This window comes from Corynebacterium sp. H128 (genome assembly GCF_037482625.1).
GTDB lineage: Bacteria > Actinomycetota > Actinomycetes > Mycobacteriales > Mycobacteriaceae > Corynebacterium.
Map to the genome: position 1 here is coordinate 1 of NZ_JBBHKW010000008.1, position 55,865 is coordinate 55,865.

General features: G+C 58.1%; 59 protein-coding genes and 4 tRNA genes. 20 read left to right on the plus strand and 43 right to left on the minus strand.

The features are described 5' to 3' along the window. Window positions 1–158: 158 nt before the first annotated feature. Together WG915_RS08150 and WG915_RS08155 are read right to left on the minus strand one after the other, a co-directional pair. Window positions 159–863, minus strand: coding sequence for a hypothetical protein (locus WG915_RS08150; RefSeq protein WP_339564890.1), 705 nt, complete (start codon window positions 861–863; stop codon window positions 159–161). Window positions 864–944: 81 nt separating this feature from the next. Beyond that, on the minus strand, window positions 945–1,070 hold the full coding sequence (locus WG915_RS08155) for a hypothetical protein (protein WP_339564891.1): 126 nt from the start codon (window positions 1,068–1,070) through the stop codon (window positions 945–947). 243 nt (window positions 1,071–1,313) lie between these two features. Between WG915_RS08155 and WG915_RS08160 the strand changes: the two genes are divergently transcribed. Together WG915_RS08160 and rpsT are read left to right on the plus strand one after the other, a co-directional pair. Next, window positions 1,314–1,886, plus strand: coding sequence for a type II toxin-antitoxin system PemK/MazF family toxin (locus WG915_RS08160; protein ID WP_339564892.1), 573 nt, complete (start codon window positions 1,314–1,316; stop codon window positions 1,884–1,886). 153 nt (window positions 1,887–2,039) lie between these two features. Beyond that, window positions 2,040–2,303: a 30S ribosomal protein S20 gene (gene rpsT / locus WG915_RS08165; RefSeq protein ID WP_339564893.1), complete on the plus strand. Its 264-nt coding sequence runs from the start codon at window positions 2,040–2,042 to the stop codon at window positions 2,301–2,303. 77 nt (window positions 2,304–2,380) lie between these two features. On the opposite strand, the gene WG915_RS08170 is transcribed toward rpsT, so the two are convergent. From WG915_RS08170 to WG915_RS08255, 18 genes are all read right to left on the minus strand, one after another. Continuing rightward, entirely contained in the window at window positions 2,381–3,028 is a 648-nt protein-coding gene (locus WG915_RS08170) for a LysE family translocator (protein ID WP_339564894.1), read from the minus strand. A 64-nt stretch (window positions 3,029–3,092) separates the two neighbouring features. Then, on the minus strand, window positions 3,093–4,097 hold the full coding sequence (gene holA / locus WG915_RS08175; RefSeq protein ID WP_339564895.1) for a DNA polymerase III subunit delta: 1,005 nt from the start codon (window positions 4,095–4,097) through the stop codon (window positions 3,093–3,095). Beyond that, a complete protein-coding gene (locus tag WG915_RS08180; protein WP_339564896.1) occupies window positions 4,063–5,658 on the minus strand; it encodes a ComEC/Rec2 family competence protein in 1,596 nt (531 codons plus the stop codon). The genes holA and WG915_RS08180 overlap by 35 nt, the downstream gene beginning before the upstream one ends. Before the next feature lie 4 nt (window positions 5,659–5,662). Beyond that, on the minus strand, window positions 5,663–6,292 hold the full coding sequence (locus WG915_RS08185; RefSeq protein ID WP_339564897.1) for a ComEA family DNA-binding protein: 630 nt from the start codon (window positions 6,290–6,292) through the stop codon (window positions 5,663–5,665). 84 nt (window positions 6,293–6,376) lie between these two features. After that, entirely contained in the window at window positions 6,377–7,174 is a 798-nt protein-coding gene (locus tag WG915_RS08190) for a class I SAM-dependent methyltransferase (RefSeq protein ID WP_339564898.1), read from the minus strand. Then, window positions 7,171–7,530: a cupin domain-containing protein gene (locus WG915_RS08195; protein WP_339564899.1), complete on the minus strand. Its 360-nt coding sequence runs from the start codon at window positions 7,528–7,530 to the stop codon at window positions 7,171–7,173. The genes WG915_RS08190 and WG915_RS08195 overlap by 4 nt, the downstream gene beginning before the upstream one ends. A gap of 82 nt (window positions 7,531–7,612) precedes the next feature. Further along, window positions 7,613–8,407 carry a DegV family protein gene (locus WG915_RS08200; protein WP_339564900.1) on the minus strand — a complete coding sequence of 265 codons (795 nt, stop codon included), beginning with the start codon at window positions 8,405–8,407 and terminating at the stop codon, window positions 7,613–7,615. Continuing rightward, entirely contained in the window at window positions 8,408–9,118 is a 711-nt protein-coding gene (locus WG915_RS08205) for a histidine phosphatase family protein (RefSeq protein ID WP_339564901.1), read from the minus strand. Beyond that, a complete protein-coding gene (gene rsfS / locus WG915_RS08210; RefSeq protein ID WP_339564902.1) occupies window positions 9,115–9,579 on the minus strand; it encodes a ribosome silencing factor in 465 nt (154 codons plus the stop codon). Before rsfS ends, WG915_RS08205 begins: the two co-directional genes overlap by 4 nt. A gap of 86 nt (window positions 9,580–9,665) precedes the next feature. Then, a complete protein-coding gene (nadD, locus tag WG915_RS08215) occupies window positions 9,666–10,277 on the minus strand; it encodes a nicotinate-nucleotide adenylyltransferase (protein ID WP_339564903.1) in 612 nt (203 codons plus the stop codon). Window positions 10,278–10,300: 23 nt separating this feature from the next. Continuing rightward, window positions 10,301–11,572 (minus strand): glutamate-5-semialdehyde dehydrogenase, encoded by a 1,272-nt coding sequence (locus WG915_RS08220; RefSeq protein WP_339564904.1) that lies wholly within the window; start codon window positions 11,570–11,572, stop codon window positions 10,301–10,303. Between the two features lie 16 nt (window positions 11,573–11,588). Continuing rightward, entirely contained in the window at window positions 11,589–12,476 is an 888-nt protein-coding gene (locus WG915_RS08225; RefSeq protein ID WP_339564905.1) for a D-isomer specific 2-hydroxyacid dehydrogenase family protein, read from the minus strand. Between the two features lie 10 nt (window positions 12,477–12,486). Beyond that, window positions 12,487–13,590, minus strand: coding sequence for a glutamate 5-kinase (proB, locus tag WG915_RS08230; RefSeq protein WP_339565011.1), 1,104 nt, complete (start codon window positions 13,588–13,590; stop codon window positions 12,487–12,489). 138 nt (window positions 13,591–13,728) lie between these two features. Further along, window positions 13,729–14,628 carry an SDR family oxidoreductase gene (locus WG915_RS08235; protein WP_339564906.1) on the minus strand — a complete coding sequence of 300 codons (900 nt, stop codon included), beginning with the start codon at window positions 14,626–14,628 and terminating at the stop codon, window positions 13,729–13,731. A gap of 110 nt (window positions 14,629–14,738) precedes the next feature. Further along, the gene (gene obgE, locus WG915_RS08240) at window positions 14,739–16,250 is read right to left on the minus strand and encodes a GTPase ObgE (RefSeq protein WP_339564907.1); all 1,512 of its coding nucleotides are present in this window, start codon (window positions 16,248–16,250) and stop codon (window positions 14,739–14,741) included. Window positions 16,251–16,442: 192 nt separating this feature from the next. Beyond that, window positions 16,443–16,709 (minus strand): 50S ribosomal protein L27, encoded by a 267-nt coding sequence (gene rpmA, locus WG915_RS08245; RefSeq protein ID WP_339564908.1) that lies wholly within the window; start codon window positions 16,707–16,709, stop codon window positions 16,443–16,445. 39 nt (window positions 16,710–16,748) lie between these two features. Continuing rightward, window positions 16,749–17,054: a 50S ribosomal protein L21 gene (rplU, locus tag WG915_RS08250; protein ID WP_339564909.1), complete on the minus strand. Its 306-nt coding sequence runs from the start codon at window positions 17,052–17,054 to the stop codon at window positions 16,749–16,751. A 183-nt stretch (window positions 17,055–17,237) separates the two neighbouring features. Next, a complete protein-coding gene (locus WG915_RS08255; protein ID WP_339564910.1) occupies window positions 17,238–19,808 on the minus strand; it encodes a translation initiation factor IF-2 N-terminal domain-containing protein in 2,571 nt (856 codons plus the stop codon). A 210-nt stretch (window positions 19,809–20,018) separates the two neighbouring features. On the opposite strand from WG915_RS08255, the gene WG915_RS08260 reads away from it, so the two are divergent. Beyond that, window positions 20,019–20,735, plus strand: coding sequence for a hypothetical protein (locus WG915_RS08260; RefSeq protein ID WP_339564911.1), 717 nt, complete (start codon window positions 20,019–20,021; stop codon window positions 20,733–20,735). Window positions 20,736–20,777: 42 nt separating this feature from the next. On the opposite strand, the gene ndk is transcribed toward WG915_RS08260, so the two are convergent. Genes ndk through WG915_RS08285 form a run of 5 tightly spaced genes read right to left on the minus strand, consistent with a single transcriptional unit; the run spans window position 20,778 to window position 26,039 of the window. Next, window positions 20,778–21,188, minus strand: a complete 411-nt coding sequence (gene ndk / locus WG915_RS08265; protein ID WP_339564912.1) for a nucleoside-diphosphate kinase — start codon at window positions 21,186–21,188, stop codon at window positions 20,778–20,780. Window positions 21,189–21,196: 8 nt separating this feature from the next. Beyond that, on the minus strand, window positions 21,197–21,514 hold the full coding sequence (locus WG915_RS08270; RefSeq protein ID WP_339564913.1) for a hypothetical protein: 318 nt from the start codon (window positions 21,512–21,514) through the stop codon (window positions 21,197–21,199). A gap of 9 nt (window positions 21,515–21,523) precedes the next feature. Further along, entirely contained in the window at window positions 21,524–21,934 is a 411-nt protein-coding gene (locus tag WG915_RS08275) for a DUF4233 domain-containing protein (RefSeq protein WP_339564914.1), read from the minus strand. Beyond that, complete coding sequence (gene folC / locus WG915_RS08280) at window positions 21,931–23,400, minus strand: bifunctional tetrahydrofolate synthase/dihydrofolate synthase (protein WP_339564915.1); 1,470 nt, start codon at window positions 23,398–23,400, stop codon at window positions 21,931–21,933. The genes WG915_RS08275 and folC overlap by 4 nt, the downstream gene beginning before the upstream one ends. Next, window positions 23,400–26,039, minus strand: a complete 2,640-nt coding sequence (locus tag WG915_RS08285) for a valine--tRNA ligase (RefSeq protein ID WP_339564916.1) — start codon at window positions 26,037–26,039, stop codon at window positions 23,400–23,402. Before WG915_RS08285 ends, folC begins: the two co-directional genes overlap by 1 nt. Window positions 26,040–26,234: 195 nt before the next feature. Between WG915_RS08285 and WG915_RS08290 the strand changes: the two genes are divergently transcribed. Together WG915_RS08290 and WG915_RS08295 are read left to right on the plus strand one after the other, a co-directional pair. Then, window positions 26,235–26,909, plus strand: a complete 675-nt coding sequence (locus WG915_RS08290; RefSeq protein ID WP_339564917.1) for a MerR family transcriptional regulator — start codon at window positions 26,235–26,237, stop codon at window positions 26,907–26,909. After that, window positions 26,906–27,583, plus strand: a complete 678-nt coding sequence (locus WG915_RS08295; RefSeq protein WP_339564918.1) for a hypothetical protein — start codon at window positions 26,906–26,908, stop codon at window positions 27,581–27,583. Before WG915_RS08290 ends, WG915_RS08295 begins: the two co-directional genes overlap by 4 nt. Window positions 27,584–27,833: 250 nt before the next feature. Here the strand turns inward: WG915_RS08295 and WG915_RS08300 are convergent, their stop codons facing one another. Together WG915_RS08300 and WG915_RS08305 are read right to left on the minus strand one after the other, a co-directional pair. Beyond that, window positions 27,834–29,474, minus strand: a complete 1,641-nt coding sequence (locus WG915_RS08300; protein ID WP_339564919.1) for a DUF726 domain-containing protein — start codon at window positions 29,472–29,474, stop codon at window positions 27,834–27,836. 146 nt (window positions 29,475–29,620) lie between these two features. Next, the gene (locus WG915_RS08305) at window positions 29,621–30,595 is read right to left on the minus strand and encodes a malate dehydrogenase (protein WP_339564920.1); all 975 of its coding nucleotides are present in this window, start codon (window positions 30,593–30,595) and stop codon (window positions 29,621–29,623) included. A gap of 294 nt (window positions 30,596–30,889) precedes the next feature. Here WG915_RS08305 and WG915_RS08310 point away from each other — a divergent pair, with 294 nt between their 5' ends. Next, window positions 30,890–31,627 (plus strand): TetR/AcrR family transcriptional regulator, encoded by a 738-nt coding sequence (locus WG915_RS08310; protein WP_339564921.1) that lies wholly within the window; start codon window positions 30,890–30,892, stop codon window positions 31,625–31,627. Here WG915_RS08310 and clpX read toward each other — a convergent pair. Then, window positions 31,624–32,895: an ATP-dependent Clp protease ATP-binding subunit ClpX gene (gene clpX, locus WG915_RS08315; protein ID WP_339564922.1), complete on the minus strand. Its 1,272-nt coding sequence runs from the start codon at window positions 32,893–32,895 to the stop codon at window positions 31,624–31,626. The two genes, WG915_RS08310 and clpX, sit on opposite strands and share 4 nt — an antisense overlap. Window positions 32,896–33,079: 184 nt before the next feature. Between clpX and pcaD the strand changes: the two genes are divergently transcribed. Continuing rightward, window positions 33,080–33,832: a 3-oxoadipate enol-lactonase gene (gene pcaD / locus WG915_RS08320; RefSeq protein ID WP_339564923.1), complete on the plus strand. Its 753-nt coding sequence runs from the start codon at window positions 33,080–33,082 to the stop codon at window positions 33,830–33,832. A gap of 179 nt (window positions 33,833–34,011) precedes the next feature. On the opposite strand, the gene WG915_RS08325 is transcribed toward pcaD, so the two are convergent. From WG915_RS08325 to WG915_RS08345, 5 genes are all read right to left on the minus strand, one after another. Continuing rightward, a complete protein-coding gene (locus WG915_RS08325; protein WP_339564924.1) occupies window positions 34,012–34,626 on the minus strand; it encodes an ATP-dependent Clp protease proteolytic subunit in 615 nt (204 codons plus the stop codon). 14 nt (window positions 34,627–34,640) lie between these two features. Further along, on the minus strand, window positions 34,641–35,222 hold the full coding sequence (locus tag WG915_RS08330) for an ATP-dependent Clp protease proteolytic subunit (RefSeq protein WP_339564925.1): 582 nt from the start codon (window positions 35,220–35,222) through the stop codon (window positions 34,641–34,643). 145 nt (window positions 35,223–35,367) lie between these two features. After that, on the minus strand, window positions 35,368–36,720 hold the full coding sequence (tig, locus tag WG915_RS08335; RefSeq protein ID WP_339564926.1) for a trigger factor: 1,353 nt from the start codon (window positions 36,718–36,720) through the stop codon (window positions 35,368–35,370). A gap of 158 nt (window positions 36,721–36,878) precedes the next feature. Beyond that, window positions 36,879–36,952, minus strand: a tRNA-Pro gene (locus WG915_RS08340). A gap of 160 nt (window positions 36,953–37,112) precedes the next feature. After that, window positions 37,113–37,187 (minus strand) — tRNA-Gly (locus tag WG915_RS08345). Window positions 37,188–37,309: 122 nt separating this feature from the next. Here WG915_RS08345 and WG915_RS08350 point away from each other — a divergent pair. Both WG915_RS08350 and WG915_RS08355 read left to right on the plus strand, forming a co-directional pair. Continuing rightward, window positions 37,310–37,534: a hypothetical protein gene (locus tag WG915_RS08350; protein ID WP_339564927.1), complete on the plus strand. Its 225-nt coding sequence runs from the start codon at window positions 37,310–37,312 to the stop codon at window positions 37,532–37,534. 76 nt (window positions 37,535–37,610) lie between these two features. Then, the gene (locus WG915_RS08355) at window positions 37,611–38,384 is read left to right on the plus strand and encodes a DUF1542 domain-containing protein (protein WP_339564928.1); all 774 of its coding nucleotides are present in this window, start codon (window positions 37,611–37,613) and stop codon (window positions 38,382–38,384) included. 53 nt (window positions 38,385–38,437) lie between these two features. On the opposite strand, the gene WG915_RS08360 is transcribed toward WG915_RS08355, so the two are convergent. Beyond that, window positions 38,438–38,911 (minus strand): ribose-5-phosphate isomerase, encoded by a 474-nt coding sequence (locus WG915_RS08360; protein ID WP_339564929.1) that lies wholly within the window; start codon window positions 38,909–38,911, stop codon window positions 38,438–38,440. A gap of 94 nt (window positions 38,912–39,005) precedes the next feature. On the opposite strand from WG915_RS08360, the gene WG915_RS08365 reads away from it, so the two are divergent. Then, the gene (locus WG915_RS08365) at window positions 39,006–40,226 is read left to right on the plus strand and encodes a TIGR04053 family radical SAM/SPASM domain-containing protein (protein ID WP_339564930.1); all 1,221 of its coding nucleotides are present in this window, start codon (window positions 39,006–39,008) and stop codon (window positions 40,224–40,226) included. A gap of 52 nt (window positions 40,227–40,278) precedes the next feature. After that, window positions 40,279–40,953: an HNH endonuclease family protein gene (locus WG915_RS08370; protein ID WP_339564931.1), complete on the plus strand. Its 675-nt coding sequence runs from the start codon at window positions 40,279–40,281 to the stop codon at window positions 40,951–40,953. Here WG915_RS08370 and WG915_RS08375 read toward each other — a convergent pair. Next, window positions 40,946–41,563 carry a DsbA family protein gene (locus tag WG915_RS08375; protein ID WP_339564932.1) on the minus strand — a complete coding sequence of 206 codons (618 nt, stop codon included), beginning with the start codon at window positions 41,561–41,563 and terminating at the stop codon, window positions 40,946–40,948. The genes WG915_RS08370 and WG915_RS08375 overlap by 8 nt on opposite strands. 57 nt (window positions 41,564–41,620) lie before the next feature. Here WG915_RS08375 and pepN point away from each other — a divergent pair, with 57 nt between their 5' ends. From pepN to WG915_RS08400, 5 genes are all read left to right on the plus strand, one after another. Further along, window positions 41,621–44,197 carry an aminopeptidase N gene (pepN, locus tag WG915_RS08380; RefSeq protein WP_339564933.1) on the plus strand — a complete coding sequence of 859 codons (2,577 nt, stop codon included), beginning with the start codon at window positions 41,621–41,623 and terminating at the stop codon, window positions 44,195–44,197. An 83-nt stretch (window positions 44,198–44,280) separates the two neighbouring features. Further along, on the plus strand, window positions 44,281–44,940 hold the full coding sequence (locus WG915_RS08385) for a lipoprotein LpqH (protein WP_339564934.1): 660 nt from the start codon (window positions 44,281–44,283) through the stop codon (window positions 44,938–44,940). Between the two features lie 26 nt (window positions 44,941–44,966). Continuing rightward, window positions 44,967–45,452 (plus strand): lipoprotein LpqH, encoded by a 486-nt coding sequence (locus WG915_RS08390; RefSeq protein ID WP_339564935.1) that lies wholly within the window; start codon window positions 44,967–44,969, stop codon window positions 45,450–45,452. 18 nt (window positions 45,453–45,470) lie between these two features. Further along, window positions 45,471–46,397: a mechanosensitive ion channel family protein gene (locus tag WG915_RS08395; protein WP_339564936.1), complete on the plus strand. Its 927-nt coding sequence runs from the start codon at window positions 45,471–45,473 to the stop codon at window positions 46,395–46,397. After that, window positions 46,394–46,774 (plus strand): globin, encoded by a 381-nt coding sequence (locus tag WG915_RS08400; RefSeq protein ID WP_339564937.1) that lies wholly within the window; start codon window positions 46,394–46,396, stop codon window positions 46,772–46,774. Before WG915_RS08395 ends, WG915_RS08400 begins: the two co-directional genes overlap by 4 nt. Window positions 46,775–46,776: 2 nt before the next feature. On the opposite strand, the gene WG915_RS08405 is transcribed toward WG915_RS08400, so the two are convergent. The 5 genes from WG915_RS08405 to WG915_RS08425 all read right to left on the minus strand — a co-directional run bounded on the left by WG915_RS08405 (window position 46,777) and on the right by WG915_RS08425 (window position 52,480). Then, entirely contained in the window at window positions 46,777–47,397 is a 621-nt protein-coding gene (locus tag WG915_RS08405) for a hypothetical protein (protein ID WP_339564938.1), read from the minus strand. Further along, window positions 47,394–47,885, minus strand: coding sequence for an acyl-CoA thioesterase (locus tag WG915_RS08410; protein ID WP_339564939.1), 492 nt, complete (start codon window positions 47,883–47,885; stop codon window positions 47,394–47,396). Before WG915_RS08410 ends, WG915_RS08405 begins: the two co-directional genes overlap by 4 nt. A gap of 173 nt (window positions 47,886–48,058) precedes the next feature. Beyond that, window positions 48,059–49,729, minus strand: coding sequence for an energy-dependent translational throttle protein EttA (gene ettA / locus WG915_RS08415; protein ID WP_339564940.1), 1,671 nt, complete (start codon window positions 49,727–49,729; stop codon window positions 48,059–48,061). Window positions 49,730–49,819: 90 nt separating this feature from the next. Further along, window positions 49,820–50,299 (minus strand): single-stranded DNA-binding protein, encoded by a 480-nt coding sequence (locus WG915_RS08420; RefSeq protein WP_339564941.1) that lies wholly within the window; start codon window positions 50,297–50,299, stop codon window positions 49,820–49,822. A gap of 123 nt (window positions 50,300–50,422) precedes the next feature. Next, a complete protein-coding gene (locus WG915_RS08425; RefSeq protein ID WP_445227812.1) occupies window positions 50,423–52,480 on the minus strand; it encodes a cytochrome c oxidase assembly protein in 2,058 nt (685 codons plus the stop codon). Between the two features lie 125 nt (window positions 52,481–52,605). Here WG915_RS08425 and WG915_RS08430 point away from each other — a divergent pair. Further along, window positions 52,606–52,679 (plus strand) — tRNA-Arg (locus WG915_RS08430). 28 nt (window positions 52,680–52,707) lie between these two features. Here WG915_RS08430 and WG915_RS08435 read toward each other — a convergent pair. From WG915_RS08435 to WG915_RS08445, 3 genes are read right to left on the minus strand one after another with little or no spacing between them, the layout of a single operon-like run. Beyond that, window positions 52,708–53,457 (minus strand): DUF6882 domain-containing protein, encoded by a 750-nt coding sequence (locus WG915_RS08435; RefSeq protein ID WP_339564942.1) that lies wholly within the window; start codon window positions 53,455–53,457, stop codon window positions 52,708–52,710. A 46-nt stretch (window positions 53,458–53,503) separates the two neighbouring features. After that, window positions 53,504–54,016, minus strand: a complete 513-nt coding sequence (locus tag WG915_RS08440; RefSeq protein WP_339564943.1) for a CAP domain-containing protein — start codon at window positions 54,014–54,016, stop codon at window positions 53,504–53,506. A 44-nt stretch (window positions 54,017–54,060) separates the two neighbouring features. Beyond that, window positions 54,061–54,198 (minus strand): hypothetical protein, encoded by a 138-nt coding sequence (locus WG915_RS08445; protein WP_339564944.1) that lies wholly within the window; start codon window positions 54,196–54,198, stop codon window positions 54,061–54,063. Between WG915_RS08445 and cmrA the strand changes: the two genes are divergently transcribed. The 3 genes from cmrA to WG915_RS08460 all read left to right on the plus strand — a co-directional run bounded on the left by cmrA (window position 54,197) and on the right by WG915_RS08460 (window position 55,764). Continuing rightward, window positions 54,197–54,997, plus strand: a complete 801-nt coding sequence (gene cmrA, locus WG915_RS08450; RefSeq protein ID WP_339564945.1) for a mycolate reductase — start codon at window positions 54,197–54,199, stop codon at window positions 54,995–54,997. The two genes, WG915_RS08445 and cmrA, sit on opposite strands and share 2 nt — an antisense overlap. 6 nt (window positions 54,998–55,003) lie before the next feature. Beyond that, window positions 55,004–55,639: an oligoribonuclease gene (gene orn / locus WG915_RS08455; RefSeq protein WP_339564946.1), complete on the plus strand. Its 636-nt coding sequence runs from the start codon at window positions 55,004–55,006 to the stop codon at window positions 55,637–55,639. A 49-nt stretch (window positions 55,640–55,688) separates the two neighbouring features. Beyond that, window positions 55,689–55,764: transfer RNA gene (locus WG915_RS08460), tRNA-His, on the plus strand. Window positions 55,765–55,865 lie beyond the last annotated feature (101 nt).

The following is a 55,865-nucleotide window of genomic DNA, read 5'->3' on the forward strand; positions in this document are numbered from 1 at the left end:
GACCACAGTTACCCGTCGGCCGGCAAGCACCGAAGCCACCGCATGGTCCCTTATCTTCTGTGTTGATCGTTGAACCACCACGAACCACCTTTCTGGTTTGTGGTGCATTCACAGCTTGACACCGCCCAGGAATGTTCGCCAAAAGGGGTTCACCAAATTCAGCGCGGCCCGCGCTCCAGCAACCTCCGTAGTCCTGAAATGAATGAACCATCACGCAAATCGCGCCACTTCACCCGATACAACGTGTAGCCCGCATTCAAGAAGTCGCGCTCACGCTCGCGCTCTAACTTGATTACGAACGCGGGGTCACCGTACGTGCCGTCATATTTGATTTCCCCGTCGACTTCAATGACCAGCCAGCCGTCGATAATGAAATCCGCGCGTCGCCCGCGCCGGCCCACCACCATTTCGGCATTTTGAACCACACTGCGCGTGTCTACCCCTGCCTCAATGATCTGGGATTTTGCCAAGCTTTCCGCAACAGATTCCGATTTCTCGGTTGCATGCGACAGGACCCGGCGCGCTTTCGCCACCCCATGGCCCCGGCCAATCCCGCGCAGCACTCGCCACAATTCTGACTTCCGGTACCCTGCACGGAGATAGCTTTCCGCGACGACGATCCCGTCGGCGAAGCTGCCCCACCTGCACGTGTCCACCACGGTTCTGGCCGCCGAGGTGTACGCAACCCCTTTGCCTTCCAGGATTTCCGCGCGAGGTAGGTACATCGTCCGATAGCGGATGCCCGGGGCCCATTTTCTGCGCGGCGGTGGCCTGCCCGATCCGGGATACGCCAGCTCGATAGGGAAACTAGCCTCAAGTACCCCGAAGCCCCACAGCACCGCCGCGGCTCGACCTACCACCACCGCCCGATGCGCCTGCTTGCCGACGGCAAGCACCTTCAATCGATGGCGTTCCCACTCCTTGAGCGCATCATAGTGTTCGCGTCATATATAGAAGCTGCCATGAAGCTGTACCCAATTGCCACGAAACTCTTCCTCGTAATACTGCTGATCAGCTGCAGAGATCGCGCGTCGATCCCGCACCGCAATGCCATTCCCCCACAAAGACATGCCGTTGACCCTAGTGTGAAGGGCTACTTGCTGTGGCTCAGGGGCGGAGCTGGATGTGAATAATGCCTGTCTATCCACAATCCCGGAACCCCTTTTGCCGAACTTTCCAGGATGTCGTCGATTTTCAATATCAGCCACCTGGGACACTCGGCAAAAGGGGTTCGCGCGACAGCGCGCAAACTAGGCATCACTCATTCAGAATCTCAGCCCACTGCCAGCCTGGGGCAGGTAATGTGGTGAAGCATGGCAGGAGAAGAAGTATCCACCACTTGGTCCGCCCGCTTTAGAGACAGTCTTCGCTCTTTCGTCGCCGCCCGCGCAGAGGCGCGGCGCTCCCGCTTGGACCGCGGCCTAGACCGGATCGGTAACCGGTTGGGATTGCAGCAAGACCCTGACGGCACGGACACCGAGCGTGTGGAAGCTGTCTGCAACGTGCACCCCACTGAACAGATGGTGCGCAATATCTACTACGCCCCCGACATGGATGGCCACGCCGAACCTGGCGAGGTGGTGTGGATCAAAATCAGCACCGACGACGAGTCCGCGGCCCAAGATCGCGCACTGCTCGTGGTCGGCCACGGCCTGGAGACCATTCTTGGCCTGCTGATCAGCGCCAACTCGGATCATGCCAAGAAGAAGGGGTGGATGGACATCGGTTCCGGTTCCTGGGATTCGAGTGGCGCCCCTTGCTGGCTCCGCCTCGATAAGGTGATCGAGGTGCCAGAACTCGCTATTCGACGCGAGGGTACGGTGGTGCCCCGCCGTCGATTTGAGCGCATCGCCACCAAACTCCGCACTGATTATCACTGGGGATGATTTCTATTCCGCGCGCGTGAGTGCTAAAGTTTGTGTGTTGTTCACTTTTCACCTGTGGGCGTTAACAGGCGGTCAGGACCTTGGGTCCGCCTCAGCACGCAGGTTTCTAGTGGAAACAGTTCAATAGTTTCCTACTTTCAAGAGGTATTTACGATGGCAAACATCAAGTCTCAGATGAAGCGCATCAAGACGAACGAAAAGGCTCGTCAGCGCAACCAGGCAGTACGTTCCGCAGTTCGCACCGAGATCCGTAAGCTCAATGCCGCTATTGTGGCTGGCGACAAGGCTGCTGCAGAAGCTCAGCTCCGCATCGCTTCCCGCTCCCTGGACAAGGCAGTAACCAAGGGCGTCTTCCACCGCAACAACGCAGCCAACAAGAAGTCCAACATGGCTGCTGCAGTGAACAAGATGGCTTAAGTTTCTCTGCTTTAAAAAAGCCCGCCATTCGGTTCTTCCTAAGGAAGATCTCCGAATGGCGGGCTTTTTATCTCCTGCTACAGCAACGCAGCGCAGCCCTCTTTCACCATCCATGCGCCGACTGCCAGGAACAGCAGCCCTGCCACGAAGTCAATCCACGGCCCTGCAGATACGATGCGACGGCGCACCACATCCGCCGACACGATGACTACGAGCACGCTAAACCCAATGAAGGTAGTGAGGGTAATCGCCAGGATAATCGCGAGGGAAACTCCCCAACTCGGGTCAGTGGGCATAAACGGCGTCATGATGGACGCGAAGAACAGTACTGCTTTCGGGTTGGAAAGATTGGTCATTAACCCGAGCCGATAGTTATGGCCCGGGGTCCCGAGCATTTCATCCATCGTGATCTCGCTGAGCGTCACTGTGGTCATGCGTTGCTGCCAGCCGGACTTGGCCATGTTGAAGCCCATCCACAGCAGCCAAGCGCCACCTAGGAGCTGTACCCAGCCCAGTATGGACGGATTAGCCACAAACAATGCTGAAGCGCCCAGTACGGTCAGCGAAACCCACACAACAATGCCGGTGGTGATGCCACCCACCGCTGCTAACGCGTGCGGGCGCGAGCGCGCCGCCAAGCGCAGCAGAAGGAAGACGTCTGGACCGGGCGTGAACATGCCTGCCAGATTCAATGCAACGACGGTCCCCAGAAGTCCCCAGATCATGCGTTAGTTAGCTCTTCCTGCTGGCGCTCCGCACAGTTCAACAATGTCATGTCCGCAAGTTTAGCTAGCGGTTAGCAAGCTCCGATACTTGGCGTACGGCATTCTCGATCGCGAACTCGATATCCCCGCCCTGACCTTTCACCCGCGCGTCCAACTCGGCCATGAGGATTGCCGCGTCGGAGACGGCATCACCATTCCACCGGCGGGCAACCTGCAGGATAGATTTCACCTTGAACGGCGGCACACCCAGCGTTTTTGCCAGTTCATAGTCATTGGCCCGGCCACGAATCGCGTAGGAACGCGCGATGGCTATCACCGAGTTTGACAGCGCGGCAGCAATGAGAACCGGTGGCACGCCCAACTGCAGTGCCCGGCGCGTAGAGCCCACTGCCCGCGCGGTCTGCCCGGAACATGCCAGGTCTGCGATGTCGAATCCGCTAACCTCAGCGACGCCCTCGTAGTACCTACGCACGTCCGCAACAGTGACTTGGGCGTTGGTATCGGCCACAAGCTGGCTGACTGCAGCCGCGAGTTCCCGCAGATCCGAACCGACACCTTCGAGCAGCGCATGGACTACATCAGGCGTGGGACGTACCCCTAAGTTGCGGAACTCGTTGGTAACAAACCCTTGGCGATCCCGAGCACTAAGTTTTGCAGCCTCGTGGACCTCCCCCAGCTTCTTGAGCTTGTCCACCGCCGACTTTGCGCGACCTTTGCCGCTGTGCCGGATGATCACGGTGATGCCGGGTGCGACATCGCGACAGGCGTCGATAAGCAAATCAAGCGGTTCCTTGCCGGACTCCCCCGCATCAGTGAACACCAGCGCGCGGTTGTCGGAGAACAACGACGGGCTGAACATCTCCACCAGGTCCGGCGGGGTGAGCTGGCCAGTGCGCATGGTGGTGACCTGTAGCTGCTCGCCTGCGGGAAGCTCTACGCGCAGCTGATCCAGGATGTTCTTCTGCTGACGCTCGGCGAGGAAGTCTTCTTCGCCGAGAATGAGGTGCACGGGATTGATCACCAGTTCATCGTAGCTAGAAATGCCCGCGGTGTGCGTGTTGCGTCCCATCACGTAACACGCGGACAGGCCCGTCCCGATTCGGATAGAGGATCGGGACCCCGTCCTGAGTCACATGTGGCCGCTTACTCGGTTTCCCTGGTTCCAGCACGATGATCGCCTGCACCCCAGGTGGCGCGCGATAGTCCTTGGGGATCGTCTCTAGCTGAATGACGCTTTCTAGATTGGTCTCTGCTGCGCGGGGCTCCGGAATCGCCAAAACGAGTCCCGCCAGCAGGTAATGCGCCCACTTCTTGTGGATCAACCACACCAGCCACCCCGCAAATAGCAGAGCCCAAGCGGCGCCCAGCTGCAGCTTCGGCATGCCTGCCACGGCGCGCGCCACCGTAGCAATCCACCAGGTAAATGGCTCGGCAAGCCGCAACAGCAGCATTTCAAGCGGAGCGGGCAGTAGCACTGCCAACAGTCCGAGAATCGTGACGGGAGCAACCGCCGCCGCCACTAGGACGTTCGCGATTATCGACGCCAACACCACCCTGCCCGTCATCGCCGCAACGAGAGGCATCGTCACCAGATCAGCAGCAATTGCCACCGCGAGGGCGCGCAAAACTATGTCAGGCACGCGTCTGCCCAACGGGTGCCGCGCTAATGCGCGATACAGCAAAGGCGACAACGCGATGAGGCCGGCGGTGGCAGCCACGGAAAGTGCAAAGCCGTAGGAGACCGCGAGGTCACTATCGTAAAGTAGCAGCGCGATCACCGCGAGACTGAGGCCATGCGCGGGTTCGGCTTGCGCCGAGCCCAGTACAGCCAGCAAGCCGACGATCCCCGTGACCGAAGCGCGGAGCACCGATGGCTCAAAGCCCACCAACCCAACGAATACCGCCAACGTGATGGCAGCGCAGCCTACTTGATACCGCGGGCCCAGCGTCACCGCCTTAGCCAACAACACAGCCGCCACGGTCAAGATCGTGATGTTGGATCCACTGACCGCTGTCAAATGAGACAGACCTGTGTCCAGAAACAACTGCTTTTCTTCCAGGCTTTGCGCCGAGGTATCTCCCAGCACCATGCCCGGCAACAACCCCTCCGATGCTGGTCCAAGGTGCTTGGCGCAGGCTACAACAAAATCGGCTTTGACGCTCGCAGCCCAGGCATCGAAGCCCCGCGGTGGCGCCACTACCTCAAGCTCGCTAATGTTCAGCACCACCGGAGTTACACCTGGCCTGTCGGCGGGGCCGCTAGTTACCTGCGCCACCACACTGGTTCCAAGCGGGGGCGGTTGCTGTTTAAGAAATGCTCGGACCGTGGCGCCATCGACGGACAGCGTGGTAATCCACCCACCAGTTTTGGTCATCGTCGGGCTCGTCTCTATGCGCGCCAACACCGCAGCCGGGAAAGCGGCAGGCGCGGTGTGGATGCGAACCAGGGACGTCGATAAGGCAGCCAACCCCAGGGACAGCGCCGTCAGCCCGGGCCCCGGGAATTTCAGCATGGACAGGGCTGCCACTGCCAAGAGGCCCAAGCCCAGCCACGCCTCCCGAGTTACTACGGTGGCCAGCACAATCGCCCACACCAGCAGCGCTGCCGGAACCAGACGAAGCTCCCTCATGGATTCACAGAGTCACCTCGGGGGAAATCGCCGCGAACTTCGCCGGCCCAATCCCTTTGACCTCTTGCAACTGTTCGATAGCGGAGAATCCGCCTATCTGCTCCCGATGCGCGATGATCGCCGCTGCGGTTTTCGTCCCGACTCCGTCCAAGGACTCTAGCTCGGCGGCCGTCGCGGAATTCAGTGAGACTTTCCCCGGCTCGCTAGCAGCCTGGACGGGTGCTGCACCAACCACAGGGACCTGGATCTGCTTGCCATCACTGAGCTTTTCCGCGAGATTCAGGCTGGCCAGATCCGCCTCCGGCAGCGGCTGCGCTGCCTGCAGGGCGTCGTCGATACGCGCGCCGGGCGTTAGCGTGACCAATCCCGGCGCAGAAACCGCACCGACGACGCTGACCACCGCCATCGTCTCTGAAGTCGGCGCTGCAGATACGGAGGCGGGGGCATATGAGTACCCGGGCGAGGTTGGTTGGCGCAGGAAGAACCACGCTGCCAGCCCGATGACACACACTAGCGCCACCCACATGCCATGACGCGGGGAAATCATAAATCGTGGCTTCGGATAGTGCACCGCGAGGAGGTCTTCCTCGCCGGTTGGTCGGGTCAGATCTGCGACACGTTCGGAGAGCTTCATGGCGCTCAAGTTAGCCGCAACCGGCACTTTCATGCACAGAGCGCCCCAGCCAGCCTGTGGATAGCTACTGGGATGTGGATAAACTTAGGCGGGCTTGCGGGCCACCAACGCGATGGCTCCGAGTTCATCAGCATGCTTCCGAAATTCGGCTCGCATCGCGAGCACCCGCTCCCGGGCAGGCCGGTTACGCAGCAGATTAAACCCGAAACGCGCTGCCCCGAGCATCCCTTCATCGGAAATCAGACGAGAAGGCTCGAGCAAACGCATGGGTGCTTCGCCTTGCCACTCCACCTCCAGTCCGGCCTCTTCCAGCAGCGCTATCCAGTGCGCTACCGGCAGCGGCCGAGCGCCCACCTTGATCGTGCGGGATAGGTCCTTTTCTACCGCGTCGCGTGGTCGAGCTTCTGTCTCCACCCCGGTGCGAGACAGTTCATGAATGGCATAGCGTCCGCCTGGGGCGAGCAATCGGGTAGCTTCCGCCACCACTCGCGCCTTGTCTGTTTGACTTTGCATGGTGAGCATCGCCTCACCGATGACGAAGTCTGCTTCCCCACTCGGCAGACCTGTGGTGGCAGCGTCAGCAGCGACGAGCTCTGTGGGTACGGTGCCACCTAGCAGGTGCCCCAATACTTTAGGTGCGTCCGGATTGGGATCCACTCCAATCCAGCTCGCTGGGTGTGTAGCCAACAGCAATTTTGCGGTAGCCCCGACGCCTGGACCGAACTCTATGATTCGATCCCCGGCGCGTGGTCCGGCAGCAGTGAGCATCCGTTGCGTGAGCTCACGACCACCTGGTCGTAGTACCCGTTTACCGAGCTTTGCCAGCAGCCAGTGCCCCTGGAGGCGCTTTTCTTCCGGTGCCTGACGAGTCATCTCACTCATGCTGATTCCCCTTCCCCAGAGTCAACTTCCACCATGGTCAGTGTCAGTCGCGAGGGTTCTTCGGCCACGAGCGCGTGTGGCTGTCCGGGCGCTAGATAGATAACGTCGCCCGCGCTCATGGTTAACTCTTCTGTCCCCAGAGTCCACAGCATGCGCCCCTCGTTTAGTAGGCATGACACCGCCCGGGGCGTACTGTGCTGGCTGAGGAGCTGTCCGGTGTCGAAGGTGAACTGGACGACGCGCATCATGCTGTTGCTAATGAGCACTCGTGACGTGGTGGATTCTGCGACGACAGGAAGGGATTCAGCCAGCCCTAGATGAGCAGATGATGAGTGTAGGTTGTGGTTGGGAGCCATGGGCATCCTTAAGCTCGGAGAAACAGGATATGAGCTTAGCCTAACCTAATTTATTACACCCAGGGTGTGAGAAATCTCGCCGCTAGCCCTCCGGCTGCGCGGAATACACCACGGAAACCGCCAATGCCCCCGGGCCAACGTGGGCGCCGATCGCATCGTCCAACTCTGAGGTCAGATAAGAGGTCCCCTCAGCCAACACCGCCTGCATCGTCTTCAGCAGCGCCTTCGCGGCCTCACGAGCCTCAGTCTGCTGAATCGCGATGAAAACCGGCTTGCCACCAGCCTTTTCCGCGATCATCTCCACCAGTTTGATGAAGGCCTTGGTCTGGGTGCGCGTCTTCGCCGCCAGCTCAACTTTGCCGCCGCGGATCGTCATGATCGGGCGCGTCGCCAGCGCCGAGGACATCAACGCAGTCGCGGGCGAGAGCCTGCCAGACTTACGCATGTCCTCGATCCGGTGCAAGTACAGGAAAAGGTCCGCACGTTCAAGAGTGTTTACTGCCGCTTCATAGCAGCGTTCCAAATCGGCGCCTTGCTTGGCCAAGCGAGCGGCCGCCATCGCCGCAGCGCCAACCGCCATCCCGGCCGAATTCGTATCCACCACTCGCACGGTGTCATCAAATACCGCTGCCGCCGCAGTCGCATTTGACCACGTCGAAGAAAGCTCCTTAGACAGATGCAAAGCTAAAACGCCCTCATCATGCCCACGTTCCAGCTGGCGCGCATACGCTGCAGTCAGCTCCAGCGCGCTGAGACCGGCGGTAGAGGTGGCACCGCCACGACTCATCACGTGCAAGGGCACAACGGTGATATCGAGTTCCTCAACAATGTCAGCAGGCAACCCCGCTGAGGAATCCGTAACGATCCGAACCGGCATTTACATGCCTCGCTTTGGCGCAGACATGTTCCACCCGTCTAGGTACCACTGTGCGTCGTCGACATTTTCGGCGGTAAAGCGCGCCTGCGGAATAATGGGATCGCCTTCGCCGTCGGCATCCGGGCTGCCCTGGAAGTAGCGCGGGCGGGCAGTCAACTGCGCCCAACACGTATTTTTCAGTCCGGAAAAGATCGGATATTGCTCCGGGCTAAAGCCCAGCAAAGAGGAGGTCAGTGCTGCGATCGTCCCACCGTGAGCGACCACAACGACTGTGGAATCATCCCACTCCGAGAAATCACGCATCTGTTCGTCGATAACCGCACGAGCACGCTGCGCAACCTCGAGCCGCGACTCACCCTTAGGCGGTGCCCAACTGGCGTCGTGACGCCACAGCGCACGCGCACCGGGGAACTGTGCATCAACTTCCTCGTGGCTCATCCCCTGCCACTGGCCGAGGTGGGTTTCCCGCAGGCGCTTATCGACGCCCACAGCGACCCCCACCCGCTGCGCTACCGCCTTCGCTGTCTCCTGCGCCCGCTCTAGGTCGCTGGAGACGATCCTGCCGATTTTGATGTCTGCGAGAAAATCAGCCGCATTCTGGGCCTGCTGAACTCCCACTTCAGATAGCTCGGTGTCCATCTGCCCTTGCATCCGACGGGTGGCGTTATAAAACGTCTCCCCGTGTCGCATCAGGATCAGCTGGCGAGTCACAGCTCGTCTTCCGGCTCTTGCTCAGCCAGCGGAATCTCGTCGATGGAGCTTACTTCACGCTCGTTAACATCGCTCGCCCATGCCTGCGGGCGCTGCGGGGTCTCTATGCCGTCGATGGCGATCAGCGGGCAGTCACGCCACAGGCGATCAAGAGCATAGAATTCGCGCTCCTGCTCGCGGAACACGTGGACCACGAACTCGCCGTAATCCAACAGCGCCCAACGTCCTTCACGTGCTCCCTCGCGGCGGATCGGATCTGTACCGGCTTCGGTGAGCTTGTCTTCAATCTCCTCCACGATGGAATTGACCTGACGCTCAGTGCTGGCAGAAGCGATCACGAACACGTCCGTAATGGTCAACACCTCGGAAACGTCGATGACGGCGATTTCCTCAGCCAGCTTTTCACTCGCAGCGTGGGCAGCGATGGTGGCGAATCGAATCGAATCTTGAGATGCAGTCACGAAAGTCCTTTGAGATTGTTGAGTCTTACTACTAACACCATAGTTTCCCACGTTTGGGGCAGTTTAGGCTAGTTGACGGGGCAATCTTAAGAATACAACCCAGTTTTGTTGATGAACTGCACCACACCATCCGGTACGAGGTACCAAACCGGGCGCCCTGCGGCGGCCCTCTCCCGGCAATCCGTGGAGGAGATCGCCATGGCTGGAATCTCCAGCAAAGTCACGCGTCCCTTATGGATAGCGGGGTCAATGGAGGAGGTCAGTTCGTAACCAGGACGGGTCACACCGACGAAGTGCGCGAGCTCAAACATGGAGGGCCAGTCACGCCACGTGACGATCTGCGCCAGGGCGTCCGCGCCAGTGATGAAGTACAACTCTGCATCCGGGTACTCCGCGCGCAGATCATTGAGGGTATCGATGGTGTATGTTGGCCCCTCCCGCTCAATATCCACCCGCGAGACCGCGAACGACGGATTGGAGGCCGTAGCGATCACTGTCATCAGGTAGCGATCCTCCGCCGAGGACACCTTCCGGTCCGCCTTCTGCCATGGCTGCCCAGTGGGCACAAAGATAACCAGGTCCAGGTCGTAGCGGGAGGCTACCTCCGAGCCCGCAACTAAGTGACCGTTATGGATCGGGTCGAAAGTGCCGCCCATGATGCCGATGCGCTTCGGCGAGATGTGATTCGGTTGTCCCATAACGGACAACTTTAGTCTGTGGACTAGGGTCGAGTCTGCCCAGTGCCCTGCAGAATCCATTTGGTGGAGGTGAGCTCCGGCAGAGCCATCGGACCACGCGCATGGAGTTTCTGGGTAGAAATGCCGATCTCCGCGCCCATGCCATACTGCTCGCCATCCGTAAACGCAGTAGAGGCGTTGACCATCACCGCGGCGGAATCCACAGCGTCGCAAAAGAGCTGAGCAGTACGGATGTTGTTCGTCGCGATGGCCTCCGTATGGCCCGTGGAGTAGCGGGCGATGTGAGCGATTGCGCCGTCCACGCCGTCGACAAGCGCGGCAGCGATATCCATGGACAGGTACTCGTCGCTGAAGTCAACCTCGGTGGCGGCCACATCTGCGCCGAGCTTTTCGACGTCCCCGTGTACCCGCACCCCGGCGTCCTGCAGCGCGGTGATGATACGTGTTTGATCGGCAGCGGGCAGGGCAGAATCGATAAGCACCGTCTCGGCCGCATTGCACACGCTAACACGGCGCGTCTTGGAATTGAGCAGAATCGCGATGCCTAGCTCCAAATCAGCGTCGCGGTCAATATAGACGTGGCAATTGCCAGTACCGGTCTCGATCGTAGGGACAGTTGCGCCCATGACCACAGCGTTAATCAGCCCAGCTCCACCACGCGGAATCACCACGTCCACCAGGCCACGAGCCGTAATCAGATCTTGCACGCTGCCGTGAGTCTCACAAGGCAGCAACTGCACGGATTCGGCAGGCAGCCCATGCTCAAGCAGCACTTCCTGCAGCACCGACACCAAGAAAGCGTTGGAGTTACGCGCCGTCTTAGAACCGCGGAGCAGCGCTACGTTGCCAGATTTGAGCGCCAGCCCGAAAGCATCAACAGTAACGTTGGGGCGTGCCTCGTACACCATGCCCATCACACCAAGCGGCACGCGCACCTGTTTCATCTGGATACCGTTAGGCATCGTCGCACCCTGCAGCACCTGGCCTACCGGATCCTTCAGATCCGCAACTTGGCGCAACCCACCGGCGATACCAGCAATGCGTTCTTCCGACAGCGCAAGGCGGTCAATGAGGGACTCCGCCATTCCTGCGGCTCTGCCGGCATCGATGTCAAGCTGATTTGCCCGGAGAATCTCCGGGGTACGCTCCTCCAGGCGATCCGCCGCGGCGCGCAGGATCGCGTTCTTCTGGTCAGAGGTGAGCCGTGCGAGGACCCCAGCGATCGCCTTAGCTGCGCGAGCCTTGGCCAATACCTCGTCCCGTTCGGCAGAATTCGATCCCAAATCAGCAGTCATGCTGCACTATTTTAGCTCAGTATCCCTGCCCCGGAGTCACTTCTGTAGGCATCTTCTCCCCTGCGGCGAAAGCCTGGGCATTAGCCAGGATCGCCTTCGGCATCAAGGCTTGGATCCGCTCGCTGGTATTAGCAATATGCGGCGTGATCACTACGTTTGGCATGGCCCACAGCGGGTGTTCCGCTGGCAATGGCTCTGGTTCGGTTACATCCAAAGCAGCGCCCGCGATCTGCCCGGTTTCCAGGGCGTGTGTGAGCGCATCGGTATCAATGAGCGGTCCGCGCCCCACGTTCACAACCACCGCATGCGACGGCATCTCGGCGAGAGCCTGCGCATCCACCATATGATGAGTTTCAGCTGTGAGAGGCGCGGCCACAATGAAATAGTCTGCCCGCGACCACACAGCCTCCGTTGTTGTCTCATCTGCCCCCGGTACCGGACGGCCGGAACGATTGACTGCGATGACGCGGCAGCCAAAGCCATGCAGCATCGGGATGAGCTCCGTTCCAATACCACCCGCTCCGACGATGGCCACGGTCTTATCGTGGAGCCAGCCGGTAGCACCCTCTGCTGCTGCACGCGCATCCCAGGAGGTGCACTGTTTGTGCGCATGCAACTGGGCGAGGAGCAACGCTACTGCCGATTCCGCGACAGTGGTGGCAAAGATGCCCCGGGCGTTTGCCCACCGCCGATCCGAGGTCAAGATTCCTGCGGCTTCAAAGCCGTCGATACCGGCTAGGCAAATCTGCACCCAGCGGATATTTTCCGGCAGCTCCGGGAATTCTTCCGGGGTCCCGTTGAAGACCAAGAAATCAGCCTCGCCGAGCTCGGTTTCTTCATAACCGTTCTCACTGAGGTAATCGATGACGGTGGACCAGCGATGCGGGGTAATCGAAAATTTCATGCCCCCCAGGCTACGCGCGAGTAGCAAAGTTGGACAGGTAGTCCGCGTGTACCACCGGCCGTTGCATACCCTCCGGCAGCTCATCGCTGTGTTTTCCGAGCATCGGCCGTAGCGTGCGAGAGTCAAAGGCCACTTCCCCACGCCCAATAATTTCTCCTTCAGGCCCAAGGATTTCTACGATCTCGCCGGAGTGGAAATCCCCGTCAATTTCGGTGATACCCACCGCCAACAGCGAGTTACCTCCGGCCGTCACTGCACTCACAGCACCAGCATCGATCTTCAACGTCCCCGCAACATCTGCCGCGTAAAGGGCCCAGAATTTCCAGGCACTGATTCCATTGTCCTTGGGGTGGAACACCGTGCCCACCTCAGCGCGATCCAGCGCCGGACCAATGTTGTCCGCGCTGGTAAGCAGCACTGGGATCCCACCGCGGCAAGCAAGCCGGGCAGCCGACACTTTGGTGGCCATGCCACCAGTGCCCACCACGCCCCCAGAGCCGGCGATCACGCCTTTGAGATCATTGCCGTCACGCACCTCGGAGATGAAACGCGCAGTCGGGTCCACCGGGTTCTTGTCATAGAGGCCATCGACGTCGCTCAGCAGCACCAGCGCATCCGCGCTCACGAGGTTTGCCACGATCGCAGCCAAACGGTCATTGTCACCGAACCGCACCTCAGTGGTGGCTACCGTGTCGTTCTCATTGATGATCGGCACTGCGCGCAGCTGGCGCAAACGATCAATGGTGTTCTGTGCGTTACGAGCCCGGTCACGCTGCCCAGCGTCACTCGCCGTGAGCAGCACCTGCCCCACCGCCCGACCATAACGAGCGAAGCTGACTCCCCACTGGTGCGCAAGGTAAACTTGGCCGACCGCGGCCGCCGCCTGACGGGTGGCAAGATCACTCGGGCGGTGCGGCAGGCCGAGAGGGGCCATCCCCGCGGCAATAGCGCCAGAGCTGACAACAATGACATCAGTGTTGCGCGCCATGCGAGCTTGGATAGCATCAACCAGCTTATTGATCTGCGCCGGCTGCACAGTGAAATTCTCGTCCGTCAGGCTACTCGAGCCAATCTTGACCACAATGCGCTTGGCGCGCGAGATCTGTTCCCGCACGCTCGAATGGTGCCCAAAAGCAGGCCCTCCAGGCTCGGCCACGGGGAAGGTTGCTTCCGGGGTCGAATCGGCGGTGAAAGGCTTGAGCGGGAGGGTGGACATGGAAGTAAATATAGTCGCCCGCACGCTGCTGCGGGGCTATGGGGTTGGATCCCCACCCGTTGCACCGAGCGTTTCACCGGAGACGAAAGACGCCTCATCGCTGGCGAGGAAAACATAGGGACCAGCCATCTCGACCGGCTGCCCTGCCCTGCCTAAACCAGAATGTTGACCGAAGGAAGTGATCTTCTCTTGTGGCTGACCGTGTGAGGGCTGAAGTGGGGTCCACACCGGGCCAGGCGCTACCGCGTTGACGCGAATGCCCTTCGGCGTCAGTTCCGTAGCCAAACCCTTGGACAGATTATTCATTGCTGCCTTAGTCATCGCATAATCGAGCAGGGTGTCCGATGGCGAGTACGCCTGCACGGAAGAACTGAAGATAATGGAGGCACCCGGCTTCATATACTTCAGAGCTTGCTTTGTGACATAGAAGGTGCCATAAAGGTTGACCTTCATCGTGCGGTCAAAGCTCTCATCAGAGATGCTTGCTAGGCCTTCATTCCACACTTGGCGACTGGCATTATTGACCAAGATGTCGAGTCCACCCAATGTCTTCACGGCGTCATCGACAAGCAAACGGCAATAATTCGGATCGAGGAAGTCACCTGGCAGCGGCACTGCCTGGCGCCCAGTCTCCTCAATTGCTTTAATAACTCGCTCGGCATCTTCTTGTTCAGCTGGCAAATACGCCAGTGCGATGTCGGCACCTTCACGGGCATATGCGATAGCTACGGCGGCACCGATTCCGGAATCACCACCAGTGATCAATGCCTTCTTGCCGTGTAGCCGTCCGCTTCCGACGTAACTTTCCACCCCGATGTCAGCCGTGGGCTGCAGCTGCGCATCTAGCCCTGGCTCCGGCTGAGTTTGCTCAGGCGGAGAGATCCGAGGGTGCAATTCGCGCGGGTCAACAGTAGCTTCCTGGCTTACTCGAGTCATCGAATCCTCCTAAAGTTGCTGTGCTTTCCACCGTACTGATGGACGCGAAACGGCCCCTCAAATTTGAGGGGCCGTTATTTTTTCGACAAAGAGTGTTGATGGAGCTGTTATTAGCCCTGCCAACGCTCTCGGTCGGCAACTTCGCCATCGCCATAATCCAGTTCGTCGATAAGGCCACGACGAGCCTGGGAGGCGCGCTTACGCTCGGCGGCGGAGATACGCTCGGTCTTTTCCAGTCGAACGTCGGTGCCTCGCCCTGTCATCAGGGAGTCAGCACCAGCAGCGGTCATTGGCTCCCATTCGAAGGTGACATCGCCGATGGTTACCTGCGCGCCTTCGCTTGCGCCGGCCTTGAACAAGGCATCTTCCACCCCGGCACGCGCCAAACGGTCAGCAAGGTAGCCGACTGCTTCATCGTTCTCGAAGTCAGTTTGGCGAATCCAACGTTCCGGCTTTTCGCCGCGGACCACAAAAGCGCCCTCGAACCCTGGGTCTTGTTCCACCACGAAGCCCAGCTTGTTCTTGACCGCATCCACAGCCTGTGGCCGGATGATCGTACGGACCTCCGCCTTGGCCTTCGGATTGACCTTGCGGTGCTGCTGCACGATTTCCAACAGTTTAAACTTCAGCGGTTCCAGCCCCTGGTAGGCGGCAGCGGAGATGATGAACACCGGCCAGCCGAACTTCTCTTCGATGTCCGATTTGAGGAACTCAGCCAGCTCCAGCGCCTCTGGGACGTCGGTCTTGTTCAGCACCACAATTCGCGGACGATCCTTAAGGTCTCCGAGCCCAACATCGTGGCTGAGCTCGGATTCGTACAAGGCCAGCTCGTTTTCCAGCGCCTCAATATCGCTGATCGGGTCACGACCAGGATCCATCGTGGCAGTGTCAACGATATGTGCCAGAACTGCGGTGCGCTCAATATGGCGGAGGAAGTCCAGACCAAGACCCTTGCCCTCGGAAGCGCCAGGAATTAGGCCTGGCACGTCTGCAATGGTGAAGGTCTCATGGCCCACTTCCACCACACCAAGGTTTGGCGCGAGGGTGGTAAACGGGTAGTCGCCGATCTTGGGCTTCGCAGCAGAGATGACAGAGATCAGACTGGACTTGCCGGCGCTGGGGAAACCGAGCAAACCGACATCCGCCATGGACTTAAGTTCCAGGGTCACATCGTGTTGCTCGCCTGGCTCGCCCTTCAGCGCGAAGCCCGGCGCCTTGCGGGCGCGACTGGCCAGCGAGGCGTTACCCAGGCCACCGTGGCCGCCTTCAGCAGCGATGTAGCGCATGCCTACCGCGGTTAGGTCTGCCATGACCTCACCCTTGTCATTCATCACCACAGTACCTGCTGGGACCTCCAGCACGAGGTCTTCTCCACGCGCACCATTGCGGTGGTCACCGGCGCCATTCGTGCCGCGCTGTGCCTTGATGTGTGGCCGGTAGTGCAAGTCCAGCAGGGTGTGAACTTGCGCGGAGGCCTCGAGGACGATGTCGCCACCGTGACCGCCGTTACCGCCGTCGGGGCCGCCAAGCGGCTTGAATTTCTCGCGGTGGATCGAGGCGCACCCGTTACCGCCGTCGCCAGCCATCAGGTGCAGGACCACGCGGTCAACAAATCGGTTCATGGGGGTTCCTTCAATCTAGGGCGCGCTTCTCGACGTCAATAGTGCCCAATTCTACTGTGCCTTCGAGCAATCGATTGATTGTAGCCAACCACCAGCCGGAAAGGCTAATGCCAGGCAGCACTCTGACGCCAGTTGCCACGGATAAGCGAAAACCCGCACTCACATGGAGTGCGGGTTCTAGCGATGTCAAGCTTAAGCTTCTACAGCCTCAGCTGGAACAATGTTCACCATGCGACGGTTGCGCTTGGTGGAGAACTGGACTGCGCCAGCCTTGAGAGCGAACAAAGAATCGTCGCCGCCACGGCCAACGTTCTCGCCTGGGTGGAACTTGGTTCCGCGCTGACGAATGAGGATCTCGCCGGCCTTGACCTGCTGACCACCGAAGCGCTTGACGCCGAGACGCTTTGCCTCGGAATCGCGACCGTTAGAGGTCGAGGATGCACCCTTCTTATGTGCCATTTGGTTTCCCTCCTTCAGGAAAGCTAAAAGCCTGCCGGCTTATTTGATGCCCGTTACCTTGAGAACGGTCAGTGGCTGACGGTGGCCCTGGCGCTTCTTGTAACCGGTCTTGTTCTTGTACTTCAGGATCTTGATCTTCGGGCCCTTGGTGTGCTCGACGATCTCGGTGTTGACGCTGATCTTGGAAAGCTTGGCAGCATCAGTAGTTACATCGGCGCCATCGACGAGCAGAACCGGGGTGAGAGCCACGGAAGAACCTGGCTCACCCTCGATCTTCTCGACCTTGACGAGGTCACCTTCGGCAACCTTGTACTGCTTGCCGCCGGTCTTGACGATCGCATACATAGGAGGGCTACCCCTTTATCTAGAACTCGGCTCGGACACACGGTCGCGCGCCCGAATGGACAAATGATTTTTTTGGCGTTTACAAGGGATCTTCGCAGCGATTGAAGCACGCGGAACTCACCTGTAAACAGCGACTGTCAAAGACTACCCGGTAACGCGGCGAAAATACAAACCGCGTGCTCGCTAGCCTCGGTTGCGACGTACCACGCGACGACGTCCGCGAGACTGCTGTGGCTGCTGTGGTTTTTCCGCAACCGGTGCAGCAGGCTCCGCGCTTGCCAGCTTCTTCACCACGCGGCGACGTCCGCGACGCGGCGATGCCTCAACAACCGCAGCTTCCGGCTCCTTCGATTCCGCCTTCGGCGCAGCGGCACGCACAGGCTTCTCGACGGCAACCGCTTCCGGCTCCGCAAAGTCAGACTTGCGTGGAGGTACATCAGACTTGGAGTTGCCCCGGGTGGCCCGGCGGCGACGCGGCGAGTTGTTGTACTGCTCCAGCGCCTCCTCATAAGACTGCGCTGGCTGATAGTCCTTGCCGGATGGCTCTTCAGGATCCTCCTCGTCTGCCGTCGCTACGGCAGCGGCTGCGATTTCCTCGATCTCAGAGACATTGCGGTTCTTGCGCCGACGACGCGAAGGACGAGTGTCCTGTTGCTTTTCCGGCTCCACTGCCACAACCGCCGCTGCGAGCTCCTCGATGGACTTTTCTTCTTCCTCGTCCTCGCGGTGTATCGCCTTGATCGCCGGATGCTCTGCGCGCTTTGTGGCGGCGCGCTTGCCGTAGACCGGGACATCTTCTTCCTGCTCAATTGGGTCAGTATGCAGGATGATGCCTCGACCTTGGCAGCACTCACACTCGGTGGAGAAAGTCTCCAACAGGCCGGTCCCCAGCTTCTTGCGCGTAACCTGCACTAGCCCCAAGGAAGTGACCTCAGATACCTGGTGACGGGTGCGATCCCGCCCAAGCGCCTCGGTGAGTCGACGCAGCACCAAGTCGCGGTTTTCCGGCAACACCATGTCGATGAAGTCGATGACGATCATGCCGCCCATGTCACGCAAGCGCATTTGACGGACGATCTCCTCGGCCGCCTCGAGATTGTTCTTGGTGACGGTTTCCTCGAGGTTGCCGCCGGCGCCGGTAAATTTGCCAGTGTTCACGTCGATGACGGTCATAGCTTCGGTACGGTCAATCACCAGCGTGCCACCGGAAGGCAGCCACACCTTACGCGCTAGCGCCTTGTGTAGCTGTTCATCGATCCGGTAAGACTCGAAGGCATCGACCCCGCCGTTCTGGGAGGAATCGAACTTCTCCAGACGCTCAACCAAGTCCGGCGCCACCGAATTCACGTAGGCATGCACGGTCCCCCATGGGCGGCTACCATCCACCACAAGCTTGTCGAAGTCTTCATTAAACAGATCACGGACCACCTTGACCAGCATGTCCGGCTCTTCATACATGGTCACAGGCTTCGCGCCGCGCCCCTGCTTTTCACGCTTAGTACGGTCTTGAATCTGCTCCCACAGATTGTGGAGACGCGAAACATCAGCAGCAATCTCCCGCTCGTGCACGCCTTCCGCAGCAGTGCGGATGATAGCGCCGCCATCCCCCGGAACAACTTCCTTCAGGATTTCCTTGAGACGCTTGCGTTCCGGCTCTGGCAGCTTTCGTGAAATCCCCGCGGAACGTCCTCCTGGGACATACACCAGGAAGCGACCAGCCAGGGAAATCTGCGTGGTGAGGCGTGCACCCTTATGCCCGATCGGGTCCTTGGTTACCTGCACCAAAACTTGATCACCGGACTTGAGGGCCTGTTCAATCTTGCGGGACCGTCCCCCAAGCCCTGCGGAGCGCCAATCAACCTCGCCGGCGTAGAGCACGCCGTTGCGGCCCTTTCCGATATCGATGAACGCTGCCTCCATCGAGGGCAGCACGTTTTGCACGCGGCCAAGATAAATGTTGCCGACCATCGTGGACTGCGTTTCCGAGGTGACAAAATGCTCTACCAGCATCGAGTCTTCCAACACGCCGACCTGAGTCACGCGGCCCAAACCATCTTCCCGCTCCCGCTCACGCACGACCATGACACGTTCTACAGATTCGCGGCGCGCCAAGAACTCTGCTTCGGAAACGATATGACGCTTCTTGCGACCTTCCTCCCGACGCTCAGTACGGCGACGACGCTGTGCTTCGAGACGCGTGGAGCCCTTGATGCCCATCGGCTCCTCAGAGACCTCTTCCACTGCCTCTACCTGAGGCTCATCGGAGCCCTTGCCGCGCCCTTTGCCTCGACGTCCACGACGCTTAGGAGCAGAGGTCTCTTCGCTGTCCACAGCAGGAGCAGCCACTGGCTCTGGGGCTTGGAAAATAGGTGCGATGAAGACGTTTTCAGGGGCAGGCGTGATCTCTGGGACTACGTCTTCCAGCAGTTCAGCGTCCTTCTCCTGCTCTACGGCCGTCACTAGGTCGATGGTGGCCAGCTCGCGCTCGACCTTTTCCTCGATTTGGTGGATCTCGTTAGCTACGTTCTTTTCCACCCGCTTACGGATGACGTCTTCGTCTTTGCCACTGAGGGCGTCGAGAAGCTGCTCGGCTTCCTGCTTGGAGATGGTGGACTGGGCGACCTTTTTCAGCCCTAGATTGGCGAGCTCCGCGATGAGTTCCTTAGATGCCATCCCGAGTGCTTTCGCAAGGATGTGTACGCGGTTCTTCTCCCCTAGTTGGGTTCTATCGAATTGTGCTGCGCCGTTTGCCACGGTCAACTCCTATGTTCATTTTTTGGCGCGTGTCCCGGGCGCTGGCACTTCTTGCCGCCGCCACACAGGTCGCGCTTCATGTCGTATAAAGCCTTGTCGCGCCAGTCATCGTTCAGCGATCCTGCGGTAGCGAGCGAACAACAACGTGCGTGCCATCCATTGTGGCACAGATTCGCCACCACGTGACGCAATCAAGCTAACCTCGGCGCTATGAAGAATCGTTTTCACAATGCGGAATTGGCGGTGGTGCCGGCGATAAGTCTCGCTGCGGTGCGCTCTGAACTGCTAACTACCCTGCCGCTCGATCTCCCCGGGTTGACTGCGGTACCGCTCATACTCTGCGGCGTGATTTTCCTCATTATCGCCCTCGTGAAGGAGCAACGGACCACCCAGCACCTTCGGTTTGACATATATCGTCTCGAGGAAATCAATCCGCCGGTGCCCTGGTTGCGTATTTTTGGCCCGCTCATTGCGCCGATCTCAGCTGAAATCACACTGGCAACAGGGTGGGCCGTTGACCCGATCTTCGCTTCCAGTCTCCGGTTCCTGGTGACAGCTTTCGCACTCTTCTTGATGTTTAGCGCCACGATGTCGCCGGATATGCGCACAGGGCCGCGTCGAGCCCAGGAAATCGCGGGGACCAGCTTAGAGGGGGTCACTGCTTCTCGGATTGAATCGCTACGCCCCCATGCGGCGTTCGCCGCGTACCTGATCCAGATCAATGCTATTTATGGCAGTCGGGTACGCGTCGATTCGCTGGCTGCACAGTTGGAGCGTCCAGCTTCGGAGATACTTGAAACGGCAAAGCAGCTGCGCGAAGCGGGCCTAGCGAACGTCTCTACCCTCATGTCCCCTGATACACCGGAGAAGTGGTGGATTGAGTTGACCGAGGTGGGCGTGCGCACTTTCTATCACCTGAAACGCTAAAACCGCGGCTTCCTCAATGAGGAAGCCGCGGCAGTTAAGCGTTTAGAGGTTAGGGAACCAAATGCCAATCTCGCGCTCTGCGGACTCTGGAGAGTCGGAGCCATGGACAACGTTCTCACCGACGGTCAAAGCGAAGTCGCCGCGGATGGTGCCCGGGGTGGCCTTGGATACTGGGTCCGTGCCACCGGCAAGCTGGCGCCATGCCTCGATGGCACGTGGGCCCTCGACGATGCCGGCAACGAGTGGTGCAGAGGTGATGAAGGAAACGAGCTCACCGAAGAATGGCTTATCAGCATGCTCGGCGTAGTGCTTCTCTGCGGTTTCCTTGTCTGCAACGCGCAGATCCATAGCGACGAGCTTAAGACCCTTGCGCTCGATGCGGGAGATAATTTCGCCCACGTGGCCGTTTGCGACGCCGTCTGGCTTGATCAGGATGAGTGTACGTTCAGTCATGCCGGTAATCATACCTGTTCAACTATTGACACCGCAGTCTTTAGGTCGGCGTAGCGGTACCACAGGCGCACCTGCCGAATCGCAGCGTAGCCCTCACCACGGTTTTTCATGTCGCGGATGGTTTTCCTTTGCTCCGCGGTGAGCTCGATCGGGTGCTCTGCGAGCTTCTGCTGATTGGACCGCTTCACCAAACCACTGATCAAGCTGGAACCGGCAGCGATGATAAAGAGAATCGCCAGCCACATCCCTAGGTCCGCGGCGCGAACATAAATGGCGAGGAGAGCAAATACGGCCGCTGCGATGAAGTCAAGGTTGCGCGAAAGCATGACCCTATCCTACGTGTGCTGCGTGGTGAGCAACCCGCGGTTCATTCGCTCAAGGAGATTCTTGCGCAGCACCAAGATGTAGCCCCACACGGCAGCATAAATCAGCCCGAGGATGCCCATAGAGGGATGCACGAAGAATCCCACAATTGCCAATGCTTGCAGCGCCAGGTTCACCGGCAGGGCTACGGAACGCTTTTGCATGAATGCCCACAGAAACATGAGCGCGCCGACAACCGTCACGTAGAGCCAGTTGAATGTGGTCCAGTGTTCGCCGTTGTCCACCCGCAAGATCACCGTGAGTACGAGCCAGATCGATATTGCTTCCATGACCAGGGTGCCAGCCATGACACCGCGCAGGCCCTTCATTGGGTCTTTGACTGGCGCATGCCCGGGCCCTAGCGGACCATACTTTTCGCTCATGCTGGTTCCTTTCCAAACAGTGCGCGCGCCTCGCCCGCAGTTACTACGGATCCAGTGATGATCACTCCCGCGCCGGATACGCTACCACCTTCAGAGGTGTCTTCTGCCAGCTCGACGGCCACTTCCACGGCGTCGACAAGCGAATCAGCCACGTGCACGCGCTCCTCGCCGAAGACCTCGCGGGCCAGCTCGGCTAGTTCGTAGGCATCGAGCGCGCGTGGCGACGCGTTCTGGGTAACCACAACCTCATTGAGGTAAGGCTCCAAGGCCAGCAGCACACCGCGCACATCTTTATCCGCCAGCACCGAAACCACACCGATGATGCGGCTAAAGGAAAAGTCTCGATCCAGCGCAGCCCCAAGAGCCTTGGCACCATGTGGATTGTGTGCCGCGTCTACGAAGACAGTTGGAGTAGCCCGAACGCGCTCCAGGCGGCCCGGCGACTCCACGGTGGCGAAACCTTCGCGGACCGTATCAAGATCTAGCTGCCGTCCCGCGCCAGCACCGAAGAATGCTTCCACGGCTGCCAGAGCGACGGCGGCATTGCACGCCTGGTGCGCACCGGACATCGGTAGGAAGATGTCCTCGTATTCGCCACCCAGCCCCCGCAGCGAAATCTGCTGGCCGCCAACCGCGATGCTCGAGCTGATCACGCCGAACTCTGCCCCAGCGCGAGCAACGGCGGCATCCACCGACACCGCTTTCTCAAGAATGACCTGCATCGCTTCTGGCTCTTGTTCCGCAACAACTACGACGTTGTCCGGAGGTGCCAGCAGATCGTCAGCGTCCCAGCGAGACTTGATGATGCCCGCCTTTTCCGCGGCGATGTCAGCGATAGTGTCGCCCAAAATACCGGTGTGGTCCAACCCAATCGGAGTAATTACGGAGACATCCGCGTTGATCACATTCGTGGCGTCCCAACGGCCACCCAGCCCGACCTCAACCACAGCAACATCCACGGGTGCGTCTGCGAAAGCGGCGTATGCCATACCGATCAGCACCTCGAACTTCGACATTGGAACGGAGGCGCGTTGGTCTACCATTTCCACATAAGGCTTGATTTCCGACCAGATCCGCACATAGTCGCGCGGATGAATGGGACGGCCGTCGATAGCAATACGCTCGGTGACCAGCTGCAGGTGCGGGCTCGTGGTGCGTCCGGTGCGGCGGTGGAAGGCGCGCATCAGGGACTCGATCATGCGAACCGTCGAGGTCTTTCCGTTGGTGCCGGCAACATGAATTGCTGGGAAGGAACGCTCGGGGTTGCCAAGCAGATCCATGAGCATCTCGATGCGCTCCAGCGAAGGATCGATGGTGGTCTCGGACCAGCGCTGATTCAACTCGTCTTCCACCATCGCCAATGCGGCAAGGTCCTGCTGCGTGATGTCGGTAGCTTCCGGCTCATTGGCTGGACCGGCCTGATCGATGGGCAGCGTGAGGCCGGAATCGTTGAGCTCTACTTCCATTATCCGAGCTCTTTCAATCGTGCCGTGATGCGGTCGAACTCTTCCTGCGCCACGGTTTGACGAGCCTTGATCTTCTCCACCACTGCTTCCGGAGCCTTAGCAAGAAAAGCCTCATTCCCGAGCTTCTTCGCGGTGGTGTCCAGTTCCTTCTCCGCAGTCTTGAGGTCCTTCTCCAGTCGCTTCCGCTCGGCTGCAACATCCACGCTTCCTGAAGTATCCAGCTCTACCTCGATGGTTGCTTGGCTCAGACGCACCTCAATGCTTGCGCTTGGGTTAAATTCCGCAGGCTTTTCGACGCGAGCGAGGCTACGAATCATGTCCTCGGAGCCAGCCAAATCCGCCTTCTCAAAGTCAATGCGCGCAGGCACCCACTGGGAAGGCTTAACACCCTGGTCGGAACGGAAGCGGCGGATCTCAGTGATCAGCTTCTGGGCATCTTCGATGCGACGCTGTGCGACGTCATCGGTTGCCTCACCACCGTTGGTCATCTCGGCCGTCGGCCACTCCGCGATCACGAGAGATTCGCCATCGGTGAGCGTCTGCCACAGGGTCTCCGTGACAAATGGCATCGCTGGGTGCAGCATGCGCAGCACAGCGTCAAGTACGCGGCCGAGGACCAGCTTGGTGTTCTCTCCTTCCGGAGTCTCCCCTTCCCGCGGAATCTGAACCTTGGCGATCTCCAAGTACCAGTCACACACCTCGCCCCAGACGAAGGCGTAGAGCTCTTCGTTTGCCTTGGCGAACTGGTAGCGGTCCAGGTAATCGTCGATATCCGCGCGGACCTGCTCGAGGCGGTCGAGGATCCACTTGTCGGCGTCGCTCAGCTCTGTGCGGTTGGGCAGCCCACCGACGACGGCACCGTTCATCAACGCGAACTTGGTGGCATTGAAGAGCTTGGTGGCAAAGTTGCGGGAGCTCTGCGCCGCGTCCTCGCCAACCGGTAGGTCAACGCCTGGGTTCGCGCCACGAGCGAGGGTGAAGCGCAGGGCATCCGCACCGTACTTGTCCACCCAATCCATCGGATCAATACCGTTGCCCAGGGACTTGGACATCTTGCGGCCCTGTTCGTCGCGGACGAGGCCGTGGAGGAAGATGTCAGTGAATGGGATCTTTGGCAGGTCACTGTTCTTCCCTGCGAAAGTACCGAACATCATCATGCGAGCAACCCAGAAGAACAAAATGTCGTAGGCAGTGACCAGCACGGAGGTCGGGTAGAACTTTTCCAGCTCTGGGGAGCCTTCTGGCCAACCCATCGTGGAGAATGGCCACAGGGCGGAGGAGAACCACGTGTCCAGCACGTCTTCATCCTGGACATAGCCTTCCGGTGCGGTCTCGCCTGGGCCTACGCAGACGACTTCACCCTCTGGGCCGTACCAGATTGGGATGCGGTGGCCCCACCACAGCTGGCGCGAGATGGTCCAGTCATGCATGTCATCGACCCAGTCGAAGTAGCGTGGCTCAAGATTGGTTGGGTGAATTTTGGTATCGCCATTTCGTACTGCGTCGCCAGACATCTTCGCAAGCTCTTCGACCTTGACGAACCACTGCAAGGACAGGCGCGGCTCGATAGGCTCGCCGGAACGCTCAGAGTGCCCCACGGAGTGCAGGTACGGGCGGACTTCCTTGACGATTCTGTTTTGCGCCGCCAAGGCTTCACGGATCTTCACGCGGGCTTCGAAACGATCGAGCCCATCGAACTGGGTGCCGGTGTCGGCGATATGACCAGTGGCATCCATGATGGTTGGCATCGGCAGGTTATGACGCTGGCCAAGTGCGTAGTCATTAGGGTCATGCGCTGGGGTGATCTTGACGGCACCGGTACCAAACTCAGGGTCGACGTAAGTGTCCGCAACCACCACCATCTCGCGGTCCGCGATGAATGGGTGTGGAAGCGTCTTGCCGACTAGGTCCGCGTAGCGTTCATCATCTGGGTGGACAGCAACCGCGACATCGCCCAACATCGTTTCCACACGAGTGGTAGCCACGATCACGTGATCGCCCTCTGGGTCACCGTAGAGGATGGAGACGAGTTCGCCCTCAACATCCTTGTACACAACTTCAATGTCAGAGACAGCGGTTTCCAGCACTGGAGACCAGTTGACCAGGCGATTCGCGCGGTAAATCATGCCCTGGTCATACAGCTGCTTGAAGATCGTCTGCACAGCGTTGGAAAGACCCTCATCCAAGGTGAAACGCTCGCGGGACCAGTCCACACCGGAGCCAATGGCGCGCATCTGCTCGGTGATCTTGCCGCCGTACTCGCGCTTCCACTCCCAGACCTTGCCGATGAACTCTTCACGCTGATAATCCCAGCGTTTCTTGCCCTCGGTTTCACGCAGCATCGCTTCAACCTTGGTCTGAGTAGCGATGCCAGCATGGTCCATTCCTGGCAGCCAGAGCACTTCAAAGCCCTGCATGCGTTTACGACGGCAGATGGCGTCGATAAGCGTGTTGTTCAGCGCATGGCCCATGTGCAGCTGGCCGGTCACGTTTGGCGGCGGAAGCATGACAGAGAAAGGCTGCTTATCACTGCTCGGGTCAGCAGTGAAGTAGCCCTTTTCTACCCAGCCGTTGTAAAGGTCTGCTTCAACGGCTTTTGGGTCCCAGTTCTTTGGAAGTTTGTCCGCACTATTAGTCATGGGGACTATCTTAACGCGGTCGGTGTTTAGTCTTTTGCTGCCCCGGAGGATTTCCCTGAGCAGCACAGGTTCCTTAGATATTTCCACGAAAGCCCCACAGCTTGGAAGAGTTTTCCGTAGGTTTTCACTTCATCACACGCACTGGACACTAGACAAGCTTGCCCCTGACACAGTGTCATGGTTTAGAAATGGGATATGAAAATCTCAGATGTGGCTAAGGCCAGCGGGTGCTCGGTTCGCGCGATCCGCAACTACCACGCCATCGGCATACTTCCTGAGCCCAAGCGGACCACCTCAAATTTCCGAGACTACGGTGTCCGTGATCTGGGAAGAATATTCGAAATCCGCACACTCAGCACCGCTGGTATTCCGTTGAGACGAATCGGCACTGCGCCACTACCCGACCTCATCGCCGAAGCGCGATCGCTGCTCGACGCCAAAGAACGCGCCATCCAAGAACAACAACAACGCTTAAACAAGCTTGCTAGTTCTGATCTAGGAGCACCGCAGTACCTAAAGGAGTTGTTGTACAAGGAAGTCGACAGTCCAGGATTCTGCAAACACGAAGCTTCAATGCTGGACTTGATGGCATTTACCGGTGTCACAACCGCTCGCACTTGGGAGTTGCTTGCCCAAAACTTGACTTCTCCAAGCCACCTTTCTGCAACCCGCGCTCTCGCAGCCGTCTGGGATTCGGTGGAACCCAACGGTCCTACTTCCGAACAGATAGAGAAGTGCCTCGAGCTGGCGAGCAATTCCTACACCGAAGGGATTTCAACAACCCTCGTACCAGGTACTCTTCCGCTGAGGCTCTCCGACCTAGGTGTTTCTCCGGCACACCTACGACTCCTAGCTGCGATGCTGCCATGAAGTGGTTGTTCTTGTACCTCATTGCTGCTATTGGCGTCGTCATGGCCCGTGGGTATCAGGCCCGCAGCCGTGGCGTCCCAATTACAGAAGTTCTGCCATTTCGGTTCTTTGTTCAGGAATTTCGTCTCTGGCAAGATGTAGTCCGGCTAGCGAGAAGAAAACAAGTTATCCCATTTCAGGCAGAAACAGTAATGCATACGAAGGGCATGTGGACACTACCAATCGCCCTTGGTTGTGCTTCATTGATCGAATTGATCGCCATTGAACTGCTGTTAGATTCACTACTACTACGCGGGTTCTTGGCGTTCCTGAGCGTCTACGGATTGGCCCTTTTAGTGGGATATTGCGGAAGACAATTCGTTTATCCTAGTTTTCGTGATCCCAAAGGCATCACTTTGAAAGTTTTCGGAGAACAAGTAGCAAGAATTCCGCTAGAAGACATCACTACAATCCGATTCTTACGCACGTTTGCCACAGAAAGTCACGCTATCGAAAGAGGTACTCTAATTCTCGGCGGTCCGGAAGGAACAAATTTAGAAATCCTCCTCGAGCGGCCAACTATGGTCAGCGCGCCGCGCAAATGGTGGCAACGTCCGAGGGAAGTTTCTGTAACTCGCATCGAGCTCTGGGCGGACGAGCCTCAGCATTTGAAATATGCACAGCACTCCCCCTAACCACACGAAACCCGTTTCCTAAGCCTCGAAAAGGCCAGAAAACGGGTTCCAAGCAAAAGAAATTAACCCAGCAGATCCTTCACGGCTTCGCGCTCTTCTTCAGGTTGCCTTTCCACTGAATCGCATCGGAACTGTCACCATTTCTAAATTAATCGCCAAGGCAACAATGTATTTCGATTCTCAAGAGCACGTGGCGCTAAGCCTCATATTGGAAAAGTAATTTCTGCCCGCTGACTCGAAAAATGTACTGCTAACCAGAAGAGGCTTCTAGACCAACAAGGTCATAATACTTCCCGTGGTTTTGCACAGCCTGTGACACGTCATGGTCAATTATTTTACTGCTCACGGCATTGAAACCATCAAATCCAACTGCCCGTTTGCCTAATTGAGCGACAGGATAGAGATATTTCAGCACTGGATCGTTTGACGAATGATAGTTGTGAATCGGACCACTTACAGCTTTCTCCAGGGCATCCCATTCTTCACGCTGACCGGATGCTGCTCCGAACAAGTGCATTGTGCTGACTACAGGTGCTGTTTCAGAAGCAAGTGCTTGTGCGGCGTTGATCATCACTCGACCGCCCAAGCTGTGGCCAACCAAGACGCATTCTGACATATCGGATTTCTTGATCAATGTTGCCAGCGCTAGGCCCGTCTTATTTGCACGATTGACAGCAACGTGCCAAGGGTTCTTCGCCAAGTCTGCGACAGTGAGTAACGGGGTAATGGGTGCTGCCATTTTAGCCAGGGTCTTACTTGCTTTTGCCACCGCTTTTAGTGCTAACCTTCCCGCAGCTGCACCGCCTGCTTGAACGCCCAAAGCAACAGCGAGATCTTGAACTTCCTTGCTGCCCCACTCAATAAGATAGATCGGCGATTGCGGGTAAACCTTTTCAACAGCTCGCACAGGAGAGCGCCAGTCCAAACTTTTTTCTGTGGTAAACCCTCGAGCGATGAGTACTGGCACACCGTCATTACCATCTCGAAGCTTTGTGATTTTAAAAGACTTATCTTCACTGATCCATGCGCTCGCGACCTTCGTTCCGAATGCAGTACCGAGCATCGCACCCGCTGCAGACACAACGAGCGTCCCGCCTGCCATGCCTAAACCGCCAGAAGCCAAGGATCCGAACCCTAGCGCCGCTAAGCCGGCATTTGTCGCAACTGCTCCCGAGTACCCCAGAAATGTAGAACCAACAATTCCACCGATCGCGGGAGCCGCAGCAAATCCAATTCCGCTGGCTACGCCTAAGGCTGCGACTCCAGTAGCCACATATTTTGCACCTTTTAACACATTCGAGGACTTGTACTCCATGAGCTTTCCAAAGTCCGCCAAATCGGCTATCCGCATTTCAGCTTTTTCGAAGTCAGGAATATCGTGTCGGTGCTCAGCGCATAGCGAGGCAATATTCTCCAAAGAGTGAAACTTGGTGGCAAAGTGTTTACACCCTGGCACGGCACAATGCTGAGTTGCGTTTCCACAAGTCTGGCAAATGAAGGTCTTCTTGCCACCGACCATTCGTTGCTGTGTCAGCCGGAAGCAGTGGGAACAATAGCCCTCTTCAAACTCATCAATAAGTAGGTCAGAAAGCTCAGCAAGAAACGTAGCAGTCTTTCCCAGTTCAGTGGCTTGACCTAGAAAAGTCTCCTTCTCCGACTCAACTTTAGAGTCTTGATACGCCTGGTATGCAATTGCGGCCAACCAAATGCTATTCAAGACTGCTTCGTTCGAGGTCAGCACGCTGTCTCCGCTGACTTCAGGAGTCTCTGCATCAGCTACTTTACGAACATTGGCAAACCGTCCCATTTTTGAACGTACTTCGCAATCGAAGCACCCGTCTTTGCCCGCCTCGAATACGACTGCTGCGGTTTGAAACTGGTTCTTAGCCATTGTTGTTACCCTCGCTATCAATTGATGATCACTAGGTACAATTCTCCACGAATTAGACCACTAGGTCTCCTTGGAAAGCGTGAACGGGGGGAGTTCCAAAATGCAAAGGCGCCCCTCCACCAGGAGGGGCACCAAACAACCAGGTATTAACCCAGCAGATCCTTCACGGCTTCGCGCTCTTCTTGCAGCTCGGCAACGTTGGCGTCGATACGCTCGCGCTGGAAGTCGGACAGCTCTAGGCCTTCAACAATCTTCCACTCGCCACCTTCGGAGATCGTTGGCATGCCCACAACGATGCCTTCTGGGATGCCGTATGCACCGGTGGATGGGATGGCTGCGGAGACCCACTGGTCGGTGCCGTTGATCCAGTCGTGCATGTGGTCGATAGCTGCGGAAGCAGCGGAGGCTGCGGAGGAGCTACCACGCACCTCAATAATTTCAGAGCCACGCTTGGCCACGCGCGGAATGAACTCATCCCGGTACCAGGTGTGATCCACTAGGTCGACTACTGGCTTGCCCTCGCAAGTGGCGTAGCAGATGTCTGGGAACTGGGTTGCGGAGTGGTTACCCCAGACGACCATCTTTTCAAAGTCAGTAGCGGTCTTCCCCAGCTTGGTGGCCAGCTGGGACACGGCGCGGCTGTGGTCGAGGCGCATCAGCGCAGAGAAGCGGGACGCTGGGACGTCCTTCGCGGCGTTCTGTGCGATCAGCGCGTTGGTGTTTGCTGGGTTGCCCACGACGACGACGCGGATGTCTTCGGCTGCGTGATCGTTGATGGCCTTACCTTGTGGTCCGAAGATCTTGCCGTTGGCAGACAGCAGGTCGGAGCGCTCTTCGCCCTTGCCGCGTGGTTTTGCACCAACAAGGAATGCTGCGGAAGCACCGTCGAAAGCTTCTGCTGCAGAGGAGGTGATGCGGATGTTCTTCAGCAATGGGAACGCAGAATCGAGCAGTTCCATTGCCACGCCTTCGGTGGCGCGCAGAGCTGGCTCGATTTCGAGGAGGTTGAGTTCAACTGGGACATCTTTGCCGTAAACGTCACCGTTGGCGATGCGCCACAGCAGGGAGTAAGCAATGTTGCCGGCTGCGCCGGTGACAGTGATCTTCTTTGGAGAGGTCATCAAGATTTCCTTTCGATGTGCGGTGGCGACCGCTTGAACATACGCCCTCCAGCGTAGCGAGATTTCAACCCACGCACTGTGCGAGATATGACACCCATCGCCGAACCACCATGAATGGGTGCGAAAGAAACGACACCTTGAAAAGGAATTACTACCCCAATATTAGGCTGGCAGAGTTCCTGCATTCTGCGGTTTTCCTAGGCCACTGCTGGAAGATACACCCAATCAGACTTTTTACGGCACGATGAGCTTTAAATACTTATTTCTGTATCTTTTGGAAAAGGTCTGCCACTGATGAGTCCTCACACTGTTACTGATGCTGCCTCGCCGTCTACGGAGCGGGTAGTAGCTGTCGCACTGCGCCAATTCGCGCAGGAAGGATTCGAGGATTCGAAGATCGAAACCATTTCTCACGAATCCGGCATGTCTAAGCGCATGATTCACTACCACTTCGGCGACAAGAAGGGCCTGTACATTGAGGCGTTGAAGCTCGCAATCGCGCAGCTCCGCCCCGAGCCGCAGGACATGGAGTTAGATTCCACCGTGCCTGTCGACGGCGTCCGCAAGGTCGTCGAGGTGATCTATGATCGCATCACCAGCCACCCAGATGCCGTGCGGCTCATGGTGTTGGAGAACCTCTTTGATTGGGGCAAGATGGCGCATTCGGCGCCCCTGGCTGACCAGTCAGTGGTGCTGCTGCAAATGGATAAGCTGCTGATGATGGGCCAGGATGCGGGAGCTTTCCGCCCAGGAATTTCTGCCGTCGATGTGTATTCGATCATTACGTCGCTGTGTTTCCAGCGAACCGTGTACGGCGCAACACTGAGCAACTTGTACGCCATCGATCTGACGGATCAGGCCAACTCAGAGGGCAACCTGCACTTGGTGGTTGACACTGTCCTAGCCTTTTTGACCTCGAACCTTTCTGCGCGCGATCCGATGAGCTACCTGAAGCAGCGCTCGGACAGCAACGAAACTGGGGCCAGCAGCGCCATTTATGATGACGTGTCGGCCCCAGGAGAGTTTCTTTAGGCGGTTTGTTCCGCTGCCTTTTCCCGCAGCTCCGGCTCGGCTTCACCGCGCGCAACAGCATCTGTGATGACCACTTCAGCTAGATCATCCCGGTCTGGAATGTCGTACATGATCGGAACCAAGATCTCTTCCATGATCGAACGCAGGCCACGTGCGCCGGTTTTGCGCTCAAGAGCCTGGTCCGCGATAGCTTCCAATGCTTCCGGTGTGAAGGCCAGGGAGACGTCATCCATCTCAAAAAGCCGTTGATACTGGCGGACCAGCGAATTCTTTGGTTCGGTGAGCACCTGAACGAGGGAATCACGGTCCAGGTTGGTCACAGTCGCAACCACTGGGAGACGACCAATGAACTCGGGGATCAAACCGAATTTGACCAGGTCTTCTGGGCGGACCTCCGCAAAGATATCTACTTCGTCTTTCTCTGCCGCGGTGGTGATTTCGGAGCCGAAACCGAGCCCCTTCTTGCCTCGGCGCGCCTCAATGACCTGCTCGAGCCCGGCGAAAGCGCCTGCAACGATGAACAAGATATTCGAGGTATCCAGCTGGATAAACTCCTGGTTCGGGTGCTTCCGTCCGCCCTGCGGCGGAACCGCCGCCACGGTGCCTTCCAAAATCTTCAGCAATGCTTGCTGCACGCCTTCACCGGACACATCGCGGGTGATCGAGGGGTTCTCCGACTTGCGGGAAATCTTGTCTACCTCGTCGATGTAGATGATGCCCCGTTGTGCGCGGGCAACATCGTAATCAGCTGCCTGCAGCAGCTTCAGCAGAATATTCTCCACGTCCTCTCCGACATAGCCGGCCTCGGTGAGCGAGGTAGCATCGGCGATGGCAAACGGGACGTCGAGAAGCTTGGCCAGTGTCTGCGCCAGGTAGGTCTTGCCGGAGCCGGTCGGGCCGAGCATGAGGATGTTGGACTTGGCGAGCTCAACCTCGTCGCCCTTCTTGCCCAGCGCCTTGGTTTCCTCGGCGCGGATGCGCTTGTAATGGTTGTACACAGCCACCGCGAGGACGCGTTTCGCACGGTCCTGGCCGATCACATACTTATCAAGGAACGCGGAGATCTCTTTCGGGCGAGGCAGCTTTTGCTCGTCTTGCTTCTCGGCGGCGGCAGCGCCCAGCTCTTCTTCGATGATCTCGTTGCATAGCTCGATGCACTCATCACAGATGTAGACACCACCGCCAGCGATGAGCTTCTTCACCTGCTTCTGACTCTTCCCACAGAAGGAGCATTTGAGCAGGTCAGCGCTTTCTTGCATGCGTGCCATGGAAGTGTTGATCTCGCAATCTTATCGGCGAAATGGTCTATGAGTTGCCCTACCCTACCGCACCGTGCGGTCAAGTTGAAGCTGCACCGCCGTAAGCTGCCCGCTTATCGACGCCCGGAGTGCCCAACTCCACACTCAACGCTACGCTGGTGCATATATTCTCGACCAATTCACGGAGGTTCCCATGGCCCTTGCTCAGTTGCATGTTCGCGAATTCGGCACCGGCGGCACCCCGCTAGTCCTGCTCGGCTCCCTTGGATCCTCGATCAAGATGTGGCTGCACCAGCTGGACTACTTTTCCGCTTCACGTCGTGTGATCGCCGTCGATCTGCGTGGCCATGGCAAGTCTGATGTCGTGCCGGGCAGCACCACTATCGACGAACTGGCCGCTGATGTTCTCGCCGCCGTCGATGCTCCCGAATTCGACTTGGTGGGTCTTTCTTTGGGCGGAGGAATCGCGCAGCACATCGCGCTCGCACACGCCGACCATGTCCGTCGTTTGGTACTCGTCTCCACTGCCCCTAAGTTTGGCGACTCTGCGGGATGGCAGCAAAAAGCCGCCGATGTCCGCGCGGGTAAACTCGACGAGCTTTCGCAGGGCACTATCGAGCGTTGGTTCTCCCCGACGTGGCTGCAGTCCCACCCCGCCTCCCGCGAGTATTGGCGACAGATGGTGGCCGATACCCCTGCCGAGGGCTACGCGGCGGCCTGCACTGCCTTGGCAGCCTTTGATACGCGAGAGCGGCTTGCGTCTTTGAGCAAGCCGACCCTCGTGGTTGCCGGAACCCAAGACACCTCCACCCCACCCGAAGTGGTGCAGCAACTAGCTGCCGGTATTCCCGATGCGCGCTACGAGGAGTTCAACCCCGCAGCGCATCTGCTCAACGTCGAGCGGGCTGCGGAGTTCAACGCCTTGCTGGAAGATTTCCTGAGCTAAGAGCCGCGGTTGGGGCTTGTCGAAAGTCCGAATCGATCTTGGCTTCACCGCTGCGACATCCGCAGGGCAACGGCCATGATTTCACGATCATAATTATGAGAGTAAAGGGCCTTTCAAAGGCCCCGTAGCATAAGTTCTACTCTCAAGATCATGATCGTGAAATCATGATCCCTGAGCCGCTAGCCGTTCAGCTTGCGGTAATCAAAGACCTGGTCGATGATGCCGTATTCCTTGGCCTCCGCGGCGGTGAGGATCTTATCGCGGTCGGTGTCGATGCGGATTTGCTCCGCGGACTTCCCGGTGTGATGCGCCAGCGTAGTTTCCATGAGGGAGCGCATGCGCTCGATTTCCTTTGCCTGGATCTCCAGGTCAGAAACCTGGCCTTGGACACCACCGGTGGCCGGCTGGTGGATCAGGACGCGGGCGTTCGGCAGCGCTGCGCGCTTGCCTGGTGCACCTGCTGCTAGCAGTACGGCCGCAGCGGAAGCGGCCTGGCCGAGACAGACGGTCTGCACGTCTGGGCGGACGTACTGCATGGTGTCATAAATCGCCATCAACGAGGTGAAGGAACCACCTGGAGAGTTGATGTACATGGTGATGTCTCGGTCTGGGTCCAATCCTTCGAGCACGAGGAGCTGCGCCATGATGTCGTTGGCGGCAGCATCGTCGACCTGGGTGCCCAGGAAGATGATGCGCTCTTCAAAGAGCTTGTTGTACGGGTTGGATTCCTTAGCGCCGTATGCGGAGTGCTCGACGAAGGAGGGAAGGACATAACGGGAAGTTGGCATCTGCATGAGAAAGGTCCCTCCTAGTTGGTGATTTCGCCGTGCTTGGCGTGATCGATGACGTGGTCGACGAAGCCGTATTCCTTCGCCTGGGCTGCGGTGAACCAGCGGTCGCGGTCGGAATCCTTGGTGATCTGCTCAAAGGTTTGGCCGGTGTGCTCCGCAATGAGCTCGGCCATTTCGCGCTTGGTGTGCGCGAACTGCTCGGCCTGAATAGCGATGTCGGAAGCGGTGCCGCCGACACCAGCAGAAGGCTGGTGCATCATGATCCGAGCGTGTGGCAGGGCATAACGCTTACCCTTGGTGCCTGCGGAAAGCAGGAACTGCCCCATGGAGGCGGCTAGGCCCATGCCGTAGGTGGCGATGTCGCATGGCGAGTACTTCATCGTGTCATAAATCGCCATGCCCGCGGTCACAGAGCCACCTGGGGAGTTGATGTACAGCGCGATGTCACGATTTGGGTCCTCTGCGGACAGCAACAGGATCTGAGCGCAGAGCTTGTTGGCAATGTCATCATCAACCTGGCTGCCCAGGAAGATGATGCGTTCGCGCAGGAGGCGCTCGTAGACGGAGTCGCTGAGGTTCATTCCGTTCGGTGAGGTCATGAATTCCCTACTTTCTTCTTTTCGTTAGCAACCAATGTAACGCAGGATACCGATGCAAAATGCCCATGTTCGCTATCAGCGTTGCGCTTATCGACGCCAAAAGCAAAGGCCCAGCGAAAACGCTGGGCCCGGTAGCTAGGCGAAATTACTCTGCGTCAGCCTCAGCTGCAGGCTCTTCCTCAGCACCGAAGTACTCAGAGGCGTCGACGACGTTGCCGTCAGTGTCCTTGACAGAGGTCTTGCAGATTGCGGCGGCAAGTGCCTTGCCACGGCGAACGTCCGCAAAGAGGTTAGCAATCTGACCAGTCTGGGTCAGCTGCTGCACGAACTGGTTAGGGTCCATGCCATAAGACTGTGCGGTGAACAGGATGTGGTCAGACAGCTCCTGCTGGGAAACCTGTGGCTCCTCCTGCTCCGCGAGGACATCGAGGAACAGCTGAGTGCGCACGGCTTCTTCAGCATTGTTGCGGGAGTCCTTGTCGAACTCTTCACGGGAGGTGCCCTGTGCTTCGAGGAGGGAGTTGAATACCTTCTCGTCGCCACCGAACTGGCTCAGCAGCTGCTGCAGCTGTCCCTGAACCTGCTCTTCTACAACGGACTCTGGCAAGGAGAACTCAGACTGAGCCAGTGCTTCCTTCAGAACGGCGTCGCGGATTGCAGAAGCCTGCTGCCCCTTCGCGTTCTCCTCAGCCTGCTTGCCGAGAGATTCACGCAGCTCTTCGATGGTGTCGAACTCAGAAGCCATCTGAGCGAACTCATCATCAGCTTCCGGGAGCTCACGCATCTTGGTTGCGGTGACCTCAACCTTGACCACAGCTTCCTTGCCGGCGTACTCGCCCTGCTCCAAGGTGGTGGTGAATTCTGCTTCTTCACCGTTCTTCATGCCCACGAGGGTCTTGTCCAGGCCGTCGATAAGCTCGTTGCTGCCGATCTCATGGTTGAGACCCTCAGTGGTGGCTTCTTCGACTGGCTCACCGTCAACCGTTGCGGAGAGGTTGATGGTGACGAACTCACCCTTCTTGAGCTTGTGGTTGTGATCCTTGAGCGTGCCGAAGCGCTCGCGGAGGTGATCCAGCTCGTGGTCGATAGCGTCCTCGCCAGCGGCGGCGGATAGGACCTCGACGGAGATCTTGGAGAAGTCAGGGACGGTGATCTCTGGACGAACGTCAACGTCTGCGGTGAACTCGACAAGTTCGCCGTCTTCCAGCTTGGTGACGTCAATGACCGGCTGGCCAATGACCTTGAGGTCATGCTCCTCAACGGCAGCAGAGTAGCGAGATGGCAGCATGTCATTGATGACCTGCTCGAGAACTGGGCCACGGCCAATGCGGGCCTCAAGAAGCTGACGCGGTGCTTTGCCCTTACGGAAACCAGGGATGGAAACCTGCTGAGACAGCGTCTGGTAGGCCTGGTCGAACTCGGGCTTCAGTTCCTCGAAAGGAATTTCCACGGTGACCTTGACGCGGGTGTCACTTAGCTGCTCTACAGAACTCTTCACGAGTAAAACTCCTGGGTTGGTTGTTGGGGTAAATAAGTTAAGTCAACACTTTACCTGTGCCGATCTTGCGCGGATTCAACGAGGGGCACTTAAGAAGCCATGTTAAATCAAAAAATGAGGTACCACCGAAGTGATACCTCATTTATATTTCCTAATTGTCGGGGCGACAGGATTTGAACCTGCGACCCTCTGCTCCCAAAGCAGATGCGCTACCAAGCTGCGCCACGCCCCGTTAGGTAAGTCCCGCTGTGTGCGGTACGAGTGAGTACTTTACACAGACTTTGCTGCAGATAGCAAAACCGCAGGTAGCAAGGATGTCCACCGCTTGAAAGATATGGACTTTAGCGAAACAAAAAGCTCCCTACCCGGCTGGGTAAGGAGCAGTTAGATCTTGGAGGGAGTGACGGGAATCGAACCCGCGTCACCAGCTTGGAAGGCTGGGGTAATAGCCACTATACGACACTCCCATAAGTGGTACGACGCACAACTATAGCGCACTGAGGGGAGCGAACCAAAATTGCCATACCGTTATGGAACTGTAGCGAAAATTGAATTCTATATACGAAAAAGCTTATTAAAATGGCAAGGCATGCTACCTAAAATTATTGATGCCGAATCAGGCCAAGAACTCTGGACAGCCGCCGAATGCGCAGCACATTCGAATACCGCGCGTGGCACCTTTACTAGTTACGCGGGCCGGGGGCGCGCTCCCCGCCCGGTAGCCAAGCTTCATGGCCTCACCCTGTGGAGCTCGGAAGAGGTGCGTGATTGGGCGACACGTAGGCAGAAAACTGCCAGCAAGCCCAAAACCTAGCACTTAGGAACTTTTTAACAATTTTGCCCGTTGTTTTCTTTAACATCTGTTATTTGACCGGTAGGAGCTAAAAGCAATGGGCCTGATTATCATCCTCGTGGTTGTAGGTGGCGCGGTTTTCGCCATCTCGAAGATGACCTCGCGAAACGGCGCACAGCAGGAAGCCGCCAAGCTTAACGACGCCATTGCAGACGCACGCCGATGGATCGACAGACTCGGCTCGCAGGTCCTTTCCTTGACCGGCTCCGATACTGCGTCTAACCAGGCGATGGCGGATGCTTCCGAGCGCTTCAACGCTGCCAGCTCCCAAATCAGCACCGCGCAGACGGTCCGCCAGGCCGAGCTCGCCCGCGAATCAGCCTTGGAAGGCTTGCACTACGTCAATGCTGCCCGGGAAATCATGGGCATGCCGGCAGGCCCTGAATTGCCGCCATTGGAAGGCCAGCGTTCCGCCGGGAAGGTCACCGAGGACCGCACAATCGAGTTCGAGGGCCGACAAGTCACTGCTTCTCCGCACGCCAGTCCCGACGCAAACCACTACTACCCCGGCGGCATGGTGGCAGGACGTCCGGTTCCAGCTGGCTGGTACTCCGAACCGTGGTGGGCTTCTGCCCTGCGTTCCGGAATGTGGACTGCATCTTCGATGATGATGTTTTCGATGATGTTCAACGGCATGTCAGGGGTGGGATATGGAGCAGACTCCTTTGCCAACGGTTACGGCGACGGCTATCAGGATGGCCTCGATGCAGGTGGCGATGCCGGAGTGGACGACCTTTCCGGCGGTGACGACGGAGGCGGGCTATTCGACGGCGACTTCGGCGATTTTGATTTCGGCGGCTTCGACTTCTAGTTGACATAAGAAAGCCTCGCAACCGCACTGGTTGCGAGGCTTTAGCTTTGCGCCTATTCCGTTGGCAGTGCCGGGGCAATCCCGGTTTTTTCATAGTCGGCCAGGATATCGATGCGACGCTGGTGCCGCTCTGCTTGGCTCCACTCCTGATCTAGGAAGGCGTCGACAATGGCGAGGGTTTCCTCCTCGGAATGCATGCGTCCGCCGATGCCGATCAGCTGCGCATTGTTGTGCTCGCGTGCTAACCGGGCAGTTTCAGGTGACCATGCGAGTGCACATCGGGCACCCTTAACTTTGTTCGCGGCGATCTGCTCACCATTACCGGAGCCGCCAAGAACGATTCCCAATGAGCCTGGATCGTTGACGGTCCGAGAGGCTGCTTCGATACAGAATGCTGGGTAATCATCGTCGGCATCGTAGGTATGGGCGCCGCAGTCAATGACCTCATGGCCAAGGCCATTGAGGTGCTCGGCAATAACGTTCTTCATTTCGAACCCTGCGTGGTCCGCTCCTAGGTATACGCGCATAGCATCCATTGTAGTTGTTCGTCACAAAGTTGGACTAATCGTGGTGGTGAACACTACCGTCGTTGATAACACCCTGCTTATAGGAGATTTTGACGTGGCTCACGCACCCGTAGTCCGTACTGTTCGGCACGACATCAACACCAAACCATTCATCGTGATTTGGGAGGTCACCCGCGCCTGCGCCCTCGTCTGCAAGCACTGCCGCGCAGACGCCCAGCACGAACCGAATCCACTGCAGCTCAGCACCGAGGAAGGCAAGCGCCTGCTGGAAAACCTGGCGAGCTACGAAAAGCCACGTCCGCTCGTCGTACTGACCGGTGGCGACCCTTTCGAGCGCGGGGATCTTGAAGAGCTGACGCGCTATGGCACCGAGTTAGGGCTCAACGTCTCCCTCTCCCCTTCTGTCACCCCCAAGCTCACTCCAGAGCGGGTACAGGCCCTCCGAGAGGCGGGCGGCAAAGCGATGTCGATGTCTCTCGACGGCGCAACCCCCGAGACTCATGACGCATTCCGCGGCTTTTCGGGCACCTTCGATCAAACCGTCGCGATGGCTCCAGTGATCAACGAAGCAGGCTTCCGGCTCCAGATCAATTCCACGCTGACCAAGAAGAACATCCACGAGGCCCCTGCCCTGTTGAAGAAGGTCATGGAGATGGGTGCCAAGATGTGGTACGTCTTCTTCCTTGTCCCAACAGGTCGCGGCGCCGCACTCAACGCTCTAGATCCCGTTGAACGGGAGGATGTGCTGCACTGGCTGGCAGATGTGTCTAATCGCATTGCGATCAAAACCACCGAGGCGCCACAGTATCGACGAGTGGTGATCCAAAACCAAAATGGCGTGCATTACGAGGGTGGCGAACTTTATCAGGAGCTCACCGCCAAGACTGCTGAGCTCCTCGGCGCTGTCGCAGCAAAACCACGCCCACCGCGTGCACCCATGGCTGTGAATTCCGGCTCAGGCTTTGCTTTTATTGACCATATCGGCGATGTGTATCCAAACGGATTCCTACCACTGCATTGTGGCAGCGTGAAAAACCAGAACTTCCACGACATCTACACCGACTCGCCAGTGTTTAAGATGCTGCGTGACCCTGATCATTGGCACGGTAAGTGCTCGGTATGCGAGTTTCACGATGTTTGTGGCGGTTCTCGTTCCACCGCCTATGCCCTCACCGGCGATATCAGCGCATCCGACCCTACCTGCGTGTATGTGCCACCAGCATGGACCGGAACCGAAACCGATGAGATAACCCAAACGGTTGAGATACCGCTTACAGTAGCGCGATCCGCAGAGGCGTCCGCCGCACACCACTAGCCACGTGAGTTATCATTAGCTCCTTTTTAAGTTGTTGAAGGAGCTATCTCTCGTGCGTCGCCTCGTCGCTTTCCTCACCGCAATTTTTGCCAGCTGTGGGTTAGCTATTCCGGCAGCACCTGGCGACCTAGCAGCAGCGCCAGGGGCGTCGACAAGCATGCAGGTTTTGGACTCCTTAGCTGTCAAAGGACGCGCACCCAAAACTGGATATAGTCGGAAAGAGTTCCCACATTGGAACGATGACGTCAATGTGGAGTTTGGGCACAATGGGTGCGACACCCGCAACGATATTTTGAAACGGGACCTAAGCGACACAACCCTCAAGCAGGGCACGCACGACTGTGTTGTACTAACCGGCCTCCTGCGTGACCCGTACACTGCGCGCGAAATCAACTTTGTGCGGGGCGACGGCACCTCCGCCGACGTGCAAATTGACCATGTGGTGGCTCTTTCCAACGCCTGGCAAACCGGCGCGCAACAGCTCACTAGCGAGGAACGCCAGGTCTTTGCTAATGATCCACTCAACCTGTTGGCTGTCGCCGGGCCAGCGAATAAACAGAAAAGCGACGGCGATGCCGCGACCTGGCTCCCGGCTAACAAGGAATTTCGCTGCGAGTACGCGGCTCGGCAGGTAGCAGTAAAGGCCAAGTATCGGCTTTGGGTAACCCCGCCTGAGAAGGCAGCCCTCCATCGGATTTTGGCGGAGTGCCCTTCAAAACCTAGCTAAACTTTGGTCGCTCGGTACGAGTGCGTTTGAGCTCGAAAAAGTGTGGGTACCCGGCAAGTGCCACGGCACCATCGAAAATCTGGCCGGCATCCTCCCCGCGTGGAATTCGCGTCAGCACGGGACCGAAGAATGCGGTCTCCCCCAGTTTGACCACTGGGGTCCCGACCTCGTCCCCCACGGCAGACATCGCGCCCGCGTGGTATTCCTGCAGCTGCGTATCCCATTCGGTAGTGTTCGCAATTTCGGCTAACGAGGCGGGCAGGCCGACCTGCTCCAATGCCGGGGCGAGGAGGTCGTCGTAACCGCCGAAGCCGGTACGCCCACCGTTGCCTTCATCATGGATCTTGGTTCCGAGGACGGTGTACAACTCGTCAACAGCCTCGGGATGCTCGGTGGCCACTGCCGCAAATACGCGAGCAGGACCCCAGTTTGCTTCCATCATTTTCATGTACTCCGGATCGAGGTCCCGGCCGTCGTTAAGCACGGACAAGGACATCGGCACCCATGTCACCTTGATGTCGCGCACCTGCTCTACTTCCTTGATCCAGCGGGAGGTAATCCAGCAGAACGGGCAGGACACATCAAACCAAAAAGTCACCTGTGAAGTCATGAAAACCAGCTCCTAACACCCGAGTACATTGGAGTCCGATTGTAGAGAAAGGACACCATGACTTCTATCAATTTGACCAGGGCCGAAGCGCAACAGCGCAGTGAGCTGCTGAAAGTGGAGCACTACGGAATCCAGCTGGATCTCACTAGCAGTGCGGACACCTTCGAATCCGTCACCACTGTCGAGTTCACGGCGCATCAAGCGGGTGACACCTTCATCGATATTCGCGCCGACCGGCTCAGCGCAACGTTGAACGGCGCGCCTTATGAAGCGCACTACTCTCCGGAAGACGGCCTGGCGCTGCGAAACCTGCAGCCGGGAACTTACACCCTCGTGGTGGACGCAACCATCCCCTATTCTCACACTGGCCAGGGGTTACACCGCTTCGTCGACCCCGCTGACGGCAAACCATATCTCTACACTCAGTTCGAAACTGCGGACGCTAAGCGCATGTTTGCCTGCTTCGACCAACCGGATCTGAAGGCCACCTACAGCATTGAAGCGTTGACCCCGAAAGACTGGAAGCTGATCACTAACGCTGCCACAACTGTGGAAGCCCATGGCGAAGCGCTCCGCCACAAGGCAGAGGTAGATTACCCCATCTCTACCTACCTCATCGCCGTATGCGCCGGCCCGTACCACGAGGTGACAGACACTTGGCGGGGCCAGCTCACGCATCATCCCGAAACCCCAGCCGATCGGCCTCTGGAGTTGGAAATCCCCTTGGGGATTTACTGCCGCGCCTCCATCGCTTCATCCTTAGATGCGGACAGACTCTTCACCGAGACCAAGCAGGGCTTTGACTGGTACCACCGCAACTTCGGTTACTCCTACCCTTTTGTGAAGTATGACCAGCTCTTCGTCCCCGAGTTCAATATGGGGGCGATGGAAAACGCTGGCTGCGTGACCTTCCGCGATGAATACGTCTTCACCTCCAAGGTCACCCGCTACCGTTACGAACGCCGCGCAGAAACCATTCTGCACGAGATGGCGCACATGTGGTTCGGCGACCTCGTCACCATGCAGTGGTGGGATGATCTGTGGCTTAACGAGTCCTTCGCCACCTGGTCCGCCTGCATTTCTCAGGCCGAAGAAACCGAATATGACACCGCATGGGTCACCTTCGCCAACGTGGAAAAGTCCTGGGCTTACCAACAGGACCAGTTGCCCTCCACACATCCAGTTTTCGCCGATGCCACTGACATTGAAACCGTGGAACAAAACTTCGACGGCATCACCTACGCCAAGGGGTCGTCGGTACTCAAGCAGCTGCAGGCCTATGTCGGTCGCGAGGCCTTCCTGGCAGGCGTTCGCCGACACTTCGCCGGGCATGCATTCGGGAACGCCACTTTTGACGATCTCCTCGCTGCCTTCGAGCAGGCCTCCGGCCGAGATCTGTCTACTTGGGCAGACCAGTGGCTCAAGACCACCGGCATCAACAAGCTCTCCCCGAGCTACACCGTAACCAATGGCCGCTACGATTCTTTCGCTGTCGCGCAGGAGGGCGCACAGCCCGGCGCGGGTGAGCTGCGAACGCACCGCGTCGCCGTGGGCCTCTACTCGCTTATCGACGGCCGAGTCGTCCGCACCAATCGCATTGAACTTGACGTTGCGGGCGCTACAACATTGGTTCCAGAGCTCGTCGGCAAGCCTGCCGCAGATTTGGTGTTGGTTAATGACGAAGACCTCACCTATTGCCTCATGGGCCTGGATGCGGATTCGCTGCACTTCGTGGTGGAAAACATCGCACGCATCGAGGACCCCATGGCCCGCACCTTGTGCTGGTCTGCGGCCTGGGAGATGACCCGCGCCGGCGAGATGAAGGCCCGCGATTTTCTTTCCTTAGTCTCGGCTGGCGCTGCTGCTGAAACTGAGATTGCAGTGCTCGAGCGGATCCTGGCCCAGGCCACGACTGCTGTAGAGACCTATGCTGATCCGGCCTGGGCTAAGGAGACTGGCCGAGAAAAGCTAGCCGAGCTACTCCTTGCGGGTGTGAGCTCGGCAGAACCGGGTTCGGATTTCCAGTTAGCCTTCGCACAAGCCTTGGCCAAGGTCCGACCGAACAGCGCCGCAATCACCTTCTTCCGTGAAGTCCTAGCCGGCGCGGCCCCGGCAGGCTTGGTGATTGACGCAGACCTGCGGTGGGCAGCACTTACCGCGCTGATCGCGACCGGTGACGTTGCCGATGCTCCGGGTGCGATTGCGGCTGAGCGAGAACGCGATCAGTCTGCCACCGGTCAGAATTCTGCTTGGCGCGCCGAGGCTGCCATCAATACCGCAGCCAACAAGCAGGCGGTGTTCACTGAGGTCACGGATCTTTCCCACGGGCTCTCAAATCTCGCTTCCCGCCACAAGATCGAAGGCCTCACCTTCGTTGGTGCTGCCGAAAACCTGACCCAATTCAACGAACGCTACTACGAGCTTGCCGACGAGTTTTGGGCTGCCGCTTCCTCCGAGATTGCACTGGCAACGCTCGGAGGGCTGTTCCCGTCCTGGGATGTTTCGCCGGAGGGACTGCGCCGCGCCGACGAATTCCTCACCGGCGAGCACGCAGCCGGCCTGACTCGCTTGGTGTCTGAGCACCGCGACCGCATCGCCCGCGCCCTGCGCAACCGAAAGGTCGACGCTCTTTAAGATCTTCGGGAACAAAAGCAACTCCCCTGGACTCTAAGTGGATGTACACACCAAAAACACCGAGTCCATGGGAGTTGATTGTTATGAAGAAGTTCTTGAAGGTTGCTGCCGCAGCCGCGCTGTGCGTTTCCTTGACGGGCTGCGGCGCCGTCGATTCATTTGTTACCGGCTTCACTGAAGCAGCAAAAGAAGACCTCGGAATGAGTGAGCCCACCCCAGATGCGGCAGCACCGTCCGAGGATGCGCAGCCGACCTCTTCTGAGACATCCACCAGCGCCACAGCTACCAGCACCAAAAGCAGCACCAGCAAAACCACTACCCCGAAGTCGAGCACTAGGAGCTCCACCTCAACCAGCGAACCACGGGACTCCCAGGCAACTAAGTCGCGCGGGGCAGGTACCTACTCAGTCAAAGTCGATGGGGAAACCTTCGTTCGAGATGGCTTCGACGTCGTATGTGTAACCCAAGGTGAGGATTTTGGCGTCGGAGTGAACTCTAAGGGTATCGAGTACTACGATCGCGCGGGAAGCTACTTCGGCGCGGTACTCAAGAACGGCGAACTGGATATGTTGGCCATGCAGCAAGGCACGCTACGCGGCAGCAACGAGCTGAACCCAAGCAAGGTGAAGATGACCAAGAGCGGAAACACCTACACCTTTAGCGGCGAAGCTGACTTCCAAGACTCGCGGAAGAAGGAACGACCGGTGGCAAAGAAGATTGAAGCCACCGTTACCTGCCCTTAGGGAGACGGCACGATAGGCTTGGGAACATGAAGATGTCCCAGGCCACTCGTTTCGCACTTCTCAGCTTGACGCTCTGTCTTGCTGCTACTGGATGCACGAACCAGGAAGTAAGCACACCTGGGGACGTCGATAAGCCTGCTGCACCCATCATCCCCACGAACAGCACACAAGAGGTGAGCACCACCGGCTCTGCTTTTCTCAACGGCTACCAGATCCTTCCCACTGGTACGAGCGCGGTCTGTGCCACCCATGAAGGCACCAGAACGATCATCGTAGGCGATATGCCTTCAAAGAGCGCTGCCAGCGTCATCATGGATGAGCGTGGTGTCAAAGCCTTATCTATCGCAGACGCGGAAGACAACGTCGAGTTCACCGACTATTCGGTGCCGGTAGAGATTTCCACCACCGATGGGGTTACCACCGTCACTGGTAAGGCGGAAGGCACCCGTGTGCAGGGCACTTCGAATAAGAAGATCCAGATGACTTTTGTGATCACCGCAGAGTGCATCTGATTCAGCTAGCCTAGGCCCGTGGACTCAAACGTATTTAGCAACTGGTGGTCAAATCCCGAGACACAAATGTGGCTGGTGCAACGCCCCGCGCAAATCGCGTTGATCCTGGTTATCGCGGCAATCGCGAACTGGATCCTTCACCGCGTGGTGTGCCGCGTTGTGCAGCACACCATCGATACTCCCCCGCGAATGCCCAATATCGGCCCGCGCCGTCCCGGCGAAAAGAACTCGGCTGTGAAGCGTGATCCGCGGCGCGATGCCCGGATCCGCACCCTTGGTGCCGTGATCAGCTCTGCGCTCGCCTTGTTCGTGTGGTTGTGGGCGATCGTGGCAATCCTGGACCAAGTCGGTGTGAATGTCGCACCCATCATCGCCTCCGCTGGTGTCGTCGGCGTAGCGCTCGGCTTTGGCGCACAATCCCTAGTCAAAGACTTCCTCTCGGGAGTTTTCATGCTCATCGAGGATCAGTACGGCGTCGGTGACACTATTGACGTCGGCGAGCTCTCCGGCACCGTGGAAGACGTCAGCCTGCGACTGACTACACTGCGCGATATCGATGGCACCCTGTGGTTCGTGCGCAATGGCGAAATCCTCCGCATCGGCAACTTCAGCCAGGGCTACGCTATCGCCCGCGTGGACGTTCCGATCGCACTGAACAATGACGTCGCCCTGGCCAAGGACACGATTCTCTCCGTGGCGCGGGCGGTAGCCGAGGACGAGGACATCAAGGCCTCCATCTTGGAAGAACCGGTCCTCGACGGTGTCAACGCCATCAAATTGGACCACATGATCATCCGTGTTCATATGAAGACAAAGCCGGGCAAGCAGTGGTTTGTCCAGCGCGAAATGCTCGCGCGCGTCATTCCGTCGCTCAACGAGGTCGGCATCAAACCGCCTTATGCTTATCGACGTCAGCTCCTGGAATCCGAAAGCGAAAACTCATGACCTTCTACGAAGAAGTCGGTGGCGAGGCGACCTTCAACAAGCTCGTTGCCGAGTTCTACCGGCGAATGCGCAGCGATGACCTCATCGGCCCGATGTACCCAGAAGATGACTGGGAGGGCGCCGAAGACCGGCTGAAGTGGTTCCTTTCCCAATACTGGGGTGGGCCACAAACCTTCAGTGAGCAGCGCGGCCATCCGCGACTGCGGATGCGGCACGCGCACTTCGCTATCGGCATGCCGGAAGCTGAACGCTGGCTTGCCATAATGCAGGAGGCCCTCGACACCATCCCAGCCTCAGAATTGGATGATGCGCACCGCACTGCGATGTGGGACCACATGGTTCGAGTAGCGGAGATGCTGATCAATCGGGCGCCTTAAGCTCACGCGAAGAGATTCAGCCCGTCCGATTCATAGACGGATCCGAATGGGGCATCAATACGCACCCAGCGTCCCGCTTTGGCTACCCGGAGGTGGCGAGGGACGTCGGCACGCGCGCCAATGCTGGGGATCAAACCCAGCGCGGTACAGGTGAAGATGGCGCGCATCGTAACCTCGGCGGTGTGTCCGTGCCCCGACACCGCGAGTACGTTCTGATCCAGCAAAGACTTCGGGGGACCCAACGGGCCGGAGAACTGGCGCGTTAGGTCGCGCCCTTGATCTGCCAGCCGGTGGACTATGTCCACGGGAATAACATCGAGCTCAACCCAATTATCTTTGGGTGGCAGCGCGCCTGGCCAAGCTGCGTCCATGGACTGGCCGAGCTCGCCGGTCTCCAGTGCGGTGAGGACTGTCTGGGCACTGAAGACTGATTTGTCGCGGCTGACCTGGCCGATGATGCGCCGTGCAGCGAATACTTGGAAGGGCGTGGTGACAAAGGCATCAATACGCCCCGCAGCGACAGCCTGAAACCGCACCAAGGCCTGTGCATCTAGTTGTTCAGCGCGTTGCACTAGAGTGCGCAGACCGCCTGCTCCGCCGCTTACCCTTAATGTCTCAGTCACTCTTGGTCTTCTTGGTCTGCTTCTGGTTTGCTTCCTGCAGCGAGGGCAGCATCCGGCGCGGACACATTGGCGAGGATCTTGCGCTCATGTTCTTCGATCGGGCGGGGGCGCCCGCTCTGCAAATCCACCATGATCTGCACGCACTCGACGACGCAGGCGATGGAGCCGTGCCGATCTTTCACGTTTTGCACCGTGGTGAAGGAGGTGTTGCCGATGCGTACGACCTGAGTCTCAACGATCACTTCCATCGTGTCCGGCATGATCGCACTGAGGTAGTCAATCTTCATCGAGCGGACGAAGGCCGCTGGCATGGCGTGACCGAGTTCAACGAACTCCTCCATCGCGAAGATAGACCGGGCTTCCTGCGCCAACTCAATGTAAGAAGCATTGTTGATGTGCCCGAAACGATCAAAATCACCCCAGCGAACAGGGATCTTGGTGATGTGAATTGGTCCGGCACTCAGTCGGTTTTCCGATGCTTCTGCCATTGTTACCTCCGCATTGCGTCCAGGAAATTCTTTAACATAACCAGCCTAATGCCTTTCATGCGAGTATGCCGGTAGTACTACTTTTAAGGGGGAAACTACTTGGCGGCGCATCGCTTTTCGACGACAAAAGTGCCGCTCCCCCATAACGGAGAACGGCACTTCCTGCGTGTTTCTTAGCGAGTCAGCTTGCGGTGCGTAACGCGGGACGGGCGTGCCGCGTCTGCGCCGAGGCGCTCGACCTTGTTCTTTTCGTAGTCCTCAAAGTTACCTTCGAACCAGAACCACTGTCCTTCCGCCACGTTGCCTTCCCAGGCGAGGATGTGGGTACAAGTACGGTCCAGGAACCAACGGTCGTGCGAGATGACCACGGCGCAACCTGGGAAGTTCTGCAGTGCGTTTTCCAGGGAGCCGAGGGTTTCCACGTCAAGGTCATTTGTCGGCTCGTCGAGGAGGATCAGGTTGCCACCCTGCTTGAGCGTCAACGCCAAGTTGAGGCGGTTGCGCTCACCACCGGAAAGGACCTTCGCCGGCTTCTGCTGATCCGGGCCCTTGAAACCAAAGGCGGACAGGTAAGCGCGGGATGGCATTTCATTCTGGCCGACCACGATGTAGTCGAGGCCATCAGATACGACCTCCCACACTGTCTTTTCTGGGTCAATGTTCTCACGGCCCTGGTCGACATAGGAGAGCTTGACGGTCTGGCCGACAATGACCTCGCCGTCATCAGGCTGCTCTAGCCCAACGATGGTCTTGAACAAGGTGGATTTACCCACGCCGTTCGGACCGATGACGCCAACGATGCCGTTACGCGGCAAGGTGAAAGACAGGTCCTTGATCAGTACCCGGTCATCGAAGCCCTTTTCCAGGCTCTTCACCTCAACAACTTGGTTACCCAGGCGCGGTGGGGTCGGGATCTGGATTTCTTCGAAGTCGAGCTTCTTGTACTTTTCGGCCTCCGCTACCATCTCGTCATAACGATCCAGACGAGCCTTATTCTTCGCCTGACGTGCCTTAGCGCCGGAGCGAACCCATGCGAGTTCATCCTTCAGGCGCTTCTGCAGCTTCTGGTCCTTCTTGCCGGCAACCTCAAGACGCTCGGCCTTCTTCTCCAGGTAGGTGGAGTAGTTGCCTTCGTATGGGTAAAGCTTGCCGCGGTCCACTTCACAAATCCAACCAGCGACGTGATCAAGGAAGTATCGATCGTGGGTAACAGCCAGGACAGCGCCCTTGTAATCAGCCAGGTGCTTTTCCAGCCAGAGGACAGATTCCGCGTCGAGGTGGTTAGTAGGTTCGTCGAGGAGCAGCAAATCAGGCTCGGAGAGCAGCAGTTTAGCCAGCGCTACGCGACGGCGCTCACCACCAGAAAGGGTGGTCACAGGAGAATCGGATGGTGGGCAGCGCAGTGCCTCCATCGCCTGTTCGATCTTGGAATCAATCTCCCAAGCGTCGGCGGCGTCCAGCTCCTCCTGCAGCTTGCCCATTTCTTCCATGAGCTCATCGGTGTAGTTGGTTGCCATCTCTTCCGCGATGGCTTCGTAGCGCTGCTTCTTCTCAAAGATCTCGCCGAGGCCTTCTTCGACGTTCTCTCGAACGTTCTTTTCCTCATTGAGCGGTGGCTCCTGCAGCAAAATTCCCACTGTGGCGCCGGGATCCAGGAATGCCTCACCGTTCGACGGCTGATCAATGCCAGCCATGATCTTCAGGATCGAGGACTTACCTGCACCGTTCGGACCCACGACGCCGATCTTGGCGCCCGGGTAGAACGCCATAGTGACATTGTCAAGGATGACCTTGTCGCCGTGAGCCTTGCGCACGTTTTTCATCGTGTAGATGAACTCGCCCATGTTTCCCCTTATTTATTGCTAGAAATAGTCCCCTAAAGGTTACATGACGGCGCAGGAAAGACCAGGGTTGGTCAGTGTTGCACAGCAGTGCTAGAACGGTACCTCCTCTTCTCCGGCGCTGGCCCCAACACCAGCGAGTTCCGTTTCTTGATTGCCCTGCTCCGAGGCGTCGGTCACGGTTGCCGGTTGTTCTGTGGCAGCCGGTGGGTTTAGCGGAGTGAATACTCCGGGCCGGACAGCGTGGCGCGTCAGATCTACGCCGACATGGCTGGCACGCAACACGATGCGCGACTGATTCTTGTTTTCCGCATCCACCCACTCATGGGTGAGCAGCGTGCCGGTAACTATCACCGCCATGCCTTTGAAGAGCGAATCATTGCAGTTGACGGCCAGCTGGTTCCAACACTCAACCGAAATGTACAGCTGGTCGAAGTTTTGCCACTCGTCTTTCTCGTCCTTTACGGCGCGCGAAGCAGCGATCCGCATCTTATAAACGGCCGTGTTATCAAGCTTCTTGAGAGTGGGGGTGGTGATGATATTGCCGGTGATGGTGACGCTGTGTTGTGCCATGTGATTGATGTCCTCCCGAAAGATGTGCAACTAGGTACGGGGCACACTTTCGCAGGCATGGTTGCAGGCGTCGATAGGCACGGCAGTGCAGCTGTGGATAACCTCAGCTATCCACAGCTATGCTCAGTCGAACTTGGAGTTGTAGTAATCATGCAGCGGATCCTTGCCCTGGTTAAAGGCGGCAAGTTGCGCGTTATAGGCCTCAAGGTCTTCCTCGAGTTCGGTCGGATTGGCTTCCATGACATGGGTTTGCTTACGGTCATAAACAAACCACTCCCAAATGAGGACAGCCCACACGATCAACAACGGGAATTGGCCAGAAGCCCAGGAGATCGCTCCACCGACCACCTGGTCATGCAGTAGATCCACATGCCACGGCAGGCCAAGGTTTTCGTAGAAGGATTGGCCGAGCACCTCGGTCATCATCATCAAGTAGACACCGAAGAACAGGTGAACCGGCATCGAGAAGGTCAACCAGAATATGCGTTCCATCGGAGAATGCTCCTGCGGCCGCTTGTCCACGCCGATGAGGTCCCAATAGTAGAGCGACCCAGACCAGAGGAAGACCACATTCATGATGACGTGTCCGGCGTGCTCATCGATCATGATGCCGTACAACGGCGTCAGGTACATGATGTAGAACAGCACGACGAACTGAATAGTGTTCACACCGGGACGAAGCAAGAAGCGCAGCCAGGGATTATCCACGGCAGCTTCGAGCCACTCACGGGGGCCGGGGAACTCCGGCGAAGGACGCAACGCCTGGAGGAAAAGCGTGACAGGGCCACCGAGGACCCAACCGATGGGAACGCCCATGGACAAAATCATGTGGCCGACCATGTGCATCGAGAAGGTTGCGGGCATGTTCATACCGATACCCGAGCACACGGTTACGAAGAGCACGAGGCAGCCCAAGAGGAACCACAGGGTGCGGTTAAGCGGCCAAGTACCGCCGTCGCGACGCACGCGCCACACTGCCCACAGATACGCAACGGCCATGAGGATCGCGGCCACGCCGAACAGGATATCCAGCCGCCACATGGTCCACACGTTCCAAATCGTGGGCTCTTGATAAAGCTTGTAGCCGAGCTCAATGTCCATCGTGTTCAGGTCTACATTGCGTGGCGGCGGTGGCGGGGTGCGTCCAAGCGAGATCGCGACGCCGGTGACCGCCGCCATGAGCAGCACCTCAACGATGGCAACGCGGCTGAACAAACCCGGGTTCTTCGGCAGCTGCGGAATGGTCAGCTGGCGGTGTACAAATCCGAGCAACGCGAGCAGAATCACGCCGATGGTCTTAGCCAGGATCAGCCAGCCGTAACCCGTAGAAAGCAGATCACTCCAATGCATGCGGATCGAGGTGTTGATCAAACCGGAAACGGTCATCACCACCACCGAAGCGAACGCCAAGTGAGAATAGCGGCGCACCGCGACATCCAGGTGCGGGCCTTTGCGACGCCCATGGGCAATCAACGCGATAAGGCCCCCCACCCACAGCATGGTAAATACCAAGTGCCACAGGTAGGAGTTGGTGCCATAGTCGTGATCGCCGCCTGTTGCCGAGTGCCCCTCCATGCCGAGTGGGACGATAGACAGCAACGCACCAATCAGGAACACCGGCTGCATGATCCACCGATACGTAGTCAACGCCGCAATGCCCGTCACAAAAGCGAAACCAGCAGTGACCTGCCAGGCTACCGAGGTAGACACCAGCTCTAGCGCCTGTGGCCAATTCACGGGATTGATCGTGTTCTTCAGCGGTTCTCCCGAGACATCCGAAAGATACATCGGAACCATGAGCTGCGCGATCAATGCGAAGCACAGGCAGGAAATCGCTCCCGTACGGGCAGCAATCGAACCATCGACGCTGAGCTTTGCGGGCACCAGATCTGTGGAATTCGGTTTAATGAAGAACGTGGCGCTGAGGAAGGAACCGATGGCCAAAGCCGCCAACATGAGCCCGCCCGCCCGCAGGAACGGCAGGCCCGCGGTAGTTGCGGGTCCCGGATCCGGAACACCCAATGCTGCCAGCGAGTCTCCTAGGAAGACCCACGAGATCATAGCGCCAACGACGCCCGCGGTCGCCGCAAACAAAATGTACAACCACGTAGAGGTCTTGTACTTCTGCTCGGGGATGTGCGAATCCGCAGCCGACGCGTGCGTATCAACCGATGTAGCCATAACGTCAACCTTAACCGGCGGCATCAGCAATCATCGAAGTGGTACGACACCACGGGGAGAATTAGAACCCCCACAGGCGTTGCGGTAAAGTTCCCTAGTGGTCCAAATACTTCTTTGGCCCAATTCCCTCCTTAGCTCAGCGGATCAGAGCAGACGGCTTCTACCCGTAAGGTCGCAGGTTCGAATCCTGCAGGGGGGACTTTTCCTTTTCCCAGTTCAGGAGTCTTTTAACCCGTAACCCTGGTATAGCTGACAAACCCGTGTTGGTCCCGCTCTACGGTGACTACCAATTCCCCACCCTCTCGGCGCTGGAAAGTGGCAACGGTGCGACGTTCGGGAATGAAGCGTTCAATGACGCAGTCTTCGATCGGGAAATGTTGTACCAGTCCGGCAAGGGACCATTCTTCATCGTCTACTTCGGCAACTAGTCGCGCCAGTTTCGGAAGCACATCGTTCAGTTCCGGCACCGGCACGGTGAGTGGGCCGTTGGCGTCGCGAAAGTTCTCTAAGGCCAGCACCAGTCGGGATCCGGCTTTATTGAATGGCGCGGAGTAGAAGGTCGCCCCTAACCCAAAGATTTCATAACCTGCGGCGATCACGTCGTGGCAGACGCGGACGATGGTGGAGACTTGCTCGGCTCCTACGTCATAGGGCACTTGTTCCGTGGTAAAGCTGCTCAGGCCATGTTCTTCGCCGAAGGAACGGAACCCGTGAGCTGCGGTGGGGTTGAAACCTGGATCGTCTCCGAGTGGCTGCCAGCGCCACAACAGGGTGGCGGGTTCTACGGCTACAGATGCCACGGGGAAGGTATCGCACTGGATGACACCGCGATCGGATTCGAATCTCAAAGTGCCAGCGTCGTATGCCCAGGTGTAGTTTTCGCCCAAGTGCGCTACCAGGAAGTCACCGAAGGCTTCTTGCTTTGCCTGCGCCGCGAGGGTTGATCGCTGTCCAACACGCCTAATCTCCGGAATCATGACCGTGAGACTAGCATCACAGCGTCATGATTGCAGGAGTGAATTACTACAGGAACCGAGCGACGATAACCCACTTGCCCAACGCATGGTCATACTCAGCAGCAATGCCCACGCGAGAAAGGTCGCCGTTGAGCATGATGTCACGGTGCGATGGGGATTCAATCCACATCGGAACGGCCATGCCGAGGTTGGGAACTCGCGCGAGGATCTCGTAGTAATCGCCAACTTGGTGATCCAGCGTGTGGTTAGCCACTTGGCCTTGTGCGTGCACATAAGCGCTATCTGCGAGCCCGAAGTCAAACTGGACCGGCTGCAGGCCACGCCCAATGCGCTCGCCATTCATCTGCGCCAACAGGGTATCCACAATGCTGTTCCCGGCTGCTGGGGCCGGTGCAGCCAGCCACGGCAATCCTGGGATATTCAGAGGTGGGAGCTGAATCACTGGCAGCGGAGGCAGCTGTGAACTCCCGACCACTTGTGCGCCCGCTGCCGGGGCTAGTATCGCCGAGGTACCGATGATGGTGGCGGAGACAAGCACTTTTGCGAAGCTGGAAGTCATAGGAAGTTAGGCCTTCGGATGGTGTGTTGAGCAAGAATCTTTATTTACCCTAGCGCCTTGGCTATCAGATCTTCTACACCAGCAAGGAAATTAGGTGGCGGCAGGCGGCTATTGACGTCGATAAGCACCCGGCAGGCAACACCGTAAGATGAAGACCAACCGTCAACCATAAGGAGAACCATGGCACTTCCCCTCCCCAGCCCAGATGCCCGTGCGGTAGTCACCGGCGCAAGCCAAGGAATCGGCATGGCGATGGCACGCGACCTCGCCACCATGGGCCACAACCTGATCCTGGTCGCACGCCGTGAGGACGTGCTGCAGGAATTCGCCGACGAGCTCCAGCGCACCTACGGCATCACCGCTGAGGTGTACGCGTGCGACCTCGCTGAGCACGACGCCCGCCGCGCTTTTATCGAAGCCATCGACAACCGGCACATCTCAATTCTGATCAACTCCGCCGGCATCGCCTCCTTCGGCCCGTTCATGAAGCAGGACTGGAACTACGAGCTCACCCAGTTCCACCTCAACGCCACCGCATGCTTCGAACTCACCCGCGCAGTGCTGCCCGGCATGCTCGAGCGAAACGAAGGCGCAATCTGCAACGTTGGTTCACTGGCCGGAGACATGGTGATCCCCAACAACGCCACGTATATCTTCACCAAGTCTGGGCTGAACAAGTTCACGGAGGCGCTGCACTATGAGCTGCGCGGCTCCGGAGTGACCTGCACCTTGTTGGCACCAGGGCCAGTCCGGGAGGCAGTAGTACCGGAAGAGCAGAAATCGATTGTTGATCGAGTTGTTCCCGACGCTGCCTGGACCACCTACGAATCCTGCTCCCGCGAAACACTCGAAGCCATGGCCGCCGGCAAACGACGCGTGGTGCCGGGACCGCTCGCCAAGCTCATGGAAGTGGTCACTAATATCGCCCCAACGCGGGTTATCGCGCCGATCATCGGCGGAATCTACAAGAAGATGGGCTAAACCAAAGTGCACGAAGAAGTACCTTTCAAGAACGACCGCCTGGTGTGGGTGGACCTGGAGATGACGGGACTGGATCCACAGCGCCACGTGATCGTGGAGATTGCTGCCCTAGTCACCGACGCCAACTTGAACATTCTGGGTTCCGGCGTTGACCTTGTTGTCCACGCCACCGAGGCAGAACTAGCCGAAATGGATGACTATGTTCGGGGCATGCATACCGATAACGGCCTGCTGCCAGAAATCCAGGCTTCGAGTTTGAGCCTTGCCGATGCTGAAGATGCGGTGCTGGCGCTCATTGCGGAACATTGCGATCCGGCGCATCCCGCCCCACTGGCCGGCAATTCAATCGCCACTGACCGCACCTTCATCCGCGCATACATGCCGCGTCTTGACGAAGCCCTGCATTACCGCATGGTGGATGTTTCCTCCGTCAAGGAGCTTGCTCGCCGCTGGTATCCACGGGTCTACTTCGCGCAACCTGACAAAGGGATGGCGCACCGCGCACTGGCGGACATCGTGGAATCGATTCGGGAATTGGACTACTATCGTCGCAGCATCTTCACCGCGAGCCCTCTCCCTAGCTCGGAGGAAGCTACCTCCTGCGCCGAAGAATCAGTAGCTGCCTACCAGCGGTTTTTGTAAATTGTTAGCAGTGCGTTAATATGAATTCCGCTGCTTAATTGCAGCGATGGTGGCTGTAGTTCAGCTGGTAGAGCACCAGGTTGTGATCCTGGGTGTCGCGGGTTCGAGTCCCGTCAGCCACCCCAAAGAAATGCCCCCTGATCTGCAGAAATGCGGCTCAGGGGGTTAGTTTTTTGCGTTGATTCCGGCGTGGGTCGATCGTAGTTGGTACGCACAACTGAGCGTT

Excerpts from the sequence above, each read along its gene's own strand:
- WG915_RS08420 (WP_339564941.1), bottom strand. The coding sequence starts at position 50,299 with ATGGCACAACACAGCGTCACCATCACCGGCAATATCATCACCACCCCC.
- WG915_RS08330 (WP_339564925.1), bottom strand. The coding sequence starts at position 35,222 with ATGACCTCACCGAACGGAATGAACCTCAGCGACTCCGTCTACGAGCGC.
- WG915_RS08295 (WP_339564918.1), top strand. The coding sequence starts at position 26,906 with ATGAAGTGGTTGTTCTTGTACCTCATTGCTGCTATTGGCGTCGTCATG.
- WG915_RS08290 (WP_339564917.1), top strand. The coding sequence starts at position 26,235 with ATGAAAATCTCAGATGTGGCTAAGGCCAGCGGGTGCTCGGTTCGCGCG.
- WG915_RS08385 (WP_339564934.1), top strand. The coding sequence starts at position 44,281 with ATGAAGAAGTTCTTGAAGGTTGCTGCCGCAGCCGCGCTGTGCGTTTCC.
- WG915_RS08305 (WP_339564920.1), bottom strand. The coding sequence starts at position 30,595 with ATGACCTCTCCAAAGAAGATCACTGTCACCGGCGCAGCCGGCAACATT.
- ndk (WP_339564912.1), bottom strand. The coding sequence starts at position 21,188 with ATGACTGAACGTACACTCATCCTGATCAAGCCAGACGGCGTCGCAAAC.
- rplU (WP_339564909.1), bottom strand. The coding sequence starts at position 17,054 with ATGTATGCGATCGTCAAGACCGGCGGCAAGCAGTACAAGGTTGCCGAA.
- WG915_RS08160 (WP_339564892.1), top strand. The coding sequence starts at position 1,314 with ATGGCAGGAGAAGAAGTATCCACCACTTGGTCCGCCCGCTTTAGAGAC.
- WG915_RS08360 (WP_339564929.1), bottom strand. The coding sequence starts at position 38,911 with ATGCGCGTATACCTAGGAGCGGACCACGCAGGGTTCGAAATGAAGAAC.
- folC (WP_339564915.1), bottom strand. The coding sequence starts at position 23,400 with ATGGAAGTAGAGCTCAACGATTCCGGCCTCACGCTGCCCATCGATCAG.
- nadD (WP_339564903.1), bottom strand. The coding sequence starts at position 10,277 with ATGGGACAACCGAATCACATCTCGCCGAAGCGCATCGGCATCATGGGC.
- obgE (WP_339564907.1), bottom strand. The coding sequence starts at position 16,250 with ATGAACCGATTTGTTGACCGCGTGGTCCTGCACCTGATGGCTGGCGAC.
- WG915_RS08195 (WP_339564899.1), bottom strand. The coding sequence starts at position 7,530 with ATGGCTCCCAACCACAACCTACACTCATCATCTGCTCATCTAGGGCTG.
- WG915_RS08375 (WP_339564932.1), bottom strand. The coding sequence starts at position 41,563 with ATGACTTCACAGGTGACTTTTTGGTTTGATGTGTCCTGCCCGTTCTGC.
- WG915_RS08275 (WP_339564914.1), bottom strand. The coding sequence starts at position 21,934 with ATGAGCGAAAAGTATGGTCCGCTAGGGCCCGGGCATGCGCCAGTCAAA.
- WG915_RS08400 (WP_339564937.1), top strand. The coding sequence starts at position 46,394 with ATGACCTTCTACGAAGAAGTCGGTGGCGAGGCGACCTTCAACAAGCTC.
- WG915_RS08310 (WP_339564921.1), top strand. The coding sequence starts at position 30,890 with ATGAGTCCTCACACTGTTACTGATGCTGCCTCGCCGTCTACGGAGCGG.
- WG915_RS08410 (WP_339564939.1), bottom strand. The coding sequence starts at position 47,885 with ATGGCAGAAGCATCGGAAAACCGACTGAGTGCCGGACCAATTCACATC.
- WG915_RS08425 (WP_445227812.1), bottom strand. The coding sequence starts at position 52,480 with ATGGCTACATCGGTTGATACGCACGCGTCGGCTGCGGATTCGCACATC.
- rpmA (WP_339564908.1), bottom strand. The coding sequence starts at position 16,709 with ATGGCACATAAGAAGGGTGCATCCTCGACCTCTAACGGTCGCGATTCC.
- WG915_RS08435 (WP_339564942.1), bottom strand. The coding sequence starts at position 53,457 with ATGATTCCGGAGATTAGGCGTGTTGGACAGCGATCAACCCTCGCGGCG.
- WG915_RS08300 (WP_339564919.1), bottom strand. The coding sequence starts at position 29,474 with ATGGCTAAGAACCAGTTTCAAACCGCAGCAGTCGTATTCGAGGCGGGC.
- clpX (WP_339564922.1), bottom strand. The coding sequence starts at position 32,895 with ATGGCACGCATGCAAGAAAGCGCTGACCTGCTCAAATGCTCCTTCTGT.
- WG915_RS08260 (WP_339564911.1), top strand. The coding sequence starts at position 20,019 with ATGAAGAATCGTTTTCACAATGCGGAATTGGCGGTGGTGCCGGCGATA.
- WG915_RS08440 (WP_339564943.1), bottom strand. The coding sequence starts at position 54,016 with ATGACTTCCAGCTTCGCAAAAGTGCTTGTCTCCGCCACCATCATCGGT.
- WG915_RS08180 (WP_339564896.1), bottom strand. The coding sequence starts at position 5,658 with ATGAGGGAGCTTCGTCTGGTTCCGGCAGCGCTGCTGGTGTGGGCGATT.
- WG915_RS08390 (WP_339564935.1), top strand. The coding sequence starts at position 44,967 with ATGAAGATGTCCCAGGCCACTCGTTTCGCACTTCTCAGCTTGACGCTC.
- cmrA (WP_339564945.1), top strand. The coding sequence starts at position 54,197 with ATGGCACTTCCCCTCCCCAGCCCAGATGCCCGTGCGGTAGTCACCGGC.
- WG915_RS08190 (WP_339564898.1), bottom strand. The coding sequence starts at position 7,174 with ATGAGTGAGATGACTCGTCAGGCACCGGAAGAAAAGCGCCTCCAGGGG.
- WG915_RS08220 (WP_339564904.1), bottom strand. The coding sequence starts at position 11,572 with ATGACTGCTGATTTGGGATCGAATTCTGCCGAACGGGACGAGGTATTG.
- WG915_RS08235 (WP_339564906.1), bottom strand. The coding sequence starts at position 14,628 with ATGACTCGAGTAAGCCAGGAAGCTACTGTTGACCCGCGCGAATTGCAC.
- holA (WP_339564895.1), bottom strand. The coding sequence starts at position 4,097 with ATGGGACGCAACACGCACACCGCGGGCATTTCTAGCTACGATGAACTG.
- WG915_RS08185 (WP_339564897.1), bottom strand. The coding sequence starts at position 6,292 with ATGAAGCTCTCCGAACGTGTCGCAGATCTGACCCGACCAACCGGCGAG.
- pcaD (WP_339564923.1), top strand. The coding sequence starts at position 33,080 with ATGGCCCTTGCTCAGTTGCATGTTCGCGAATTCGGCACCGGCGGCACC.
- WG915_RS08355 (WP_339564928.1), top strand. The coding sequence starts at position 37,611 with ATGGGCCTGATTATCATCCTCGTGGTTGTAGGTGGCGCGGTTTTCGCC.
- WG915_RS08285 (WP_339564916.1), bottom strand. The coding sequence starts at position 26,039 with ATGACTAATAGTGCGGACAAACTTCCAAAGAACTGGGACCCAAAAGCC.
- WG915_RS08170 (WP_339564894.1), bottom strand. The coding sequence starts at position 3,028 with ATGATCTGGGGACTTCTGGGGACCGTCGTTGCATTGAATCTGGCAGGC.
- WG915_RS08325 (WP_339564924.1), bottom strand. The coding sequence starts at position 34,626 with ATGCAGATGCCAACTTCCCGTTATGTCCTTCCCTCCTTCGTCGAGCAC.
- ettA (WP_339564940.1), bottom strand. The coding sequence starts at position 49,729 with ATGGGCGAGTTCATCTACACGATGAAAAACGTGCGCAAGGCTCACGGC.
- pepN (WP_339564933.1), top strand. The coding sequence starts at position 41,621 with ATGACTTCTATCAATTTGACCAGGGCCGAAGCGCAACAGCGCAGTGAG.
- WG915_RS08200 (WP_339564900.1), bottom strand. The coding sequence starts at position 8,407 with ATGCCGGTTCGGATCGTTACGGATTCCTCAGCGGGGTTGCCTGCTGAC.
- rpsT (WP_339564893.1), top strand. The coding sequence starts at position 2,040 with ATGGCAAACATCAAGTCTCAGATGAAGCGCATCAAGACGAACGAAAAG.
- WG915_RS08350 (WP_339564927.1), top strand. The coding sequence starts at position 37,310 with ATGCTACCTAAAATTATTGATGCCGAATCAGGCCAAGAACTCTGGACA.
- WG915_RS08155 (WP_339564891.1), bottom strand. The coding sequence starts at position 1,070 with ATGTCTTTGTGGGGGAATGGCATTGCGGTGCGGGATCGACGCGCGATC.
- WG915_RS08270 (WP_339564913.1), bottom strand. The coding sequence starts at position 21,514 with ATGCTTTCGCGCAACCTTGACTTCATCGCAGCGGCCGTATTTGCTCTC.
- WG915_RS08225 (WP_339564905.1), bottom strand. The coding sequence starts at position 12,476 with ATGAAATTTTCGATTACCCCGCATCGCTGGTCCACCGTCATCGATTAC.
- WG915_RS08445 (WP_339564944.1), bottom strand. The coding sequence starts at position 54,198 with ATGGTTCTCCTTATGGTTGACGGTTGGTCTTCATCTTACGGTGTTGCC.